At 60.0% G+C, this 45,166-nt stretch carries 47 protein-coding genes and 2 pseudogenes; 22 read left to right on the top strand and 27 right to left on the bottom strand.

Annotation, left to right across the window (positions count from 1 at the left end; translation table 11 throughout):
* Positions 1-255: 255 nt before the first annotated feature.
* Entirely contained in the window at positions 256-1,197 is a 942-nt protein-coding gene (locus E3W21_RS05030; protein WP_129443293.1) for an alpha/beta fold hydrolase, read from the bottom strand.
* Positions 1,198-1,219: 22 nt separating this feature from the next.
* Positions 1,220-2,674: an NAD(P)/FAD-dependent oxidoreductase gene (locus tag E3W21_RS05025; RefSeq protein ID WP_134418672.1), complete on the bottom strand. Its 1,455-nt coding sequence runs from the start codon at positions 2,672-2,674 to the stop codon at positions 1,220-1,222.
* 193 nt (positions 2,675-2,867) lie between these two features.
* On the opposite strand from E3W21_RS05025, the gene E3W21_RS05020 reads away from it, so the two are divergent.
* The 3 genes from E3W21_RS05020 (at position 2,868) to E3W21_RS05010 (ending at position 6,074) form a co-directional block, all read left to right on the top strand.
* Positions 2,868-3,941 carry a diguanylate cyclase gene (locus E3W21_RS05020; RefSeq protein WP_134418671.1) on the top strand — a complete coding sequence of 358 codons (1,074 nt, stop codon included), beginning with the start codon at positions 2,868-2,870 and terminating at the stop codon, positions 3,939-3,941.
* 234 nt (positions 3,942-4,175) lie between these two features.
* Positions 4,176-5,423, top strand: coding sequence for a M20/M25/M40 family metallo-hydrolase (locus tag E3W21_RS05015; protein ID WP_134418670.1), 1,248 nt, complete (start codon positions 4,176-4,178; stop codon positions 5,421-5,423).
* A gap of 348 nt (positions 5,424-5,771) precedes the next feature.
* Entirely contained in the window at positions 5,772-6,074 is a 303-nt protein-coding gene (locus E3W21_RS05010) for a hypothetical protein (RefSeq protein WP_129443301.1), read from the top strand.
* 98 nt (positions 6,075-6,172) lie between these two features.
* Here the strand turns inward: E3W21_RS05010 and E3W21_RS05005 are convergent, their stop codons facing one another.
* The 8 genes from E3W21_RS05005 to E3W21_RS04970 all read right to left on the bottom strand — a co-directional run bounded on the left by E3W21_RS05005 (position 6,173) and on the right by E3W21_RS04970 (position 14,377).
* Positions 6,173-7,042, bottom strand: coding sequence for an oxaloacetate decarboxylase (locus E3W21_RS05005; RefSeq protein WP_134418669.1), 870 nt, complete (start codon positions 7,040-7,042; stop codon positions 6,173-6,175).
* A 130-nt stretch (positions 7,043-7,172) separates the two neighbouring features.
* Positions 7,173-8,207: an arginine N-succinyltransferase gene (gene astA, locus E3W21_RS05000; RefSeq protein ID WP_134418668.1), complete on the bottom strand. Its 1,035-nt coding sequence runs from the start codon at positions 8,205-8,207 to the stop codon at positions 7,173-7,175.
* A 61-nt stretch (positions 8,208-8,268) separates the two neighbouring features.
* A complete protein-coding gene (locus E3W21_RS04995) occupies positions 8,269-9,285 on the bottom strand; it encodes an arginine N-succinyltransferase (protein WP_134418667.1) in 1,017 nt (338 codons plus the stop codon).
* A gap of 119 nt (positions 9,286-9,404) precedes the next feature.
* Positions 9,405-10,754 carry an APC family permease gene (locus E3W21_RS04990; protein ID WP_134418666.1) on the bottom strand — a complete coding sequence of 450 codons (1,350 nt, stop codon included), beginning with the start codon at positions 10,752-10,754 and terminating at the stop codon, positions 9,405-9,407.
* Between the two features lie 57 nt (positions 10,755-10,811).
* Entirely contained in the window at positions 10,812-11,564 is a 753-nt protein-coding gene (locus E3W21_RS04985; RefSeq protein WP_134418665.1) for an N-formylglutamate amidohydrolase, read from the bottom strand.
* The gene (locus E3W21_RS04980; RefSeq protein WP_134418664.1) at positions 11,548-12,879 is read right to left on the bottom strand and encodes a glutamine synthetase family protein; all 1,332 of its coding nucleotides are present in this window, start codon (positions 12,877-12,879) and stop codon (positions 11,548-11,550) included. Before E3W21_RS04980 ends, E3W21_RS04985 begins: the two co-directional genes overlap by 17 nt.
* A complete protein-coding gene (locus E3W21_RS04975) occupies positions 12,876-13,520 on the bottom strand; it encodes an isochorismatase family cysteine hydrolase (protein WP_129443315.1) in 645 nt (214 codons plus the stop codon). Before E3W21_RS04975 ends, E3W21_RS04980 begins: the two co-directional genes overlap by 4 nt.
* A 2-nt stretch (positions 13,521-13,522) precedes the next feature.
* Positions 13,523-14,377 carry a MurR/RpiR family transcriptional regulator gene (locus E3W21_RS04970; protein WP_134418663.1) on the bottom strand — a complete coding sequence of 285 codons (855 nt, stop codon included), beginning with the start codon at positions 14,375-14,377 and terminating at the stop codon, positions 13,523-13,525.
* A gap of 341 nt (positions 14,378-14,718) precedes the next feature.
* Between E3W21_RS04970 and E3W21_RS04965 the strand changes: the two genes are divergently transcribed.
* Positions 14,719-15,291, top strand: a complete 573-nt coding sequence (locus E3W21_RS04965; RefSeq protein WP_134418662.1) for a histidine phosphatase family protein — start codon at positions 14,719-14,721, stop codon at positions 15,289-15,291.
* On the top strand, positions 15,291-16,046 hold the full coding sequence (cobF, locus tag E3W21_RS04960) for a precorrin-6A synthase (deacetylating) (RefSeq protein WP_134418661.1): 756 nt from the start codon (positions 15,291-15,293) through the stop codon (positions 16,044-16,046). The genes E3W21_RS04965 and cobF overlap by 1 nt, the downstream gene beginning before the upstream one ends.
* 124 nt (positions 16,047-16,170) lie before the next feature.
* Here cobF and ftrA read toward each other — a convergent pair whose 3' ends face one another.
* On the bottom strand, positions 16,171-17,145 hold the full coding sequence (gene ftrA / locus E3W21_RS04955) for a transcriptional regulator FtrA (protein WP_134418660.1): 975 nt from the start codon (positions 17,143-17,145) through the stop codon (positions 16,171-16,173).
* Positions 17,146-17,246: 101 nt separating this feature from the next.
* Between ftrA and E3W21_RS04950 the strand changes: the two genes are divergently transcribed.
* Positions 17,247-17,681, top strand: a complete 435-nt coding sequence (locus E3W21_RS04950) for a rhodanese-like domain-containing protein (RefSeq protein ID WP_134418659.1) — start codon at positions 17,247-17,249, stop codon at positions 17,679-17,681.
* Between the two features lie 110 nt (positions 17,682-17,791).
* Here the strand turns inward: E3W21_RS04950 and E3W21_RS04945 are convergent, their stop codons facing one another.
* Positions 17,792-18,424, bottom strand: coding sequence for a type 1 glutamine amidotransferase (locus tag E3W21_RS04945; RefSeq protein ID WP_134418658.1), 633 nt, complete (start codon positions 18,422-18,424; stop codon positions 17,792-17,794).
* A 248-nt stretch (positions 18,425-18,672) separates the two neighbouring features.
* On the opposite strand from E3W21_RS04945, the gene E3W21_RS04940 reads away from it, so the two are divergent.
* The 3 genes from E3W21_RS04940 to E3W21_RS04930 all read left to right on the top strand — a co-directional run bounded on the left by E3W21_RS04940 (position 18,673) and on the right by E3W21_RS04930 (position 21,717).
* Positions 18,673-19,452, top strand: a complete 780-nt coding sequence (locus tag E3W21_RS04940) for an ABC transporter substrate-binding protein (protein ID WP_134418657.1) — start codon at positions 18,673-18,675, stop codon at positions 19,450-19,452.
* 216 nt (positions 19,453-19,668) lie between these two features.
* Positions 19,669-20,781 (top strand): succinylglutamate desuccinylase/aspartoacylase family protein, encoded by a 1,113-nt coding sequence (locus E3W21_RS04935; protein WP_134418656.1) that lies wholly within the window; start codon positions 19,669-19,671, stop codon positions 20,779-20,781.
* 219 nt (positions 20,782-21,000) lie between these two features.
* Positions 21,001-21,717, top strand: a complete 717-nt coding sequence (locus tag E3W21_RS04930; RefSeq protein WP_134418655.1) for an alpha/beta hydrolase — start codon at positions 21,001-21,003, stop codon at positions 21,715-21,717.
* A 3-nt stretch (positions 21,718-21,720) separates the two neighbouring features.
* Here E3W21_RS04930 and E3W21_RS04925 read toward each other — a convergent pair whose 3' ends face one another.
* On the bottom strand, positions 21,721-22,308 hold the full coding sequence (locus tag E3W21_RS04925; RefSeq protein ID WP_134418654.1) for a hypothetical protein: 588 nt from the start codon (positions 22,306-22,308) through the stop codon (positions 21,721-21,723).
* 99 nt (positions 22,309-22,407) lie between these two features.
* On the opposite strand from E3W21_RS04925, the gene E3W21_RS04920 reads away from it, so the two are divergent.
* From E3W21_RS04920 to E3W21_RS04900, 5 genes are all read left to right on the top strand, one after another.
* A complete protein-coding gene (locus E3W21_RS04920) occupies positions 22,408-22,665 on the top strand; it encodes a phage tail sheath subtilisin-like domain-containing protein (RefSeq protein ID WP_256661518.1) in 258 nt (85 codons plus the stop codon).
* Between the two features lie 190 nt (positions 22,666-22,855).
* Positions 22,856-23,401 carry a hypothetical protein gene (locus E3W21_RS04915; protein ID WP_134418653.1) on the top strand — a complete coding sequence of 182 codons (546 nt, stop codon included), beginning with the start codon at positions 22,856-22,858 and terminating at the stop codon, positions 23,399-23,401.
* A 137-nt stretch (positions 23,402-23,538) separates the two neighbouring features.
* Entirely contained in the window at positions 23,539-23,808 is a 270-nt protein-coding gene (locus E3W21_RS04910) for a hypothetical protein (protein WP_134418652.1), read from the top strand.
* A 131-nt stretch (positions 23,809-23,939) separates the two neighbouring features.
* Complete coding sequence (locus E3W21_RS04905) at positions 23,940-24,374, top strand: DUF6678 family protein (RefSeq protein WP_134418651.1); 435 nt, start codon at positions 23,940-23,942, stop codon at positions 24,372-24,374.
* A 567-nt stretch (positions 24,375-24,941) separates the two neighbouring features.
* Positions 24,942-25,310: a DUF6124 family protein gene (locus tag E3W21_RS04900; protein ID WP_134418650.1), complete on the top strand. Its 369-nt coding sequence runs from the start codon at positions 24,942-24,944 to the stop codon at positions 25,308-25,310.
* 77 nt (positions 25,311-25,387) lie between these two features.
* Here E3W21_RS04900 and E3W21_RS04895 read toward each other — a convergent pair whose 3' ends face one another.
* Entirely contained in the window at positions 25,388-25,579 is a 192-nt protein-coding gene (locus E3W21_RS04895; protein WP_134418649.1) for a hypothetical protein, read from the bottom strand.
* Positions 25,580-25,736: 157 nt separating this feature from the next.
* Here E3W21_RS04895 and E3W21_RS04890 point away from each other — a divergent pair, with 157 nt between their 5' ends.
* Positions 25,737-25,946 carry a hypothetical protein gene (locus E3W21_RS04890; RefSeq protein WP_256661516.1) on the top strand — a complete coding sequence of 70 codons (210 nt, stop codon included), beginning with the start codon at positions 25,737-25,739 and terminating at the stop codon, positions 25,944-25,946.
* Here E3W21_RS04890 and E3W21_RS04885 read toward each other — a convergent pair.
* The 4 genes from E3W21_RS04885 to E3W21_RS04870 all read right to left on the bottom strand — a co-directional run bounded on the left by E3W21_RS04885 (position 25,915) and on the right by E3W21_RS04870 (position 28,794).
* Positions 25,915-26,241, bottom strand: coding sequence for a putative quinol monooxygenase (locus E3W21_RS04885; RefSeq protein WP_134418648.1), 327 nt, complete (start codon positions 26,239-26,241; stop codon positions 25,915-25,917). The genes E3W21_RS04890 and E3W21_RS04885 overlap by 32 nt on opposite strands.
* Before the next feature lie 28 nt (positions 26,242-26,269).
* On the bottom strand, positions 26,270-26,944 hold the full coding sequence (locus tag E3W21_RS04880; RefSeq protein WP_046049595.1) for a glutathione S-transferase family protein: 675 nt from the start codon (positions 26,942-26,944) through the stop codon (positions 26,270-26,272).
* Between the two features lie 85 nt (positions 26,945-27,029).
* Positions 27,030-27,941, bottom strand: coding sequence for a DMT family transporter (locus E3W21_RS04875; protein WP_134418647.1), 912 nt, complete (start codon positions 27,939-27,941; stop codon positions 27,030-27,032).
* 58 nt (positions 27,942-27,999) lie between these two features.
* Entirely contained in the window at positions 28,000-28,794 is a 795-nt protein-coding gene (locus E3W21_RS04870) for a hypothetical protein (protein WP_134418646.1), read from the bottom strand.
* A gap of 273 nt (positions 28,795-29,067) precedes the next feature.
* Between E3W21_RS04870 and E3W21_RS04860 the strand changes: the two genes are divergently transcribed.
* On the top strand, positions 29,068-30,387 hold the full coding sequence (locus tag E3W21_RS04860; protein ID WP_134418644.1) for an Nramp family divalent metal transporter: 1,320 nt from the start codon (positions 29,068-29,070) through the stop codon (positions 30,385-30,387).
* Positions 30,388-30,516: 129 nt separating this feature from the next.
* Here E3W21_RS04860 and E3W21_RS04855 read toward each other — a convergent pair whose 3' ends face one another.
* On the bottom strand, positions 30,517-31,419 hold the full coding sequence (locus tag E3W21_RS04855; RefSeq protein ID WP_134418643.1) for a LysR family transcriptional regulator: 903 nt from the start codon (positions 31,417-31,419) through the stop codon (positions 30,517-30,519).
* A gap of 110 nt (positions 31,420-31,529) precedes the next feature.
* On the opposite strand from E3W21_RS04855, the gene E3W21_RS04850 reads away from it, so the two are divergent.
* Positions 31,530-32,132 (top strand): NADPH-dependent F420 reductase, encoded by a 603-nt coding sequence (locus E3W21_RS04850; protein WP_134418642.1) that lies wholly within the window; start codon positions 31,530-31,532, stop codon positions 32,130-32,132.
* 100 nt (positions 32,133-32,232) lie between these two features.
* Here E3W21_RS04850 and E3W21_RS04845 read toward each other — a convergent pair whose 3' ends face one another.
* Genes E3W21_RS04845 through E3W21_RS04835 form a run of 3 tightly spaced genes read right to left on the bottom strand, consistent with a single transcriptional unit; the run spans position 32,233 to position 34,826 of the window.
* Positions 32,233-33,414: an acetyl-CoA C-acetyltransferase gene (locus E3W21_RS04845; RefSeq protein WP_134418641.1), complete on the bottom strand. Its 1,182-nt coding sequence runs from the start codon at positions 33,412-33,414 to the stop codon at positions 32,233-32,235.
* Positions 33,415-33,425: 11 nt separating this feature from the next.
* Positions 33,426-34,091, bottom strand: a complete 666-nt coding sequence (locus E3W21_RS04840) for a CoA transferase subunit B (RefSeq protein WP_134418640.1) — start codon at positions 34,089-34,091, stop codon at positions 33,426-33,428.
* Positions 34,092-34,127: 36 nt separating this feature from the next.
* On the bottom strand, positions 34,128-34,826 hold the full coding sequence (locus tag E3W21_RS04835; RefSeq protein ID WP_129443355.1) for a CoA transferase subunit A: 699 nt from the start codon (positions 34,824-34,826) through the stop codon (positions 34,128-34,130).
* Positions 34,827-35,049: 223 nt separating this feature from the next.
* Between E3W21_RS04835 and E3W21_RS04830 the strand changes: the two genes are divergently transcribed.
* A complete protein-coding gene (locus E3W21_RS04830; protein WP_129443357.1) occupies positions 35,050-35,952 on the top strand; it encodes a LysR family transcriptional regulator in 903 nt (300 codons plus the stop codon).
* Between the two features lie 123 nt (positions 35,953-36,075).
* Here E3W21_RS04830 and E3W21_RS04820 read toward each other — a convergent pair whose 3' ends face one another.
* Both E3W21_RS04820 and E3W21_RS04815 read right to left on the bottom strand, forming a co-directional pair.
* Positions 36,076-36,918 (bottom strand): NAD-dependent protein deacetylase, encoded by an 843-nt coding sequence (locus tag E3W21_RS04820; RefSeq protein WP_134418639.1) that lies wholly within the window; start codon positions 36,916-36,918, stop codon positions 36,076-36,078.
* A 141-nt stretch (positions 36,919-37,059) separates the two neighbouring features.
* Positions 37,060-38,106, bottom strand: a complete 1,047-nt coding sequence (locus E3W21_RS04815; protein WP_134418638.1) for a class I SAM-dependent methyltransferase — start codon at positions 38,104-38,106, stop codon at positions 37,060-37,062.
* 424 nt (positions 38,107-38,530) lie between these two features.
* Here E3W21_RS04815 and E3W21_RS04805 point away from each other — a divergent pair, with 424 nt between their 5' ends.
* The 3 genes from E3W21_RS04805 (at position 38,531) to E3W21_RS04795 (ending at position 41,594) form a co-directional block, all read left to right on the top strand.
* Entirely contained in the window at positions 38,531-39,865 is a 1,335-nt protein-coding gene (locus E3W21_RS04805) for an acetamidase/formamidase family protein (protein ID WP_134418636.1), read from the top strand.
* 144 nt (positions 39,866-40,009) lie between these two features.
* Positions 40,010-40,849: a DUF692 domain-containing protein gene (locus E3W21_RS04800; RefSeq protein WP_134418635.1), complete on the top strand. Its 840-nt coding sequence runs from the start codon at positions 40,010-40,012 to the stop codon at positions 40,847-40,849.
* Positions 40,842-41,594 (top strand): DUF2063 domain-containing protein, encoded by a 753-nt coding sequence (locus tag E3W21_RS04795; protein ID WP_134418634.1) that lies wholly within the window; start codon positions 40,842-40,844, stop codon positions 41,592-41,594. The genes E3W21_RS04800 and E3W21_RS04795 overlap by 8 nt, the downstream gene beginning before the upstream one ends.
* A gap of 148 nt (positions 41,595-41,742) precedes the next feature.
* Here E3W21_RS04795 and E3W21_RS04790 read toward each other — a convergent pair whose 3' ends face one another.
* From E3W21_RS04790 to E3W21_RS04780, 3 genes and pseudogenes are all read right to left on the bottom strand, one after another.
* On the bottom strand, positions 41,743-43,137 hold the full coding sequence (locus E3W21_RS04790; RefSeq protein WP_134418633.1) for a HAMP domain-containing sensor histidine kinase: 1,395 nt from the start codon (positions 43,135-43,137) through the stop codon (positions 41,743-41,745).
* A complete protein-coding gene (locus E3W21_RS04785) occupies positions 43,115-43,798 on the bottom strand; it encodes a response regulator transcription factor (protein ID WP_134418632.1) in 684 nt (227 codons plus the stop codon). The genes E3W21_RS04790 and E3W21_RS04785 overlap by 23 nt, the downstream gene beginning before the upstream one ends.
* 124 nt (positions 43,799-43,922) lie before the next feature.
* Positions 43,923-44,181, bottom strand: a pseudogene (locus E3W21_RS04780) (glutathione S-transferase C-terminal domain-containing protein); the annotation flags it as partial.
* A 115-nt stretch (positions 44,182-44,296) separates the two neighbouring features.
* On the opposite strand from E3W21_RS04780, the pseudogene E3W21_RS04775 reads away from it, so the two are divergent.
* Positions 44,297-45,011, top strand: a pseudogene (locus E3W21_RS04775) (type I secretion C-terminal target domain-containing protein); the annotation flags it as partial.
* Positions 45,012-45,166: the final 155 nt, after the last annotated feature.

The raw sequence follows: 45,166 nt of genomic DNA, 5'->3' as shown, positions 1-45,166 counted from the left end.
ATGAAAGAATTCCTGGCGCGGTGACGTAAAGGATGCGGGAAAAGATCGCAGCCTTGCGCGGCGCTGACAAACGAAGAATCTTACGAACTTCATTCTGCAAAGGACTGCTTGTTGTAGCAGCTGCCGAGCCTGCGAGGCTGCGTTCGGCTGCGAAGCAGTCGTGAAATCAGCCACTGTGGTGTGTCAGAAGGAACGTGCATACAGGGTTTGCGACTGCTGCGCAGCCGAACNGCAGCCTCGCAGGCTCGGCAGCTGCTACACCGGAAGTTCCGAGCGCAGCGATGCCAAAAACTCCCGATACAACCGCGCCGTGTTCGTCGGTTGTTCCACCATCGGCATATGGCCGGTGTGGTCCCAGACTTCCACTCGCAGATCGGCGATGCCTTTGCTCCAGATCGCCACGCTGCTGACATCGATCAAGCGGTCCTTGTGTCCCCACAGCAACAGCGCCTGGCACTTGATGTCGGGCAGTTTCGGCTCCATCGGCGGGCTGGCACGGAAGTCGTTGAAGATTTCTTCCAGCTCATCGCGACTCTGTTCATAGCGTTGCGCGATGGCGTCCAGCACCACCTTGGGTACCCACGGCGGTTCGGCCATGGTCATGGCGTAGAAACGCTGGAATTCTTCCCTTGAGTGAATCAGGAACGGGTTGTGGCCCTTGGCCAAATGCCGCTCCAGGTCGCTGGCTTCGGGGGCGGTGACACCTGCCGGGTCGATCAGGGCCACCGAAACGATGCGATCCGGGTACGTGGCCGCCAGCCACGCTGCCATGTAGCCGCCCATCGAGTTGCCGATCACGTGGACTTTCTCGACGCCGCAGACATCGAGCAACTGGATCATCCGCTTGGCCTGCAAAGGAATGTCGTAGCCGCCGCCCGCCTTGAAGCCGGTTTCGCCATGGCCGGCGATGTCGGGGATGATCACCCGATAGTTGCCGACAAAGTGCCGGGCAAAACGCAGCCAGATGTTTTTGTCGGCGCTGTAGCCGTGGAGCATCAGCACGCTGCTGGACGCTTCGTACGGCCCGCCTTGCCAGGTCGAGACGGTCATTTCGGCGATCGGCACGACAATTTTGTGCAGTCCATACAGCTTGGCCTCTATCGACATGTCCAAGTCATAGAGCCAATAACCGATGGCCGGGTAACTCAACCAGCTCCAGGCCGCGAAAACTGCGATTGCGACAACCAACAAAAGCATCAGGCATCTTCCTTTTACGTGATCAGGACAGAATGTGATCGGCGGGTTTCAGCGCCCTGGTCAACCGGTGATAGCTGAAACTGAAGCCCGGAAACATCGCAATCACATGACCGCTCTTGCTTTGATACCAACTGTGGCAGCCCCCGGACTTCCAGACGGTGCGTTCCATCTCCCGGTGGATCATTTCAGTGTAGGTACGTTCTGCTTCGGGGCGTACTTCGATGCTGCGCAAACCGTGTTCTTTTAACGTGCGGATGCAATCGAGAATGTAATTCATCTGGGACTCGATGATGAACAGCGCCGAGGTGTGGCCAATGCCCGTGTTGGGGCCGGTGACGATAAACAGGTTGGGGAAGTCCGGCAGGCTGGTGCCGAGATAGGCCCGCGGATACTGGGCCCAGAAATCTTTGAGTTGTGTGCCGTTTTTGCCGGTGACCGGGTAGGAAATCACCCCGTCGGTGGCGTCGTAACCGGTGGACCAGACGATCAGGTCCAGGTCGATGTGTTGGCCGTCCTGGGTGACGATGCCGGTTTCATCGATGGCGGCGATGCCTTGCTCGCGGCTGTGCAGGCTCACATTGCTGCGACCCAGCGCCGGGTACAGGGTGCTTGAGATGATCACCCGTTTGCAGCCGATGACGTAGTCGGGTGTCAGTTTTTGCCGTAATTGGGGGTCGGGCACTTGCCGTTTGAGGAAGCGCAGGGCGTGTTGCTGGACCAAGCGGATCGCTGGTTTCGAATACTTGAAGGCAATCACCCGGGTTTCGAACAGCCAGTAGATCATCCAGCGCAACAGTTTGTAGGCCGGTTTGAGCCCCAGTAACCAACGCTGGAATGGCCCAAAGGCACGGTCGGCCCGAGGCAATACCCAGTGAGGCGTGCGCTGGAACACATGCAGATGCTCGACGTCCGGGGCAATCGTCGGAATCACCTGGGCCGCGCTGGCGCCGCTGCCAACGATGGCCACGCGTTTTTGCCGGTAATCGTAGGTGTGATCCCAGTTGTTGGTGTGAAAAGTCTTGCCCTGAAACCGCTCCTGGCCCTCGAAGTGTGGAATCACGGGTTGGCTCAACGGCCCGGTGGCGTTGATCAGGAACTGCGCATGGAACGTGCCTTTGCTGGCGGTGTGCACCGCCCAGCGTTTGCCGTCATCGTCCCATTCGATGCGCTCGACATTAGCCTGCAGTTCCACCTTGTCTCGCAGGCCGAAGTGCTCCACCACGTACTGGGTGTAGTGGTGCAGTTCGGCCTGCTCGGCGAACATTTGCGTCCAGCGGTAGGGCGCGAAGGACAGCGAATAGAGCGGCGAGGGCACGTCGACCGCGGCACCAGGGTAGGTGTTTTGGCACCAGGTGCCGCCGAAAAAGTCCCGCCGTTCCAGCAGGCAGAAATCGCTGATGCCTGCCTGGAGCAAATTGATCGCCGCGCACTGGCCGCCAAAACCGCTGCCGATGATCAACACTTGAAAGGTCTGCATGGGCCTCCTTTTTTATCGTTATTGATCGAACCCTCCTTTCATGTATAGCCAAACATTGGGCGCTCGCCTCATGGCTATGCCTGGGTATTCAGACCGCCAGCCGGTGATGGCTATTTGACGTTACCCTGATAGACTCTCACCACACTTGAAACCCTAGTGTTTTCAGGTTCCGTTCTGTGGCGCAGAGGCTCCTATGGGAAAAACGGGAGGAAAAGGACTTTCACTGGCCAGGAGGCTTTATACATCGCGAATCCTGGGATTAGCTTTGGGGCTGTTGCTCGTGAGCGCGGCGATGTATCCACTCAACCCTGCACCGTGGGTCTGGGTGGCGATGCTGCTCAACGCCGTACTCTGGCCGCACCTGGCTTATCAATGGGCGCGCCGCGCGCAAGTGCCTTATCACGCTGAACACCGCAACCTGCTGGTGGACGCCTTTCTCGGCGGCTTTTGGGTCGCTGCCATGCAGTTCAATCCGCTGCCCGGCGCGACGACCCTGTCCATGATGGCGATGAACAATGTGGCCATTGGCGGTTTGCGTTTCCTGTTGGCGGGAACCGTGGCGCAGATTCTCGGGATAGGCGTCGGACTGCTGATTTTCTCCCCCGCCTTCATCCCGCAAACCAGCCAAGTGCAGATGTATGCCTGTTTGCCCTTGATGTGTTTGTATCCGCTGGCATTGGGCTGGATCTGCTTCCGCCAGGCCCACACCCTCGGCCGACAAAAGCGTGAATTGCTGGCCCTGAGCCGCACCGACAGCCTCACCGGCCTGCTGAACCACGGCGCCTGGAAGGATCAACTGGAAGTCGAACTCCAGCGTTGCAAACGTCAGCAGCAGGGCGGGGCGATTGCGCTGATCGACATCGATCATTTCAAATCCATAAACGACACCTACGGCCACGTTGCCGGGGACATCGTCCTGCGTCAGTTGAGCAAAATGCTCAAGCAGAACTTGCGCGCGGCGGATGTTGCCGGGCGCTACGGTGGCGACGAGTTCTGCGTGATCCTCCCGGACCTTCCGCTCACGAGCGCTGCGGCCGTGATGGATGCCCTGCGTGATCGCTTCGCCACCTTGGGTTATGAGCAGAGCCCGGCGCTGACAGTCAGCCTGAGCATCGGCCTGGCCGCCTTCAACCCGGCCCACACCGACGCGACCCTGTGGCTCAACGACGCCGACCAGGCGCTCTACGAAGCCAAAGCTACCGGTCGCAACCGCGTCATCTGTTGTGGCGATGGCGAACCGCGTCACGAATTACTTGATTCGGTGTGATCCATCACCAGTAATGTCGCCTGACATTCCGCCATCGCGAGCAAGCTCGCTCCCACAGGGGATCTGGGTGCTGCCCACATTTTGCGATCACCCGGATCACTGTGGGAGCGAGCTTGCTCGCGATGGCTTCAACTCGGTCCAAAGCCGAACGCTCAGTGTCGCATCGGGTCTAGAGCCTTGCGCCGTAGTCAGGTAGGGTGTTTTTCACCCCCGACACGAAACAAGGATCGATTCATGACGTTCAATCTCCCTCGCTCCCTACTGGCCACCAGCCTTGGCCTGACCCTCGCCCTCGCCCTCGGCGCTTTCGCTCCCGCAGTTTCCGCCGAACCGCACAAGCAAGTCCTCGCCGATTCCGAACAGTACAAGGGCGAAGCACTGAAGTTACTGGAACGTTTGGTGAACATCGACTCCGGTTCAGGTTATGAACCGGGCCTGACCAAAGTCAGCGACATCGCCATCGACGAACTGAAAAAACTCGGGGCGACCATCGAGCTTGTGCCCAATACACCGGACAAAAGCAGCCATGTGATCGCGACCCTGAAAGGCACCGGCAAAGCGAAAATCCTGCTGATGGCGCACATGGACACCGTCTTCAAGGAAGGTTCGGCCGCCGAGCGTCCGTTCCACATCAAGGACGGTCGCGCCTACGGGCCGGGCGTGATGGACGACAAGGGCGGCATCGTTGCCGGGATCTACGCGCTGAAAGTCCTGAAAAACCTCGACTTCAAGGACTACGCGCAAATCACCTTCCTGCTCGACGCCAGCGAAGAAACCGGCTCGGACATCGCCACCGACCTGATCAAGAAAACCGCCAAGGCCCACGACGTCACCCTCAACCTCGAACCCGGCCGCCCGGCGGATGGCCTGGTGGTGTGGCGCAAAGGCAGTGCCACCGCGGTGGTCGAGGTCAAGGGTAAGGCGGCTCATGCCGGTGTCGCGCCGGAGCTGGGACGCAACGCCGCCATGGAAGCGGCGCACCAGATTTTGCAGCTCGGCAAACTGGGCGATGCGGAGAAGAAAACCACCATCAACTTCACCGTGCTCAAGGCTGGCGACCGCACCAACGTGATTCCGGATCAAGCCACCGCCAAGGCAGACGTGCGGGCAGCGGTGCCGGAAGAGTTTGACCGGATCGAAAAGGACCTGGCGCGGGTTTCGAAAGACAAGCTGATTGCTGACACCGAAGTCACCACCACACTGCAGCGCGGATTGCCGCCGATGCCGCAAACGCCGGAATCGGATCGGTTGATGGCCATGGCTCAGGGGATTTACGGGGAGATTGGGCGCAAGTTGACGGAAGAGGGTAGCGGTGGGGCGGCGGATGCCAGCCTGTCCGCGGGTGTGGGTACGCCGACGCTGGATGGGTTCGGGATTGTTGGCGGGAATATTCATACGCCGGAGGAATACGCGGAGGTTGAGAGTGTGGCACCGCGGATTTATCTGTTGTCGCGGATGATTATGGAACTCACCAAGAAATAAGCCGCACAGCTTGCCAATCGTTCCCACACCGTGTGGGAACGATCAACTTGTGGCGCACAACTTTCCAAGACGTTTCCTACAACGTACCCTGTTGCCGCGTTTCGGCATCGACCCCTATAGTTCGGGCTCGCGGAAAACACCGCGAACGACCTTGGCCGGTCGGTCACCCCAAACGCATCAGCGTCATTGTTTAGACCTTTTTATGTCTGAACATCGTGTTATGGCAGCTGTGCGCGGGACACCCTCGGGTGTGCCGGATTTAGGGTGTGCCGGTCGGCCAACCCGCACACAGCTGCCACCTAATTCGCTTGGCCGCGAACGGTGGTTGCTCTATTTGGAGTTACACCCATGTTCGACCAAGTCATGCCCCGTTACCTCCCCATCGACACCTACGACGCCGAAACCCCGGTGCTCTTCATCAACACTCACAAAGAACTCAGCGACATCGCCGCTTGCGCTGCGCATCGCTTCACCGTGGTTCGCGATCTGGCGGACACCTTGTCCAGCCTGAACCTCAAAGACATTTCCGATTGCGATCTGATGCGCGTTACCCGGGCGGTTCATCTGCTGATGCGCGAAGGCTGCGCGATGCTGGATGTGGTTCAGGCGCGGGCGTTGCAGCGGGAGGTGGAGTTCAAAGCCGCGGTGTAGGCAAGATCAAAAGATCGCAGCCTGCGGCAGCTCCTACATTGAGATGGCGTACACCCTGTAGGAGCTGCCGAAGGCTGCGATCTTTTCGGTGGAATCGGTTACTCCTTGACGCTCATAAACTCTTCCGCCCAACGGATGTACTCCTCAGGCTGCGTATAAGTATGGGTCAGTTCGGTAGCGCTCAGGTCCGACGCCTGAGTAAAGATCTGCCGCTGTTCCCGCAGGCTGTCATACGTGGCCTTGATCGCGGCGAAGTAGGCGCCGTGACCATCGATGGTGACGCGCACACCCAGTTTGGCCAGGCGTTTATCGTCGCGCAGCAGCGGATTGCCGTAGGTGACCAGCATCAGCGGCACGCTCAGGTGCTCGGCGATTTGTTCGAGGTGGTCGAAGTCCCGCACGCCCACCATGCAAATCCCGTCCGCACCGGCCTGCTGGTAATGACAGGTACGGCTGATGACTTCCTGCACCGGCAGGATCCCGGCGTTGGTGCGGGCGATGATTGCCATTTCCGAATCGACCCGTGCTTCCAGTGCCGCACGAATCTTGCCGACGCCTTCCGCCACCCCGATCAGGTCAGTGGACTTGCGGCCGAACTGGGCGGGCAGGAGCGTGTCTTCGATGGTCAGGGCGGCCACACCGGCACGTTCGAGTTCGACGATGGTGCGCATGACGTTGAGCGCGTTGCCGTAGCCGTGGTCGGCGTCGGCGATGACCGGCAATTGGGCGACACGGCCAATGCGAGTGGCCTGCTCGGCAAACTCGCTGAGGGTGATCAAGGCAAAGTCGGGGGCGCCCAGTACCTGCAACGATGCGACTGAACCGCCCAGGATCCCCACTTCAAAACCCAGGTCAGCGGCAATGCGGGCCGACATCGGGTCGAAGACCGACGCCGTGTGATAGCAGGCGTTGGAGGCGAACAGCTCGCGAAAGTTACGGCGTAAATCTTGATGAGAAAGCCTGGACATATGAGTTCCACCACTGCAATGGGAATGGAAGGGCTTGAGCAAAAGTGTCAACGCCGAAGGAACAAAAGGCTATCACGCGAGCGGGGGAAGGATGATGACGAATTTGCAGAGGCGGACGGACCACCGTCGGTCACGCCGCCACCGACTGCTGTTGTTGATTGAGCAGCGGCACGGCGCGTACCGAGTTGCCGGGTTGCAGTTGCAGGCGTTTGGCGGTGAGGCGGTCGACGATCAGGCTGTTGCCCACCTGCCTGGCCTGGGCGGCGGTGATGCGGCAGTTTTCCAGGCGACGGTTGTGGATCAGCCACACCGGGGCCTGCTCGTCGGGCGTGCCGATGGCCAGCAGCAGCGGTTGGCTGTCGCGCACGGCGCGGATATTCGAGACCGGGGCTTCGATCACCGGGCCGGCGTCGAAGATGTCGATGTAACCCTTATGGGCAAACCCTTCGGCGGTGAGGATTTTCAGCGCCGGTTCCGTGTTCGGGTGCGCCTTGCCGATCACGGCCTGGGCCTGTTCGGTAAGCAGGCAGGTGTAGAGCGGTTGGCGTGGCATCAGTTCAGCGATGAACGACTTGCTGCCCAGCCCCGACAAGTGATCGGCGTGGCTGAAGTCCATCTTGAAGAAGTGCCGGCCCAGGCTGTCCCAGAACGGTGAACAGCCATGTTCGTCGGCGCTGCCACGCAGTTCGGCGATGAGTTTATCGCCGAACAGGTGCGGAAATTCGGCCACAAACAACAAACGCCCCAACGACAGCAATCGACCGTTACTGCCCTGGCGTTGATCGGGTCGCAGAAACAGCGAGCAAATCTCCGATTGGCCGGTCATTTCATTGTTCAGGAACAACGTCGGAATCTGTCGCCGGATACCCAGGTCCGGTGACGAACTGACCGTGAGCCCGACCCGGTAGTTGTACCAGGGCTCGCGCAGGCCCACGGCGCCCACCAGGGCACTGACGCCCACCAGTTGCTGATCGTCGTCTTCGAGTACGAAGAGGTAATCGGCATCGGCGCGTTCGACCTGTTCGGCGAAGGTTCGTTGGGCCCAGCGCACCCGGTGGCTCAGGCGTTCCTCGTTGGCCGGCAGGGTGGTGAAGCCGGGGCCAGCCTGGTGCACCAGGTTCAGCAAGGCGGGCAGGTCGGTGACGTGAACCGGGCGGACAATCATGATGCAACTCCTTCTGCACGCCCGCTCGGGCGCTGTCGTTGGGCGCGGGGCCGGGTGATGCTCACAGGGCGATCAGCCGGATCGGGCTGCCTTCGGTCACGTTCAGGGCGGCGCACATCTCGGCGCTCAACCCCACAGGTTGCCCGGCCTGGTAATCCAGATCGGCGACGATGGCGCGATAGTCCTTCAGCGAATCGTTGCTCACCAGATAGCTGCCACGGGCATCGATCTGCGAGCCCGGTTCCGCCGTGCCGGTCTGGCTCTGGGCGATGGAGCGGATGCCGGGAGTGCGTGCATACAGCGTCGGACCGCCGTCGAACAGGTCGATATAGCTGTTGGTTTCGAAGCCTTCGCGTTCGAGGATATCGAAGGCTTCCTGGCCATCGGGGTGGATGCGGCCGATGCAGTCCTGTGCAGCCTGGGGCAGCATCGGCACGTAGATTGGGTATTGAGGCATCAGTTCGGCGAGGAAGGTTCGGCTTTCCAGGCCGCAAAGCCGCTCGGCCTCGGCGTAGGGCAGGTCGAAGAAGTGCTTGCCCACGGCATCCCAGAACGGTGAGTGCCCTTCATCGCTGCTGAAGCCGACGATCTCGGTGATGACGGCTTCGGCAAAGCGCCGCGAGTGGGCGGCGATGAACAATAACCGCGCCCGGGACAGCAGTTCTGAGAACCGTGTGCGCACCAGCGCTGCGTCAATATGAAAACCTCGCAGCAAGGTATGGCCGCTGAGGTCGTGACACAACGACAGCGCCGGCACGCCATGCTCGATGTTCAGCTCCCGTGAGGCGCTGGTGAAATGCCGGTTGCGCAGGCTGTAGAACGGCTCGCTGAAACCGGCGGTGGCAAGGATCTCCGAGCAACCCACCAAACGCTCTCGGGTCAGATCTTCCAGCACGAAGAAGTAGTTCTCCGGGCCATGACCCTCAACGTCTTTTTCGAATGAGGCGCAGGAATCGAGAATCTTCTCGCGCAGGCATTCGGTGTCGTCCGGCAAGGACGTGACGCCTACCAGACTGTCGCGCGCCAGTTGCTGCAACTGGGGCAGGTCGGTTAACTCGACTGGGCGTAAGACCAGCATGGATGCACTCCTGTATCAAAGGGTTCGGCGGTTGGCACCGAACCTGACTATCACTGTCGGTTTCCACGCGTTAAATCGGCGGTCGCCTGATTTTTTGTCAGACGCCGCTCTTTTTCTTGTCAGCCGTTGCTTGGGTCGGGCAGTACCGTGCGGGTGCCCACCTTGTTGAGTACAAACAGGTAGACCAGGCCCAGGGCAATCCAGATCAGACCGAGTTTCTGTGCATCGACGCCCATGTTGTACATGATCGCCGCGACGATGATGAAGCCGATCGCCGGGCAGATCAGGTGACGGATCACCTGGCCGGATTTCTGCCGACGCCAGTAGTAGTTGATGACCGTCAGGTGCAGCAACATGAAACCGCTCAGTGCGCCGAAATTCACCAGCGAGGTGAGGGTGTCCACCGAGTTGATGAACAGGTAGCAGATCACCAGCGACAGCACGGCCACCAGGTAGATGCTCACATACGGCGTGTTGTGTTTGGGGTGAACCTTGGCCAGTACCTTTGGCAGCTTGCCGTCCCGGGCCATGCCGAACAGCAGACGAGACACTGCCGCTTGGGAGGTGATTGCCACCGCAACACCCCAGGCCAGCGCAGTAGCCACGGCGGTCAGGGTTGCCAGCCAGCTGCCGGCTGCGAGTTCAGCGATTTCATAAAACGCCGTGTCAGCCGATTTGAAACCCATGCCGGCCGCCAGATCTGTCGCAATCCAGGTCTGCACGACGAAGATCACCCCCATGACCATCAGCGTGATCAGCGCGGCCTTGCCGACGCTGCGGCCCGGGTCACCCTTGATCTCTTCGGCAAGGGTGGAAATCGCATCGAAACCGAGGAACGACAGCACTGCAATCGACACCGCTTGCATCAGCAGGGCGAAGTTGAACGTCTCGGGGTTGTACAACGGAGCCAGTGTCAGCTGACCGTTACCGCCGCCACTGTGCAGCGCGTTCCAGGCGTAAAACAGGAAGATCCCCAGCACCACCAGTTGCGCCAGCAGAAAGATGATGTTCATTCGCGCGGTGAAGGTGATGCCCCGCAAGTTGACGAACGTCGCGCTGACCAGGAAGGCCAGGATGAAACCGACCTTCGGAATGTCCGGGTACAAATGATTCAGGGCCATGGCCGCGTACACATACAGCAGCGGCGGAATCAGCAGGTAATCGAGGAGCATCAGCCAACCGGCGATAAACCCTACGTGCTGGTTCAGGCCCCGTTGCGCGTAGGAGTAAACCGAACCGGCAATCGGAAAGGCCCGAGCCATGCTGCCGTAACTCAGGGCAGTGAAGAGCATCGCCACCATGCCGATGATGTAGGCCAGCGGTACCAGCCCCGGTGCCTCGGCGTTGACGTAGCCATAAACACCAAACGGTGCGATGGGGATCATGAAGATCATCCCGTACACCACCAGGTCGGTCAGCGACAGGCTGCGTTTCAACTCTTGCTTGTAGCCGAACTCTTCTATTTCCATGAAGCCTTTCTCCTTGGGATGAAAGCAGCTGCAAGCTGCGAGTTTGAAGCGATTCCTTTACAACAGCGGTGCCAGGTATTCGGTAAAGCGACTGACGTCTTCAGGCGTGCGCAGCAGGTCGTTGCGCACCTCGATCAACACCGATTCCAGGCCGCGTGCATCGCCGTGGACCGGCACGGTCATGTCGCCCAGCGGGTTGATTTTGTACGGCTCATTACCGGCAACTTTCAATGGGTGCTGGCTCAAGCCATCGATCAAACGCTGGGCATATTCCTTGGCCTCTCTATACAACACGCCAACTTCAAGCGCGCGGGGTTGGCCGTGATAGACCGGCGTGAAACTGTGAACCCCCACCACCCGCACCGGCCGGCCTTGAGCGACACGTTCGTCGATCAAGTCTGTCAGACGCGAGTGAAACGGCTCGAACAGGGTTTGCCGACGGTACTCGCGGGTGGCTTCGTCCAGATCCCGATTTCCTGGTACCTGATAAATCTCGCTCTGCGCCGGAATGCTGTCCGGCGCTTGGCGCGGTCGGTTGAGGTCGACCAACAGTCGCGAATAATTGGCCGCCAACAAGGTTGCGCCCAGTGCCTGGGACAAGCCCTCGGCCAGCGCCAGGGCGCCGATGTCCCAGGCGATGTGCTCGCGGGCCGCCTCGTGACTCAGGCCCAGGTCATTTAACCCGGCCGGAATAAAACGGCTGGCGTGCTCGCAGACCAGAATCAACGGGTGGCCGGAGTCTTCCCGGCTCAGGGTGTACGCGGGCTCGGTGTATAGACCGAGCTCAGCAGATTCAGTACAGGCGCGCATAGTGCTCACAGCGTTCGGCGGGCGACAGCTGTTCCGTCAGCGTCAGTTCCTCGGTTTTAAGGGCGAAGTAGGTGTCCAGCAACGCGCTCGGCAGGGCTTCAATCAGTGCCTCGCTGTTGCGCAGGCAGTCCAGGGCCTGGGCAAGGGAAGCGGGCAGGGCGACGATGCCGCGCGCCTGGCGTTGTTCTTCGTTCAGGGAGTCGGGGACTTCATCGGTGATTGCGTTCAAGGCCAGGCGTTGTTCGATGCCCAGTCGACCGGCAATCAGTACGGCGGCCATGGCCAGGTGCGGTGAGGACGTGGCGTCCATGGCGCGAAATTCCAGGTTGTATTGCGACGCCACCGATTTGCCGCCCAGGCTTGTCGTCGGGCAGATTCGCAGCGCCGCTTCGCGGTTGCGTTGCCCGAGGCACGCGTAGGACGCGCTCCAGTGATGAGGCTGCAAGCGCTCGTAGGATACCGGCGTCGGTGCGGTAAACGCACAGAGCGCGGGCAGGTGATGCAGGATGCCGGCGGCCCAGTGCTGGCCGAGGGTCGACAAGCCATTGGTGGTGCCGGCGTCGTACATCACCGGTTGGCCAGCCAGGTCCAGCAGGCTGACGTGCAGGTGCACACCGTTGCACACCGCATGCTCCGAGGTCTTGGGCGCGAAGCTCAACTCCAGGCCCATTTGCCGGGCGATCTCGCGAGTGATTTCACGAACGTTCACCGCGCGATCGGCAGCGGCCACACCCAGGGTCGGGCGACAGGTGATTTCGTATTGATGCTTACCGTACTCGGGCAGGAACATTTCCGGCTCGACGCCACCGGCACGCAGGGCGCTGAGCAGCCAACCGCCAAACTCGGCACCCTGACGCTGGGCTTGCAGAGAAAACGCCAGGTGTTCAACGTCGCCGGTGTTCAAGTTGAATTCATGCTCGAACGCCGCATTGACCTGCAAGCCCAACTCGGCGCGATAACGCTCTACCTCATTGCGCAACACCGTACGCGGGCAGGCACCCCACGGGCGGCCATCGGTTTCGCGAATGTCACTGTGAATAAAATCCAGCGCCGGAGCGTTGGCATCCGGGCCGTTACTGACCGTCACTCGGCTGGCCGGATCGGGCATCAGCCGCAAATCGCCATAAGCGCCCCACGGGTTGGCGTAGGCGATGATGTCTTGCGGGGTCAGCGCGCTGTTGGCAGGCACCCAGCCACAACCTGTCCTTTGATAGTGCTCGAGCTCGTCCGTGGGAAAGGAGCGTCCGCGTGTCACGCCGATCAGGTCGGTGGTGACGAGGGTGGTCATGGGCAGTGGCAACAGGCGCTCGCTCATGGCTGCATCTCCTGCAACCGGCCGAGCACAGTCTGGGTGTCGGTGATCCAGCAGTAACCCTTGATTGCATTCAGGCAGGCCTGATGCCGCGCGGGTGTGTAAGTCGCGCAGGCATCTTCCACCAGCGTTACCAGGTAGCCGCGGTCCGCGGCGTCACGCACGGCCATGTCCACGCACTGGTCGGTGACGATGCCGGCGATGATCAGATGCCGCGTCCCGAGGTTACGCAGCACGTAGTCGATGTGGGTGGAGTTGAAGACCCCGGACGAGGTCTTGGGCAGCACGATTTCGTTTTCTGCCGGGGTCAGGTCGTCGATGATCCGCGCTTGCGGGCTGCCCTTGGGCAAGTGCATGTCCGAGAGTTTGTGGTCCAGTGAGCGGTCGCGGCCGTCGGCGGTGAGGCTTTCGATGATCGTGTGCAGCACGTTTTGCCGGGCGCTGCGAAAGGCGCTGAGCAGCCGGCGTTGATTGGGCACCACCTGCATGTGGGTGCGGGTCAGGAAGTACTCGGCGTCCGGTCCGTTGAGGTGCGGGTCGAACTGCGGTTCAAGCCAGGCGCGTTGCATGTCCACCAGCAACAGCGCGGTGTGATCGGTGACGAATGGCAAATCCCGAGGGGAGTGGTGGGGGAGCGTGAACATCCTTATTTATCCTCCAGCAGGTGGGTGTCGAAGTCGGTCCGCAGGGCGTCGATGCCTTCCAGGCGATCGGCCAGATCCGGGCTGCGCAAGGTCAGGCAGGCAATCAGCGCCTCGACCTGGGCCAGCGCCGGAACCAGGGTGTCGAAGGCCGATACCGACTCCACCGGCGCACTGATAATCAGGTCGGCCATTTCCCGCAACGGTGAAGCATAGATGTCGGTAAACAACACTACGCGTGCATATCGACTTTTCGCCGCATTGGCCACGCGCAGGGCCTGTGACTGGTAGCGGCGATAGTCGAACACCAGCACCACGTCCTGACGCTGCACGTCGAACAATCGATCGGGCAGTTGCGCGTTGTCTTCCAGGGCGAAACAGCCTGGACGCAGCAGGCGCAGGTGGTTAAGCAAGTAATTGGCGAGGAAACTGCTGAAGCGCCCCCCGAAGCAGTGCACGTGATGGCGGGTGTCGAGCAGCCATTCCACCAGAATCCGCACATCTTCGGGCTGGGTCAGTGCATGGGTGTCCGCCAGCGCTCGATGGCTGTCCGCCAGATAATGGCTCCAGGCGTCGCCTTTCTGAAGATGAGAGCGAGGCTGCAACAGGGCGCTGGGGGAGCGGAGGCGGTGGTCCATGTCGCTGAGCAGGGCATCCTGGAAATCGGCATAACCGCTGAAACCCAGTTTTTTGACCAGTCGCACGATGGTGGGATCGCTGACACCGGCATGTTCGGCCAAACGTGACATCGGGCCCAGTCCGTTACGCGGATACTGGTCCAGCAAGGCACGGATGACTTTGCGTTCCGACGGCGTAAGTTCCAGGCCGGGATCGGTGATCAGGTCTCTGAGAGAAGGCATCCGGGCTCCTGCTGGATGGATATGTTGGTTTCATTTCATAAATTGCTAAAACAGTATTTATGTAGCGGACTCTACATGTCTAGTGAATTTTTCAATGGTTTTTTAAAGCCCAAAAATAGAGCGAAAACCCCGTGAGCCGTGGGCTACATGGAAGTCGACTGAGCTTGTAGGCCATCGCCCATAGTGGTGTCGGATATCGCCGATTTTTTCAGGTGTGTGTGAGTTAGAACCCATATTTGCTGGATCAAACGAAACGCCCTGGATCGCGCTTCTTGCGGCACAATTGGGCAATTGTTTGCGGTGTGTTGCCGTTTTCCATTCCATCGACAGAGTGATCCTTCGTGCAGGCGACCCGTTTGACCCTGATGTGCCACGCTCGAACCGTCGCACAGAAATTGGCGTGTTTTCCTACGAATGAGCCAATAGAGATGGATTGGCAATTGGCAAGGGGATCGCGTCGTGCTCAGTTCAAGGGGACGCCGCGACTGGTGTGTGGACCTGAACTGCGAACCCGGCAAACCGCCGAGTTGTTCGGCAGCGAAGTGGAGATTGTCGAGGCATTGAGGGATTGCGATTTCGGGATCTGGAAAGGTGCGCGGATCGATGATCTGCAGAAATCCGCAGCCGAAGCGCTGCAGATCTGGCTCGATGACCCGAATTCCGCGCCCCACGGTGGCGAGTCGGTGGTGCAACTCGGTGAGCGGGTGGCCGCTTGGCTGAAAACGCTGGAGGCAACACCGGGGCACATCGTTGCCATCACCCATCCATTTGTCATGCGCGCCGCGCTGACGCAGGTGCTGCAAGGCGCGGCGTTCAACCTGATCGACGTTGAACCGCTGTCGGCCATCGAGTTGCGGTTCAACGGCCGCTGGCGCCTACGCTTGCTGGGCACGGACCTTGAGGGAACACGTTGATGAAAAAACTTCTGGTCATTGGCGTCGGTGCCGGCAACCCCGACTACATCACGATGCAAGCCGTGAAAGCGCTGAACCTCGTCGACGTGTTTTTCCTCATGGACAAGGGCCAGAGCAAAGACAAACTGATCGACCTGCGCCGCGAGATCTGCGAGCGCTACATCACCGATCGCGACTACCGTTTCATTGAAGCCCACAGCCCTGAGCGCGAACGCGGTGATGTGGACTACAGGGCCAGCGTGGAAGACCTGAACCTGGCCAAACAGCAGACCTTCGAACGGTTGATCAACGAGGAAATGACCGACGACCAGTGCGCCGGTTTTCTGGTCTGGGGCGACCCGGCGTTGTACGACAGCACCATCCGGATCTTGCAGGCGATTCTGGCCTCAGGCCGGGGCGTCTTCGAGTTCGAAGTGATCCCCGGTATCACCAGTGTCCAGGCGCTGGCGGCGCAGCATAAAGTGCCACTGAACAGCATTGGCCGCTCGATTGAAATCACCACCGGCCGGCGGCTGGCGGCGGGGCAGGTGAGCGATGCCGACAGCCTGGTGGTGATGCTGGATGCAGAAGATTCCTACCATCGAGTGGCGGACCAGGAGACGGAGATTTACTGGGGGGCCTACCTGGGGACGCCGGATGAAATCCTGATCAGCGGCAAGCTCAAGGATGTGGCGGATGAGATCGAACGGGTGCGCAAGGCTGCTCGGTTGGAGAATGGGTGGATTATGGATACGTATCTGCTGCGCAAGCCTTGAGATAACCAGTGTCTGGGCTGGCCTCATCGCGAGCAAGCTCGCTCCCACATAGAGCGACGTCCGTCCAGACAACTCGGTCAACTGTGGGAGCGAGCTTGCTCGCGATGAGGCTCTAAAGAACACCTCAAATTATTGCTTTAACCTCCCGCCCAAACCGCTCCCGATACACCGACGGCGGCACCCCTACCACGCCGCGAAACGCCACCCGAAAACTCTCCACCGAGCGATAACCGCAGCGTTGGGCAATCTGGTCGGTGTTCTGGCTCGTACTCTCAAGCAGCTCGCGGGCCCGGCCCAGGCGTTCGTGCTGTAACCAGGCTTTGGGCGGCATGCCGGTGGCTTCAGTGAAGCGGCGCAGAAACGTCCGTTCACTCATGGCCGCCTCACTCGCCAGCTCGCGAACCTCCAGCGGTTCATGCAAACGCTCGCGTGCCCATTGCATGACGCGCGACAAATCGCTACGCGGCGTAGGACTGACCGGTGTCGGAATGAACTGCGCCTGGCCGCCGGTGCGTTGTGGCGACATCACCAGCCGTCGCGCCACCGAATTGGCCACCTGCGTGCCGAAGTCCCGCGCCACCAAGTGCAGGCAGGCATCGATACCGGCAGCGCTGCCGGCCGAGGTGATCAGTTGACCTGAATCGACATAGAGCACGTCCGGATCGACCAGAATGTTCGGAAAACGCTCGGCCAACTCAGCGGTGTAGCGCCAGTGCGTGGTGGCGCCGCGACCGTCGAGCAAACCGGTGGCCGCCAGCACGAACACGCCCGAGCAGATCGACAGCAGCCGCGCACCCCGCGCATGGGCCTGGCGCAGGGCCGCGATCAATGCCTCAGGCACTGGGGCGCTGCGATCACGCCAGCCGGGAATGATGATGGTCCGGGCGTCCTCGAGCAGTTCCATGCCGCCATCGGCCAGCACCTGAATGCCGCCCATGGCGCGCATTGGGCCTTGATCGACGGCGGCGATCCGGTGCTCGTACCAAGGGAAGTCGAACTCCGGCCGTGCCAGGCCGAAGATCTCCACAGCGATGCCGAATTCGAATGTACAGAGGCCGTCGTAGGCCAGAATTGTGACCAATCCAGGGGTGGGCTGCATTTGGCGGAAAGTTCCCGGTGAGTGTCTTGTGCGCCACTGTAGCCGCAAGCGTCGGGCGGATAAAGTCTTCTCACACCCACCGAGACTTTGGAGTACAGCCCATGACCAGCCTGGTCCGCGAGATTCCCGCCGCCCCATCGGCCATCGCCCTGATGCATTTCAGCAACCGTCTGACCTTCGAAACCGACTGTTCCGACGTCCACGGCAGCCAACAGGCCTGCGAAGTGGATTTTGTCCTGGTGGACGTGCGCGGCCCGCTCGCGTTCGAGCGTGGCCATGTGCCGGGAGCGATCAATATTCCGGGGCGACTGCTGACCGCTGAAAGTCTGGCGGCCTACCCGAAAACCAGCGTGTTCGTGGTGTATTGCGCCGGGCCCCACTGCAACGGTGCCAACAAGGCTGCCGTGAAACTGGCGGCGCTGGGTTACCCGGTCAAGGAAATGATCGGCGGGGTGACCGGGTGGCTGGATGAAGGGTTTGAGTTGAGTGTTGCGGTGCAACGGCCTGCCAGCACCGTGATCGGTTGCGAATGTTGATGTAGTCGAAAAGATCGCAGCCTCGTTTCACTCGACAGCTCCTACAGGTCTACGCGATCCCCTGGAGGAGCTGTCGAGTGAAACGAGGCTGCGATCTGTTGATATTGCTTCTAAACGGATGCCCACCACCCATCCAGCGTCGCCTGCAACCACTCGAACACGGTTGCGTAGGCGGCGCTGTCCTGTTGACCCCGGGGCAGCGGTGACTCGTCGGCAAAGTGTTCATTGAGCGTTGCCACGGATTCAGCCGTCCACTCCGGATGAAACTGCAAACCCACCCGCATCGGCCCGACGCAATACATCTGCTGCTCGCACTGATCACTGCTGGCCAGTAACTGCGCGTCTGGCGGCAGGTCGATGGCGTCTTCGTGCCATTCCAGCACGTTCAGAGGCTGACCATCGACGAACGTCACGCGAGTCCAACCGGTTTCTGTTCGATCCATCCTCCGCACATTCCCGCCCAGGCTCAGCGCCAGCAACTGCGCCCCCAGGCAAATCGCAAACACCGCCGCGCCTTGATCCAGACTGCCCGCCAACCACTGACGTTCGGCTTCCAGCCAGGCCGGCCCGCCGTTGGATTCATAAGGCCCGCCCAACAGGATCACGGGTGCCGCACTGACGGGCGGCAACTGGCCGAGGTCGGCGCGAAAGACGTTCAGGGTCAAACCTCGGGACGCAGCCCACGTGGCAATGGCGCCGGGACCTTCGGCGGGGTGGTGTTGGATCAGGTTCAACGTAGGCATAAGGGCTCTCTTGTAGTTTTTGCTTGTAGGTTTTGTCTGAAAAAAGGGCTTGTCCTACAGTCTTTGCACCGGCTTGGCGCACGCTTCAAGGGACTTGAATCTGTCGGCCACTTTTCTATAAGTATTTGTCGCTTAAACACAATTTGCCCTCCTGGAGCCGCTCTAGACTGCCGGCCACTTCGGTGCTCTCCAATCGGAAGCAGCTACCGAAAGCTGCCAATAAAAGCCTTCGCATACAGGAGTTATAAATGAAGAAGCTAGTGATGTTCGGTGCCCTGGCACTGTCGATGTTGTCCCTGACGGCTGTGGCCGAAGACGCCAAGCCGATCCGCCTCGGTATCGAAGCCGGTTACCCGCCATTCTCGATGAAAACCCCTGATGGCAAACTCACCGGCTTCGACGTGGACATCGGCGACGCGCTGTGCGAGCAGATGAAAGTGAAGTGCACCTGGGTCGAGCAAGAGTTCGACGGCCTGATCCCGGCGCTGAAGGTCAAGAAAATCGACGCGATCCTGTCGTCCATGACCATCACCGACGATCGCAAAAAGAACGTCGACTTCACTATCAAGTACTACCACACCCCGGCGCGCTTCGTGATGAAGGAAGGCACCGACATCAAGGACCCGCTGACCGAACTCAAAGGCAAGAAAGTCGGTGTGCTGCGCGCCAGTACCCACGACCGCTTCGCCACTGAAGTGCTGGTGCCGGCCGGTATCAATCTGGTTCGCTACGGCTCCCAGCAGGAAGCCAACCTGGACATGGTCGCCGGTCGTCTCGACGCGATGCTGGCCGACTCGGTCAACCTGGACGACGGTTTCCTGAAAACCGACGCCGGTAAAGGCTTCGCTTTCGTCGGCCCGACCTACGAAGACGCCAAGTACTTCGGCGGCGGCGCTGGTATTGCTGTGCGCAAGGGCGATACCGCCCTGGCAGAGAAATTCAACACCGCCATCACCGAAATCCGCGCCAACGGCAAGTACAAGCAAGTGCAAGACAAGTACTTCAACTTTGACGTTTACGGCCAGTAATCACGCCGTTCAAAAAAGTGGCACCCGTTGACGCGGTTGCCACTTTTTTTATGTGATTTATCCTGCGACATACATCCCATGTAGGAGCTGCCGGAGGCTGCGATCTTTTGATTTTCTGCAGTTTCACTGCCGCTAAAGATCAAGATCTAAAGATCGCAGCCTTCGGCAGCTCCTACGCTCAGCGATCCTGAGCACCGATAGCTACAGGAGCACCCCATGCAACGCATCGATCATCCACTGCCCTGGAGCCACCTGGGCACCGAACGCACCCTCAGCGTGTTTCGTTATGGCGCGGGTACTCGCAAGGTCTACATCCAGGCCAGCCTGCACGCCGATGAACTGCCGGGCATGCGCACGGCGTGGGAACTGAAGAAGCGTCTGGCCGAACTCGACACCCAGGGCCAGTTGCAGGGCGTGATCGAACTGGTCCCGGTGGCCAATCCCATCGGCCTCGATCAACACCTGCAAGGCAGCCACATGGGCCGCTTCGAGCTGGGCAGCGGCAAGAACTTCAACCGCTCCTTCGTCGAACTCAGCGCACCGGTGGCCGAATTGATCGGCGATCGGTTGGGCAGTGATGCGGCTGCCAACATTGCGCTGATTCGCCAGACCATGGGCCAGGTACTCGACGGCTTGCCGGCACCGGCCTCGCAGCTTGAAGCCATGCACCGCTTGCTGCTGCGCCACGCCTGCGATGCCGACATCACCCTCGACCTGCATTGTGATTTCGACGCGGCGATTCATCTGTATGCCTTGCCGCAACACTGGCCGCAGTGGCAATCCCTGGCAGCGCGTTTGAAGGCTGGGGTGGCGTTGCTCTGTGAAGAATCCGGCGGCAGCTCATTCGATGAGTCGTGTTCAACGCCGTGGTTGCGTCTGGCAAGGGCTTTCCCTGAGGCCGCGATCCCGCCGGCCAACCTGGCGACGACGCTGGAGCTTGGCAGCATGGGTGATACGCGAGTCGATCAGGCTCAAGCCAATTGCGAGGCGATTCTCGGATTCCTCGCCGAGCAGGGTTTCATCAAAGGCACTTGGCCTGCGGCCCCGAGCGAATGCTGTGAAGGCATGCCGTTCGAAGGCACTCAATACCTGTTCGCACCGCATCACGGGGTCGTCAGTTTCCTGCGCGATTCGGGTGAATGGGTGGAGAAGGGGGATGCGCTGTTTGAAGTGGTCGATCCGCTGAATGACCGGGTCACGACCGTTTGCGCCGGGACCAGTGGCGTGTTGTTTGCCATCGATCGCGGGCGTTATACGCAGCCGGGCACCTGGCAGGCGAAGGTCGCGGGGCGCGAGCCGATTCGGGTCGGGAAGTTGATTAACGACTGAGGATCTTAGTCGTTTTCGAGGCCGCCTTCGCGAGCAAGCACGCTCCCACATTTCATCTCAGTCGGATACGAAATTTGTGTACACAGATGATTCAATGTGGGAGCGGGCTTGCTCGCGAAGCGGCCCTATGAAGCGGCGATGATGTCCAGCCGATCATCGACATCCCGATTCACAGTGTTAGGCTCTGCCCCGAATCCTGCGCTCTGTGAAGGAAGGTTTATGTTGAAGTTTCTCGCTCTGCTGACACTCCTGGCGTCCACCGCCGTCCACGCTCAAACCCCGCTGCAAACCGATCTGCCGCTCAAGTACCTGGAGCAGGCCAACCCCGAATCGCGTAATCAGCCCCTGGTGATTTTCCTCCACGGTTTTGGCAGTAACGAGGAGGACCTGTTCGACATCAAGGATGAATTGCCCGCGTCATACAACTACCTGTCGGTACGCGCACCGATGGTGATGGAGGAGGACAGTTACAAGTGGTTTCGCGAGAAGGGTAACGCTGCCTACAACGGTGAGACCGATGATCTGAAGTCCAGCGGCCAGGTGCTGCAGGATTTCGTCGCACAGGCGGCGAAGAAATATCACACCGAACCGAACAAGGTATTCCTGGTGGGTTTCAGCCAGGGCGCGATCATGTCCTATGAGGTGGCCCTGCGTCATCCCGAGGCGGTGGGCGGGATCGCGGTGTTGAGCGGACGGATTTTGCCGGTGCTCCAGTCCGAACTGAAACCGGATGAAAAGCGCCAGAAGCTGGCGATTTTCATCGGTCATGGCACTGCGGACAAACGCCTTCCGTACATTGACGGCACGGACGCCGACAGCCTGTTGCAGAGCCTGTCACTCAAGCCTGAATTTCATGCCTACCCTGGCGTCGGTCACAGCATCAGTGCCAACGAGATGCAGGACTTGAGCGCCTGGTTGCAGCGTCTCAATCCCTGATGCTTACTTGCCAGTGACGATCTGTTTGACCAGCGTCTCGTGGCCAGCATTGTCGCTGAGGCGGGAAATCACCTGAACGATCGCCATGCGCGTGTTGGACGCGGCCATCACTGTGGTGTCGAGGGTTTTGCCGCCGCCCTGGGTGGCGGTACTGTCGATCTGCCGCAGCCCCAGGCCGGTGCCTTTCTGGGTCAGGCTTTTTTCACTGAGTTTGGTGAAGTCCGGCAGCGCCGTGGCTTGTTCGGTGGCGAAGTCAGACGCCGCGGAGTCGAGGAATTGACCGTCGTTGTCTTTGACGTTGAGGCCGCCGGGAATGGTGTTTTCAGCCGCGATCACAACGGTTTTAGTCGCCTGATTGGTGTACATGGTGCCCGTTGCCCCGGCGGTGCCGGTGGCCGCGTCGCCGGCAGGCAGCGGGTTGGCGATGAAACCTTTGGGCAGGGTGAACGTGAACTTGCCGCCGAGCATCGAGACTTTCTGTGCGGGCGCGGTATCGCTGGCAGTGGCCTTGGCGGCCTGCGCATTCAGCGCTCCCAGACTGGCAACCGCTGTCAACAACAGGACAACGGCTTTTTTACTCAACAATGACATTCAGAAACTCCAGGGGATGGTCGATCTCGCGGTGGGGGGCGATCATCCCATGGAGGTTGCGGCGCATTCCAGCGCGGTCTAACGGACGGTCATGTTCCTTTGGCCAGCGCAATTACCTATGGCTACTTTTGGACCAGCTCCAACCAACCACTGCTGGGCGTCATCGGCCTGGAACGGCCACTCACCGCACGCATCGACGACGCCACCAGCGAGGTCAACCTGCTCAACGAAAACGGCCTCACCACCGTCTTCAACTCCTACGGCACCGGCCTGCGCTTATGGGGCAACCGCACCGCGGCCTGGCCCAGCGTCACCCACATGCGCAACTTCGAAAACGTGCGCCGCACTGATCTCTGATTCTTGCCGGTGCTCGCTGGTATTGGGTCGACTCCTGTCGGTCGCCACCGGCAGAGATCGGCCAAAAGCGGACTCTTTAATTTGAATCTCGAACCTTTGTTCCCTGCATGTTTACGGAGGCAAATTATTCGGATGGCAACTTTTTGAAATCCTGCTTAGCTTGATCGTGATATCTCCAGGGAGGATTTTCATGTCCAGATTTTTCGCCACCTTACTCATGATCACTCTAGGTACGAATGCTTGCCTTGCCAGCGAAGGTGACGACCAAGCCAACTCATTCGCCCAAATTTACGCATCGCTTTGCATGAAGAACCTTCCAAATCTGGAAGCACTCCGAGAAAAGCTGAGGCCAATCCCAAGCCTTCCTCCCGAAAAGGCGGCACTGATCCTGGCAGGTAATCCTGGCGACGCTTGGTCTGTTCCAGACAAGTACGGAACGTTTGTGCTCGCGCTTCCTAGCGGCAAGAATTTTTGCGCCGTGCATGCCCGCAGGGCAAGTACTGAGACCGCTATAAAGCTGTTCACTGGAATGGTCGCAAATCCACCCTCTCCATTTATCTCAACACTGGTAAAAAACGAGCAAACACAATCTCCCGCAAATGGGCAAATTCAAACTCTTTCCTACGAATGGTCAGTTCCAAGCGCGACACGAAAAATGTTGTTTACCCTCACGACCGCCACATCTGAATCCGCACAACTTCAAGTGCTTGGTTCGGCAGCAATCATCAATCAATAGAATCAATCCCTGCGTTCAATGGGTTGCGCAGCAGCGACGGGCAGTAGTCGGCCAGAAGCGGTCCTTCAATTTCGCTATTTATCTACTCCCGAGCGTGAGAAATTACCAGCCCTTCAATTTCTCTCAAAGGCAGGTTCATGACCTCCAACCTGACAGTCTCGAATCTTTTAGGTCCATGGAATGGGGATGACCATACAGGGTTAATGCAGCGTTGCAGGGAGGCATGGGACACACCTCTAGAGAGTTTGAATGACCTTATGGTCGCTACTTTTTTGAATCAGAACATCGCGGCCAAACACCTGCTCATCGAGGCAAAGCGCCGCATGGAAGAACAGGAACGAGATGGAACCGAGTACTTCGACGGCCAGCTTCTCGAAGCTATAGAGCGCTTGCAATCCGGGGCGTAATTGATCCCGACGGTTTGTTGCGTTCGACACGGACTATCTATATTGGGTCGCTTTCTGTCTCACTCGACTAGCAGAGAACGGCCAGAAGCGATCATTCATTCTTGAACACCAAAAAATCGATAGGACTGAATATGAGCGAACTACCGAGGGCCGGCGCGGGCCACGATGATGCAACACGGAAGAAAATCCATGCTGCCGTGGCTGCGAGAAACTTGGCAAGCGCATCGAACAATACCAAGTGGGATGAGCTGATCAATCATTTCCGCGAGCTTCAGGGGTGGCGTCCGTCCTACCGATCCAAGTGCGTCACAGGATATGTCTCAGAGTGGGATGTCGAGTGGTTTTACCATTTGCCGTTTCCATTTGCGTCCGTCGAATGGTTCGACATTGGCTTGTCGGAAGCAGTCTCCTCAAAAGGACGGCTGCTTGCACGTACAACCATTGACCATACAGACGAAATATCGAAGGTGGTTGCACAAATTGGATTCGAGTTTGACGTGCGCGCCGACGTTCTGAGAATTTGGGGATACTTCCCAAAATCGTATGAAGACTTTCCGCCTGTATGACAGGCTGAGATCTGCTGTCTCCCCAGTAATTACAATATCTGACCTGGATGCTGGAAGGCCGCTTTGGGTCGTTCTCTGCCGGTTATGTCCACAAAGCGTGCCGGTCAAATCCGATGCAATGACTGGTCAAGTCGAATGCAAACGGGTGGGCAAGTATGAGCAATCACCCAGCCAAAAAACGGGCGAAGAAATTCTCGACTTTTGATGCGCATAAACACGTATCAAGGTTCGCGTTTAAAGACACCCGCTGTTACGTCCTAACGGCTACAACGCCTTGCGTCGTTACCTACGCGTGCGCCAGAATCCGCTGGCTTGTGCGGCTGTGGGGCGGGCTATATCGTTTGCTGGTCACTGCAAAACAGTGATCGGGTTTGGTAGCCCGCTACGAAGTTGCATGGCAACACCTTATGCAGTCTCTTTTCGGGACTTTGCTTTTATGGTGGTCATGCGTGGGGCTCCATTGTGAGCGCCGGGTTTTCCCAACTTCGACCGGTCTACCATGGCCGCCACCCTTCGTTTGGTAGCGAGGGTGATGGCTCCTCAATATTGCAAGTTGGAGCTTCATTTATGTTCAAAGTAACGCCTAACCCCCCGAATACCGGTCCGGTACCCTACGACGCCTTTATTGATCTTGACCCCAAGAAAATGAAAGAGGCGGCCGACCGCGCACTCAGCTTCTACCTCAACCCCGGGGCGACGAAAACGCAGATACCGCCCCACAGGCCCAGCACCATTTTCACCATCGACGCAGCGGTGGATGACGAAACGTTGCTCGTCGAGGCCTGCGAATCGTTGGCATCAGCCAGCGCCATGGTCAACGACCTCGTCGACTTGACGGACGGCCCACGACGCCAAACGATGCTGGTACTGCAACGGGTCATCATGTTGGGTGAGTTAGCGGTCAATCGCGTACTGGACAACCACAAGCCTGGGTAGTCGCCAGGCCGGTAGCGAGGGCGCTTGCGCCCTCGCTGTTTAGCAGCATTCAAAGGTCGCGACCGCGACAAGCTTCCTTATTGTTTTTTGGTAATGCCACCGACGTAGAACCGCAGATGATGGCGCGCGGCGCTCTCAGCGCTCAGGCCACGCAGCTCTGTTGACCGCTGCTCTCCATTTGGTAAAAACACCGTCAACGTATCGCCCGACACCAGGTAGGGGGCGGCGTACTTCGTATCTTCATGCTCGATTGTGACTTCGTCTTCCATCTACAAAACCTTGTCCTTTCTATGGAGTGATTACTGCCCGATAACGATCCTCGATTGCGCCGCGAAATCCTCTCCTTAAACCCGATTAAAAGTCAGCGTCTGCGCCAAGCCACATCATCAGGGCTCTCAAAGAGCTACCCCACCGGGAGCACCCACGGTGGCCGACGCATTCAGCTTCACCCTCAAATTCCCCTTCAACATTGCCAGCGGCGAGCTGATCTCGACGCTGCCCATCAAACGCCTCAAACGCAAAGACATCAGCGCCGCTCAGGCCGTGGACAAAAAAGACGAAGGTGCGATGGAGGACATGCTCGTGGTCACGCTGGAACGTCCTCTCAGACCCCACGTCGCACCGGATAGCTCTTGATCACATCCAGAAACTCAATGCGACGTTCGCTGACCAGCAACTGCGGGAGCAGTTGTTCATACGCTTGTCGATACGGCTTGCTCAGGTGACGCGTAATGAAGTCGTTCTTGCTGCAGTTCCAGGTTTCGTAAAGCACCAAGGTGTTCGGGTCGTCCTGGAGTTGGTGGACCCAGGTGTTGACGAAGTCCGGTTCGGCCGACATCTGGTGCACCACGTCCAGCAGCCGTTCTTTCATTTCGGCGAAACGTTCCGGTTTGGCCGGCAGGTAAACGATAAACGCGACTTGATCACTCATTTCATCACCTTCGAATGCTGTGAATGGGTTACTGCGCCTGGTTCTGCGGAAACAGGTTGCGACGGGTTTCTTCGTCGAATTCAGCCTTCAGCACCAGTTTCTCTTTAAGACCGTGGGCCCGCTGGGCGGCCGGACGGGCGCTGATTTCATCGAACAGGCGCTTGACGTTCGGGTACGCGGCCAGACCGTTCTCGCCGAGGATGTACGGCGCGTAATTGGCCCAACCCCAGAGTGCCATGTCGGCGATGCTGTAAGTGTCGCCGGCCAGGTACTGATGGTCGGCCAGACGCTGATCGAGCACGCGGTAGTGGCGTTCGACTTCCTTGAGGTAGCGGTTTTTCGCATACGCCAGGTCCTCCGGTGCGTGGTGCAGGAAATGCACCGCCTGGCCGGAAAATGGCGACAGGCCCGTCGCGATGAACATCAGCCAGGACAGTAGCTCGGCTTGCCCGGCCACGGAGGTCGGCAGGAAGCGCTGATGTTTTTGCGCCAGGTGCAGCAGGATCGCCTGGGAGTCGAAGACAGTCGCGTCGCCATCGACCAGGGCTGGCACCTTGGCGTTCGGGTTGATTGCCAAAAAGGCCGGCAGGTGTTGCTCGCCTTTGAAGGTATCGACGCCGATCAATTCGTAGGGCGTTTGCAGTTCTTCAAGCAGCAGGGCGACTTTCATCGGGTTGGGCGAAGGGTGGAAAAAGAACTTCATGGTGTAGGCCCTCAGTCAGTGGTTGGTTTTGAACTGAGGATGATGTTGAAGTAAACCCGTTCGAATGACGTGCGAGCTTTTTGCTTTACTCGTTCGAAACTATCGAACGAGTTATTGGCACTTTGGCGGTTGATCGCGACGTGGCGATGACGGCACCGGCGATAATCAGCAGCGCGGGGACGATCAAAATCGGGCTGGCATGGCTGCGCCCCACGGTGATCAGCAACAACGTGGAAATCAGCGGCGCCAGGTAGGAAAGCGCTCCCAGCGTTGCCAGACTGCCGTGTTTGGTGGCGTGGTCCCAGGCAAAAAACGCCAGTCCTACTGGTCCTAGCCCGAGGACGACAATCGCGGTCCATTGGCTGACGTCGGGCTGTACCGTGGTTTCGAAGGCCAGGTGACAGACCAGTCCGGCCACGGCGACCAACCCGCAAATCCCACCAATGATGCTGCTCGGTACTTCGCTGAACCGACGGTTGATCACCGAGTAAACCGACCAGATCAGCGCACAGCCAAACGCCGCGAGATAACCGGCGATGGGCATCGCGGCATCAGCATTCGGGGCACGCTGCTGCATGATGAAGGCCGTGCCGGCCAGGCCCAGCAGTGCGCCGAGTAATTGCCGCTTGTGCAGCTTTTCTCCGGCCGAGAACGCCGACAGCAATACCAGCAACAGCGGCCAAAGGTAGTTGATCAAACTGGCTTCAGCCGCCGGGGCGGCTTTGAGTGCGAAAAAGTACAGCGCGTGATAAACGAAAATTCCGACGAACCCGGTCGCCCATACAGCCCAGGGCTGGCGCCAACTGGTGAACCCGGCGATCCCGCGTCGGCCCAGAATCACCAGGCTCGCCGCGAACACCGCGCCAAAACCCAGCGTCAGCAGTTCAAACGGTGGAATGCCTTCGGTGAGGGTGGTCAGCAATGCCAGGGAGGACCAGAGCACAATCGCAATCACGCCGACGGCCGTCGCGCGGTGGCTGTTTCGGAGCTGAGTCATGTCTGTTCCTTCAGCGCGATGAGCGGGCGACCATCCTGGCCCGATGACATCAAGCAGCTTAGCGTTTGATCGCCGTACGTCCAGCGTCCGCCGTCGGGCTCACCGGCTTGGCCAACAAGCGCTTGGTCACCCCGAGCATACCCACTGACACCGCGACGCCCAGGGCGAACGCGCTCAAACCCATGCCTGGCAGGGCCAGGGCCAACACCAGGCAAAACGCGGCGAACGAATACATCCCGGTCGCGGTGGCCCGCAACAACGCGGCGGTAAAGGCTGGCCCGCGGGTTTGCTGGGAGAACACCGCCATCACGCTGCCCAGCACCGGGAACACGGCGAGCAGGCCGCTCCAGCGTTCACCAACGGTGCTGGCCAGCAACGTGACAGCGAGGGTGAGCAGGGCGCCGGCAATCATGCGCAACAGCAATTTGTCGGACTTCGGCGCCGGGCCTGAAACGATCGGCTGTACCGAGGGAAACAGATACGGCGCCGCCAGCAGCGCGGTCGCGGCGGCGATCACCGAGAACATCAGGGACGGGGGAATCAACGACAGCACAACGGCCGCCGTGGCCCAGACCAACAGCGAAATCACCAGCGCCCACGGCCACTTCGCGCGTTGTGCAACCTGAGCGTAGGTCACGCAAAAGGCAATCATGGCGAACATCGCCGATAGCGCTGCCGTCGCCGATTGAGCGGCGAACACCTGGCCTTGTTCGATGGCGAGAAAGAACAGAATCGGCCCGACCACCACCGGCAACCCCGACAGCCAACCGGCGACACTCGGTCCCCAGCGTTTACCGGCCAGGGAAATCAGCAAGAGAAACCCTGGGATGACCAGCAGTTTGAGTAACAGCACGCCCGCACCTCCGACCTGAGTGAGGCGGCCACGTTAGCATTGCGGGTGAGTGATTGCTTTATAGCTACTCGTATTTTGTATACAACCCTGCGACAACACGGTCCTGTAGGAGCTGCCGCAGGCTGCGATCTTTTGATCTTGATCTTCGGCGATGCTGAAAATGCTAAAGATCAAAAGATCGCAGCCTGCGGCAGCTCCTACAGGGATTTGCGTGTACACCAGAAGAGATGAAACGTCTAAGCTGCCCCCTCCAACCTGTTTCTGGATGTTTGTGTGAAATTCAGTTTGCCCAAAACCGCCACGGCGCCGTTCTGTCCTCCGGAAGTGGCCGGCAGCGTTGCCGTCGATCCCCGCGCCTCGTTCTTCAACCGGATGCTGCGCTTTGCCGGTCCTGGCTTGCTGGTTTCCATCGGCTACATGGACCCGGGCAACTGGGCGACGGCCATCGAGGCCGGCTCGCGGTTTGGTTACAGCTTGTTGTTCGTGGTGCTGCTGGCGAGCCTGGCGGGGATGGTGGTGCAGTGTTTGTGTTCGCGCCTGGGCATTGCCACCGGGCGTGATCTGGCGCAGTTGTCCCGGGAGCGCTACAGCACGCGGACCGCACGGACCCAGTGGGTGTTGGCGGAAATCTCGATCATCGCCACTGACCTGGCCGAAGTGCTCGGCTGCGCCCTGGCGTTTCATTTGCTGCTGGGCTGTTCGCTGACCTTCGGTATCGCGCTCACGGCATTCGACACACTGCTGGTGCTGGCCCTGCAAAACCGTGGATTCCGCCGACTCGAAGCGATCATGCTGGTGTTGGTGGGCACCATCGGCGTGTGTTTCTTCGTTGAATTGCTGTTGATCAAACCCTACTGGCCGGACGTCGCCCGTGGGTTCTCGCCGTCACTGTCAGCCATCGGTGATGCCGCGCCGCTGTACCTGGCCATCGGTATTCTCGGGGCCACGGTGATGCCGCATAACTTGTACCTGCACACCTCCATCGTGCAGACCCGGAGGATCGGCAAGGACCTGGCCAGCAAGCAGGACGCGGTGAAACTGGCGCGCATCGACACCATCGGCTCCCTGGCCCTGGCGTTGCTGGTCAACGCGGCCATCCTGATCCTCGCCGCGGCGGCGTTCCACAAGACCGGGCATACCGACGTTGTGGACATCCAGGACGCTTATCACCTGCTCGACCCATTGGTGGGCGGGGCGCTGGCCAGTGTGTTGTTTGGCGTCGCGTTGCTGGCTTCGGGTCAGAGCTCGACCTTCACCGGGACCATCGCCGGGCAAGTGATCATGGAGGGTTTCCTGAACTTGCGGATTCCTTGCTGGCAACGGCGATTGCTCACGCGCGGGCTGGCGCTGATCCCGGCGTTCATTGGCGTCTGGATGATGGGCGACAATGCGATCGGTAAGCTGCTGGTGTTGAGTCAGGTGGTGTTGAGTCTGCAATTGCCGTTTGCGTTGTATCCGCTGATTCGCATGACCAACGATCACAAATTGATGGGGCCTTTGGTGAATCGATGGCCGACGCGGGTGCTGGCGTGGGGTTTGTTTGTGGTGATCAGCGGGGCGAATAGCTGGTTGATCTTGCAGTTCGTAGTCTGAGCCGGAAGCTGTGTTGCCTGGCCGAGCCTCTTCGCGAGCAAGCCCGCTCCCACATTTAATCTCGGTCATTCACAGAATTTGTGTGCGCAGAAAATCCAATGTGGGAGCGGGCTTGCTCGCGAAGAACGATTACGCAGTCTCCCTCTTAAACGCCTCGACCACAAAATCGATGAACACCCGAGTCTTGGCCGGCATCAACGTCCGACTCGGGTAATACAGCGAAATCGGCCCCGCGTCGGCGTGCCAGTCGGGCAGCAGGCGCACCAGTTCGCCACGCTGGATATGCGCCAGCACATCTGGCAATACCAGCAGTGTCACGCCCAGGCCGAGTATCGCCGCTTCGCGCATGGCGGCCGGGTCATTGAGCACAATGTGTTCGTTCAAATTGGCCGGTGCTTCGTTGCCCGCACCATCGTGCATCAGCCATTGGCGAATCCGCCCGGTGCGGGTGCCGCGCATCACGATGCCGGTGTGTCCGGACAGGTCCGCCGGACTGTCGGGCAGGCTGCGTCCCGCGAGGTAGGCGGGAGAGGCGACCGCCACCACATGCGCCGCCGCCAACGTCCGCGACACCACACCGGGCGTCAACTTGAAGCCGCCGCCAATGGCCGCGTCATACCCTTCGGCAATCAAATCCACAGGGCGGTTTTCGAAGTGCCATTCCGGGCGAATCAGCGGGTAGCGCGCCAGGAACGCCGGCAGCAGCGGCAAGACATGACCGATGCCAAACGTCGGCGCGAGGCTGACTTTGAGCACGCCCGCCGGCTCGCCTTGGTCGCTGCTTACCGCGCTGATCGCTGTCTGTAACGCTTCCAGATTGACACCGATACTCGTCAGAAAGCGTTCCCCGGCTTCGGTCAGGGACAGCTTGCGGGTCGAGCGCTGGAACAGCCGCACGCCGATGTTGCGTTCAAGCATGGCCACGTTGCGGCTGACAGCGGCAGGGGTCAGCGCGAGCACCCGTGCGGCGGCGGAAAAACTGCCGGTTTCGGCACTGCGGACGAAAGATTCGAGGTTGGCGAGGGTTTCCATGGCAGGCACCTGCTAGTCATGCTTGAAAATCATTCAAAACATTACCCGCTAATCAAGCGCTAATGGCAAGCGCAGTATCACTCCATCGACAAACCACGGAGTGAACAACCATGAGCACCATCGGAATCATCGGCGCCGGCGCACTCGGCGCAGCCTTTGCCAGAGCACTGTCGCGTCAAGGCATTGAAGTAGTTATCGCCAACAGCCGTGGGCCGCAAAGCCTGGCCTCGCTGGTGGCAGAACTCGGGCCAACGGCGCGTGCCGGGACCCGCGAGGAGGCCGCCGCACAAGCCATCGTGCTGGTCGCGGTCAACTGGTCGAAGTTGCCGACCGCGCTCGCCGGTCTGCCGGATTTTGGCGGACGGATTGTCATCGACGCCAACAACTCAATTGAGGCACCGTCGTTCAAGGCGGTGGATTTGCAGGGCCGCACCTCCAGCGAAGTGTTTGCCGAATGGGTGCCCTGTGCGCGGGTGGTGAAGGCGTTCAATCACCTTCAGGCGCGTTTTCTGGAAAGCGATCCGGCAGCGGAGGGCGGGCGGCGGGTGCTGTTTCTTTCGGGTGATGATGCCGATGCAAAAGCTCAAGTGGCAGCGCTGATCGAACAGCTGGGCTTCTTCGGGATTGATCTTGGGGAATTGAGCGTCGGGGCGCGGCTGGTGCAGTTTCCAGGCGGTCCGCTGCCGGTGCTGAATCTGGTGAAATTCGCCTGACAGCCAGACAAAAAGAACCCGGTGCGACGTGAGTCGCACCGGGTGTTTTGCCAGACGGCGAACGGATATTCGTGGGTCCCCGCGCCGTCTGTTGAACGCTTTACGCCCGTTCGATCGCCAGTGCCACGCCCTGACCACCACCGATGCACAGGGTGGCGAGGCCTTTCTTGGCGTCACGCTTGATCATTTCATGCAGCAGAGTCACCAGTACTCGGCAACCCGACGCACCGATCGGATGGCCCAGGGCGATAGCGCCGCCGTTGACGTTGACCTTGTTCAAGTCCCATTCCAGGTCCTTGGCCACCGCCAGAGATTGTGCAGCGAAGGCTTCGTTGGCTTCGATCAGGTCCAGTTGGTCGATGGACCAGCCGGCCTTGTCCAGGCAACGACGAGTCGCGCTGACCGGGCCGATGCCCATGATCGCCGGGTCGACGCCCGCGTTGGCGTAAGCGGCGATTTTCGCCAGCACGGGCAGGCCGAGGGCCTTGGCCTTTTCCGCGCTCATCAGGATTACGGCGGCGGCACCGTCGTTCAGGGACGAGGCGTTGCCGGCGGTCACCGAACCGTCCTTTTTGAAGGCCGGTTTCAGTTTGCCCAGTGCTTCAGCCGTGGTGCCGGCCCGCGGCTGTTCATCGGTGACGAAGGACAGCGGATCGCCCTTGCGCTGAGGAATCAGGATCGGCGTGATCTCGTCGGCAAAACGCCCGGCTTCGATGGCGGCCGTGGCTTTTTGCTGCGAGGCCGCGGCGAAGGCGTCTTGTTGCTCGCGAGTCAGGCTGTACTTCTCGGCCAGGTTCTCGGCGGTAATGCCCATGTGGTAATCGTTGAACGCATCCCACAGGCCGTCGCTGATCATGGTGTCGACGATTTGCGCGTGACCCATGCGCAGGCCGGTGCGGGCGCCGGGCATGACGTAATTGGACAGGCTCATGTTTTCCTGGCCGCCGGCAATGATCACGTCGGCATCGCCGCAGCGAATCGCCTGAGTGGCCAGGTGCAGCGCTTTCAGGCCCGAGCCGCAAACCTTGTTCAGGGTCATCGCAGGCACGGTGAAGGGCAGGCCGGCCTTGATCGCGGACTGGCGCGCAGGGTTTTGCCCGGCGCCGGCGGTCAACACCTGGCCCATGATCACTTCATCGACTTCAGCTACGTCCAGGCCGGTTTGCGCCAGCAGTTGACGGATTACCGCAGCACCGAGGTCCACCGCGGACACGTTGGCCAGGGCTCCCTGGAAACTGCCGATGGCGGTGCGGGTGGCGGCGACAATGACGACTTCTTGCATGGAATGATTCCTCACTGGGCAGCGAACTGCATTTGCGGAACGTGATCCGGCACGATCAGTTTACCGGCGGTCTTGGCGACAATCTCCTCGACGCTGACGCCCGGTGCACGTTCCTTGAGAATGAACGCGCCGTTTTCGATTTCCAGGTAAGCCAGGTCGGTCAGCACGCGCTTGATGCACCCGGCACCGGTCAGCGGCAGGCTGCATTTGGGCAGGAGCTTGGACTCACCGTCCTTGGACGCGTGGGTCATGATGACGATGATGTTGTCTGCACCGGCCACCAGGTCCATGGCGCCGCCCATGCCCTTGACCAGCTTGCCGGGGATCATCCAGGAGGCGATATTGCCTTCCACGTCCACTTCAAACGCACCGAGTACGGTCAGGTCGACATGACCACCGCGGATCATCGCGAAGGACTCGGCCGAGGAAAAGATCGACGCGCCGATACGCGCGGTCACCGTTTGTTTGCCGGCGTTGATCATGTCGGCATCGATGGTTTCTTCAGTAGGAAAGGGGCCCATGCCCAGCAGGCCGTTTTCCGACTGCAGCATGACTTCCATGCCTTCAGGAATGTAGTTGGCGACCAGGGTCGGAATGCCGATGCCCAGGTTCACGTAGAAGCCGTCCTGCATTTCGCGGGCGACGCGTTGAGCCATTTGTTCGCGGGAAAGTGCCATTGTTGTTATTCCTTCATTCGGTCCGGGGGCAGGGGATCACTTACGCACGGTGCGCTGTTCGATGCGCTTCTCGAACGTGCCGCAAATAACCCGGTCGACGTAGATGCCAGGGGTGTGGATCTGCGCCGGGTCCAGCTCGCCGGGTTCGACGATTTCTTCGACTTCGACCACGGTGATCTTGCCGGCAGTGGCGGCCAGCGGGTTGAAGTTCTGGGCGGTGTGGCGATAGATGACGTTGCCGAAATGGTCGGCTTTCCAGCCTTTGACGATGGCGAAGTCACCGGTGATGGATTCTTCCATCAGGTACTTGCGACCGTGGAATTCGCGCACTTCCTTGCCGTCGGCAACGGGAGTGCCGACGCCGGTGGCGGTGAAGAACGCCGGGATGCCAGCGCCGCCAGCGCGCATTTTTTCGGCGAGGGTGCCTTGGGGGGTCAGGACCACTTCGATTTCGCCTTTGAGCAGTTGCTCTTCGAACAGCTTGTTTTCGCCGACGTAGGAGGCGACGACTTTGCTGATCTGGCGGTCGGTCAGCAGCACGCCGAGGCCGAAACCGTCGACGCCGCAGTTGTTGGAAACCACGGTGAGGTCACGCGTGCCTTTGCGCTTGATCTCGGCGATGAGGTTTTCCGGGATCCCGCACAGACCGAAGCCGCCGGCGATCACGGTCATGCCGTCTTCAAGACCTGCAAGGGCTTCCTCGTAGGAACTCACGCGCTTGTCGAAACCTGCCATATGCACCTCTTTTATTCTTTGTGGGCGGCTGGCTAGCCGTATGGGATGAAGTGTCTCGCCGCAGTATTCATTTGTTAAGTTGATTTTTAAGGTTGATTGATAGATAAAACTCACCAATAACCCCTGTGGGAGCGAGCTTGTTCCGGGCGGCGATCCGACGATGGCGATTTCAAGGAAGCCATCGCGGGCAAGCCGTGCTCCTGATTACTGGAGCAACTCGCACATGACAGTCAAGCAGATCCGCGCATTCCTGGCCGTGGCCCAAAGTTTGAGTTTCGCCGTGGCCTGCGAGCGATTGCACCTGTCGCAATCGGCGTTGAGCCTGACCATCAAGGCACTGGAAGAAGGGCTGGGTGGGCGCCTGTTCACCCGCAACACGCGAAATGTCGCGCTGACCGCGGAAGGTGAATCGCTGGTGCCACTGGCGCGTCGTCTGATTGCCGACTGGGACAATGCCGAGGATGAGCTGCGGCAACGCTTTACCCTCCAGCGCGGTCGCGTGACCTTGGCGGCGATGCCGTCGTTTGCCGGCAACCTGCTGCCGCCGATCCTGAAAACCTTCCGCGCGCGCTATCCCAAGGTCAATGTCACGGTGAATGACGTGATCAACGAGCAGGTGCTGGAGATGGTGCGTGATCGGCAGGTTGAGCTGGGGGTGGCGTTTGAGCCGACTCAAAGTTCATCGCTGGCATTCACGCCGTTGTACATGGACCGGTTTGTGGCCGTTGTGCCGAAGGATTCTCCTTTTGCCGAACGGGAAGACATCGATTGGCAGACCTTGCTCAAGGAACCGTTCATCACCTTGCAACGTCCATCGACGGTTCGGGTGATGCTGGAAGAACACTTGCAGGCGCGTGGGATGAAATTGCCGGTGGAGTTTGAAAGCCATCAGTTGGCGACGGTTGGGCGGATGGTGGCGAGCGGGTTGGGGGTGAGTGCAGTACCGGCGCTGTGTGTCGGGCAGATGCTGGAACTCGGGGCGCGGTGCATCACCTTGCGCGATCCGGTGGTGGAGCGGGCGATTGGGGTGTTGACCAAGCCTGGAGTTGAATTGTCGGCGGCGGCTCAGGCGCTGTTCGACATACTCAAAGAAGAAAAACTCGGCCAGCGCTTATCTGCGCACTGAAACACAGGCCAATGTGGGAGCGGGCTTGCTCGCGAAAGCGGTTTGTCAGTCAACATTAATGTTGAATGTGCAGGCCTCTTCGCGAGCAAGCCCGCTCCCACAGGGTTTGAATTCCGTCAGTTTTTAAGTGGTCAGTTGCTGAACCAGTAATGGAAGCAGCCGCTCACACGAGGCCTCTATTTTCAAATCAAGAAGGTCATCCGCCCGAGTCTTCCCCAGATTAATCGCAATCAACGGTTTCCCCTGATCCGCCACCGCCCGGCATAACCGAAACGCCGAATACGCCATCAACGAAGACCCGACCACCAGCAACCCCGCAGCCTTTTCGACTGCTGCCATCGCTTTGGCCGCCGTCGCCTGCGCCACGTTCTCGCCAAAAAACACCACGTCCGGCTTCATCCGCTCACCCGCGCAGTGCGGGCAATGCGGCACCTGAAACCGCGCCTCAAACGCCGCATCCAGCAGCGTGTCACCGTCCGGGGCTTGCACCGCATCCACGCCGGCCAGATACGGATTCTGCGCTTCCATCAGTTGCTGGATCGAATCCCGTTCGCTGCGTTTTCCGCAGTCCAGGCACACCACCCGGTGCAGGCTGCCGTGAAGTTCGATGACGTCATGGCTGCCGGCCTGGTCGTGCAGGGTGTCGACGTTTTGAGTGATCAGCCCGCTGATCTGCTGCGAACTTTGCAAACTGGCCAAGGCTTCGTGGGCCACGTTCGGCTGGGCCTGGCGCACCCGCGGCCAACCGAGCATCGCCCGCGCCCAATAGCGACGCCGGGATTCGGGGGCGGAGAGAAACTCCTGATACATCATCGGTTGCCGGCCACGCCGCACGCCCTGGTTGTCGCGGTAGTCCGGAATGCCCGACGGAGTGCTGATGCCCGCGCCGGTCAGGACCACAAACGGCTGGTCGGCCATTAACTGCTGAAGGCGGTGAAGTTGTTCGCGGATGAGGCTGTCGAGCATGTTCAACACTCCGGAGGGCCCGTAGGAGTTGCCGAAGGCTGCGATCTTTTGATCTTCAGCGATTTCAGCATCGCCAAATCTAGATCAAAAGATCGCAGCCTTCGGCAGCTCCTACAGTAGACCGTCAGCCGTCAGCGGTGTTTACTTACGCGCCTCCAGAATCAGGTTGAACGGTGTTTCCGTGGCCCGACGGAATGTCTTGAACCCCGCCTCGGTGAACACCTTGCGCAGCCGCGCCTCGCCAGCCTGGGCGCCGAGCCCGAGGCCGACTTCCTGGGACAGCGAGTTCGGGGTGCAGATGAAGGTCGAGGCGGCGTAGAACAAGCGGCCAACGGGAGTGGTGTTGTCGTCGAGCGAGTCGTTGGCGAACGGTTCTACCAGCAGCACCGTGCCGTCCGGTTTTAGCGCGTCATAAGCGTGCCGCGCCGCGCCCACCGGATCGCCCATGTCGTGCAGGCAGTCGAAGTAGCAGACCAGGTCATAGTCGTCGCCGGGGAAGTTTTTTGCCGTGCCCTCGAAGAACCGCGCCCGCCCGGCCACGCCACCTTCTTCAGCACGCTGGGTGGCGACGGTGACGGAGGGCGCGTGGTAGTCGAAACCGACGAACCGCGAATCCGGAAACGACTGGGCCATGACCACGGTAGATGCGCCGTGGCCGCAGCCGATATCCGCCACCTTGGCGCCAGCCTCCAGTTTGGCCACCACGCCTTCGAGCGCAGGCAGCCATTCGGCGACCAAGTGCGCTTTATAACCTGGCCGGAAGAACCGCTCCGTGCCGCTGAACATGCACGGATGGTGATCGCCCCAGGCGAGGGCACCGTCGCCGCGCATGGCGTTGACCAGTTTGTCCTTGTCATGGAAAAACGATGCAACCACCCCGACGCCACCCGCGATATAGACCGGTGAGTCTTCGATCGCCAACGCCAGGGCCTGCTCTTCGGGCAGGCGGAACTGGCCGTCGCGGTGTTCCATGTAACCGGAGGCGGCATGGGCGCTGAGCCATTCGCGCAGCAGGCGGGGGTTGCAGCCGGTTTTGTCAGCGAGGGCTTCAGGGGTGACTGGCTGACTGTCGGCCATGGCCCGGTACAGTCCGAGCTCTTCGCCGAGGATGACGTTGGCGAGCATCGCCGCGCCGCCCATGTCGTTCACCAGTTTGCCCATGAAATCATTGAGTCTGGCCTCGTCCATTACGTGTGCTCCTTCAGCAGGATCACAGTCCAGAGGCCTTGTTGAGGCGATCACCTCTGGGCGGTGGTCGTGGGAATGAACAGGACGATAAGCACGCCCTGCGTGCACTAAGTTTAGTCCGGGGTCCGTGCACCGCTGCCTGGAGCGACGAAAGCCCATTTTCCTGGTTCACACTCAAACCCCTGTGGGAGCGGGCTTGCTCGCGAAAGCGGTGGGCCAGGCAGCATCATTGTCGACCGAAACACCGCTTTCGCGAGCAAGCCCGCTCCCACAAGGGATTTGTGTTGTGTATCTCACTGTATCCAACCCCCGTCTCGATACAGTGCCCGCTAACTCAGGGTCACTGCCGAACACAGACAAGACACAAACCCGCGATGAACTGCGTAGGCCATTTGGCACCCTATACACCGTGAAGGGGACAACAATGACCACGCTCCTGCCTGAAACCGACATGAAACCCACACCCGTCAATCGCCTGCGCGTCGACCACTACACCAGCGGCATCATCGGCCCAAACCAGCCGATGCTCGGGCCACTGGCCGACGGCGGCACCCTGATCACCGGCACACCGCCGGGTTGTTGGGGGCCGATGATCACGCCGGCCTTCGAGGGTGGCCACGAAGTGACGCAACCGGTGGCCATTGCCGGTGCGGAAATCGGCGACGCGGTGGCGATCAAGATCAAAAGCATGCGCGTCACCTCGCTGGCCACTTCGTCCGGGGTGATGAGCTTCGTTGAAGGTCGCTACCACGGCGATCCGTTCGTTTCCAAATTCTGCGCCAAGTGCGGCACCGAGCATCCGGCCAGCCATGTCGAAGGCATCGGTGAGGATTCGATTCGCTGTAACACCTGTGGCGCCGAAGTCAGCGCGTTTCGCTTCAGCCACGGCTACTTGATCGTGTTCGATGCGCAGAATCAGGTCAGCCTGACCGTCAATCAGGACGTCGCCAACCAACTGGCCGGTAACGCAGCCGAGATGTCGGCGCTGCCGGAGTTCGCCGCGCAGCATTCGATCCTGTCCCTGGCGCGCGCCGACATCCCCGGTGTGGCGGCGCACATGCGGCCGTTCCTCGGCAACATCGGCACCACGCCGTCCCGTGATTTGCCCGACTCCCACAACTGCGCCGACTTCGGCCAATACCTGATCGGCGCGCCGCACCGTTTCGGCATGACTCGCGAAGAACTGCACGCGGCCAAGACTGACGGCCACATGGACACCAACTCGATTCGCGAGGGCTGCGTGTTGATCTGCCCGGTCAAGGTGCCAGGCGCCGGCGTGTACATGGGCGACATGCACGCCCAGCAGGGCAACGGCGAGATCGCCGGGCATGCCACCGACTGCTCCGGGGAAACCGAAGTGGTGGTGGAAGTGGTGAAGAACCTGACGCTGGAAGGGCTGATCCTGCTGCAAAACCTCGACGACTTGCCGCCCATGGCCCGCCCGATGAATGCCCAGCAGCGGCAGAAAGTCCGCGAGCTGGGCGAGCGCTGGGGTCAGCACGATATCGAGCAGAGCGGGCCGATCACCTTTATCGGCAGCGGCGAGAACCTCAACGTCGCGGTAGAGAACGGCTTGAAACGCGCCGCCTCGGTCACCGGTCTGCCGTACGACGAAGTGCTCAACCGCGCGACCATCACCGGCTCGATCGACATCAGCCGCTTGCCGGGCACCGTGCGCGTGACATTCCTGTGCCCGATGACCGTGCTGGATCGCATCGGCATAGGCCATCTGGTACGCGAGAAGTACGACCTGGCTTAACGCGCAATGGCGGGTCTGTACCACAGTGTGTACAGACCCGCGGGCGATACAACCGCTGCGATTTTCTGCCGGAGTGGAACACAGACCCGATACACCCTTTCGGTTAACTGTGATTCCGTTCTGACAATCATTGAGATCGAGATCATGCAGACCCCCATCACATCAGCGAAGGCGACCGTCGGGCTCGGTTTGCGTTGCGGTTTAATGAAAGACCTTCAGGCAGCCCGTGTGGGCGATTTCGATTTTCTGGAAGTCGCGCCGGAAAACTGGATCGGCATCGGTGGTGCTCATGGTCATGCGCTGCGTGCCTTGGCCGAGCGTTTTCCGTTGTCCTGTCATGGCTTGTCCCTGTCATTGGGCGGCCCGGCACCGCTGGATGTCGGCTTTCTGCAAGAGGTCCGGGTTTTCCTCGATCAATACAAGGTGCCGCTGTACAGCGAACACTTGAGCTACTGCAGCGATGACGGTCACCTTTACGACCTGCTGCCGCTGCCCTTTACCGAAGAAGCGGTGCATCACGTCGCCGCGCGAATTCGCCAGGCACAGGACATTCTTGGTCGGCGTCTGGCGGTGGAAAACGTCTCCTACTACGCCGCGCCACAACAGGATATGGACGAGGTGACCTTCACCAACGCGGTGCTGCGCGAAGCCGATTGCGACCTGCTGCTGGACGTCAACAACGTCTACGTCAACTCGATCAATCACGGTTTCGATCCGCAGACCTTTCTGGCCGGCATCGATTCGGGCCGGGTGGTGGCCATGCACGTGGCCGGGCATTTCGATGAGTCCGACACGTTGAAAATCGACACCCACGGCGCTTCGGTCAAACCGGTGGTCTTGTCGTTGCTGGCTGAGGCTTACGCTCGATTCGGCGCGCAGCCGACGCTGCTGGAACGGGATTTCAACTTTCCGGCATTTTCCGAACTGGTGGCCGAGTTGCAGACCATTCGCCGTCTGCAAACCGAGGGGGTGAGCCGTGGATAAGCCGAGCCTGTTTCAGCAGCAAAACACCTTGGGCCTTTACCTGCGCGATCCCGATCATTGCGCGCCACCGGCTGAAATGGACGTGACATGGGCGCAGGTTTACCGAGACCTGATTTTCGCGAACCTGTCGTCGTTGCTCAGCGGGACTTTTCCGGTGCTGATCAAGATTCTCGGTGATGAACACTGGCGTTCACTGGTACGGATTTTCCTGCGGGACTACCGCGCGCACACGCCGAAATTCGGCGAGATCGCCAAGGAGTTTGTCGAGTTCCTGGCCTCGGAACCGCAAGCGTTAATCGAAGGGTCGTGGCCGCCGTTTATGGTGGAGTTGGCGCATTACGAATGGATCGAGATGGCATTGCAGCAGTCCGAGGCCGAACCGTTGCCGCTGAGCGATGCCGGATTGTTGCTGGACCGACCGTTACAGGTTTCGCCGCTGGCCTGGCCGTTGGCGTATGCCTGGCCGGTGCAGTTGGTAGGGCCGGATTATCAACCGCAGACAGCGCCGGCTCAGCCGACATTGTTGCTGGTGCGTCGGGCTGAGGACTGGAGTGTGAAGTTTTCTGCACTGAGCCCGTTGGCCTGGCGGTTGTTGCAGCGGATTGAGGAGTTTCCTCAACTGGGCGGGCGTGAGCAGCTGGAAGGATTGGCGGTGGAGGCGGGGATGGCTGGGTCGCCGGAGTTTATGGCGAGCGGCTTGGCATTACTGCAGCAGATGCATGAAGAAGGGGTGGTGGGCTACTGAAAACACCACCAATCCCCTGTGGGAGCGAGCTTGCTCGCGAAGAGGCCGGCACATTCGACATTGATGTCGCCTGATACCGAGCATTCGTCGGAACGCCGCCCGGACCAAGCTCGCTCCCACAAGGATTTACTTTGTTCTTGAGTTAGCGTCAGGTCTGGGGAATCAAGCTTTGCTGGCAATCCAGCACCAACCGCGCACCACCAAGTTCACTGGTGCCCACCTCAAGCGTAAACCCATGCAGGCTCACAATCGCCGCAACGATCGACAGCCCCAACCCAAACCCGCTTTTCTGATTACCACCATCGGCACGATAAAAGCGCTGAAACACCGCCTCCCGCTCTGCCTCCGGAATCCCGGACCCCGAATCGAGCACTTCGATCCGCGTACGCCCACCCTCATTGACCCCCCGCAAAATCACCTCGCCACCCGGCGGCGTGAACTTGATCGAGTTGCTCAGCAAATTCGCCACCGCCTCAAACAACAACGCTCGATCACCGTTCAGCGAAGGCAACGACTCTGGCAGTTGCAGCTTGAAAACCAGTTCGCCTTCTTCCGCCAACGGCAGATAAAAGTCGTGCAGCTCTTGCAACAACGGCACCGGATCCAGCTGCACAAAACCCGAACGGCGCTGACGATCTTCCAGCTCGGAAATCCGCAGCAACCCTCGAAAGCGCGCCATCAAGGTGTCCGCTTCACCGAGCACCGAGTCCAGTTGGACCGCCAGCGTCGAACCCTCATCAGCCTGTTGCTGAATCCGGTACAGCTGCGCCCGCAGGCGCGTCAGCGGCGTGCGCAGGTCGTGGGCGATGTTGTCGCAGACGCCCTTGACCTCGTTCATCAAACGTTCGATACGTTCGAGCATGGCGTTGACGATGGCGGCGAGCATGTCCAGCTCATCGCGGCGATTGGACAATGGCAGACGGCGGGTCAGGTCGCCGGCGACGATGGCCTCGGCGCTGGCCTGGATCGCACGAATCCGCCGCAACGGACGCCGCCGCAACAGGTGCCAACCAGCGATACCGGGCAAGATGGTCAGCGTCACCCCCCAGAACAATGCATGAAGAATGATCCGGGTCACGGCAAACAACGAACCGTTATCCCGCACCAGCACGAGCCAGCGACCATCCTTCGTCTGGGTCGCTACCGCGTCGCAACTGTCGGCGGGCAGGCTTGGGTCGTCAGATTCGGCGCAGTCGCCGAGCATGTGGATTTTGCCATCCAGCGGCAGGCCTTCGGGCATGTGGCGCAGCGCACCGCTGAGGTAGCGGTACTGAGTATCGAACAGGCCATAAGCGTCGATGCCGCGAATGTCGAAGGTCATGCTGACGGCGAGGGCGTCCGCCAATTGTTCGCCCTGAAAGTGCGAAAACAAATGCTGACGTTGCATCAGCGAATGTTTGGCCAGGTTGTCCAGGTAAGCGGAAACCTCGTAGTACATGACCCCCATGAGAATCCCGCTCCAGAGCACGAACAGCGAACTGTAGAGCGCCAGCAAACGGCTGCTGGATGAGCGCCAGCCGTTAGAGGGGTTCAGCAATGACATAACCCGAGCCTCGCACGGTCCGTATCAGTGGGACATTGCCTGGCGGGTCGATCTTCTTGCGCAGCCGGCCGATGTGCACGTCGATCAGGTTGGTGCCGGGGTCGAAGTGGTAACCCCAGACCTCTTCGAAAATCATCATCCGCGACAGAATCTGCCCGGTGTTGCGCATCAGGAATTCCAGCAGCTTGTACTCGGTGGGCAACAGCGTCAGCAGCTGACTGTCGCGGCTGGCTTCATGGCTGATCAGGTTCAGCTCCAGATCCGCCACCCGCAGCGTGGTGGCCTGGGCGGTCACGGTGTTCTGCCGGCGCAGCAGGACCTCGACCCGGGCGGCCATTTCATCGGTGGCGAACGGTTTGGTCAGGTAATCGTCACCGCCCGCGCGCAAGCCGCGCACACGCTCATCGACGTCGGAGAGGGCGCTGATCATCAGAATCGGCGTGGCCACGCCCATGGTCCGCAACGTGGTGACAATCGCCAGACCATCAAGCTCGGGCAGCATGCGGTCGAGGGTGATCAAGTCGTAATTGCCGCTGACCGCGCGCGCCAGACCTTCGCGGCCGTTGTCGACCCAATCCACGTCGAGGCCGTGGCTGCTCAGTTCGGCGACGATTTCCCGGGCGGTCACGGCGTCGTCTTCGATGGTCAAGATGCGGGTCATAGGGCGGGCCTGATTAGGAGTACTCAACGTTGAGCGGCATTTTGCCAAGAAATGATGGCAGGCTTTCTAAATAAAACTTCATGTGCATCGAAAAGATCGCAGCCTTCGGCAGCTCCGGGGGGGATCAGGTTGGTTTTTTCGCCATGACGGCGCTGAACAACGCGGATTCCAGATTCACTTGAAGCCACACTTGCAGATGCCGATAAGGCGTCTGCGCAAACCACTCGCGGTCGACATGCGCGAACTGGCGTACGAAAGGTGCCAGCGCGATATCCGCCAGGCTCACATGATCGGCCACCAGATAAGTTCGCTGTTGCAGCAACTCATCCAGCGTGCGCAAAAAACACTTCCCCCTCTGCGCGGTAATGTTCCATTGAATATTCCCCGATATTCCACATCCCTGTAGCTGCTTGCGTATGTCGTCAGGATTAACGATACGCCAGGCTTTGATAGTCACTTTCAAGGGCTGGTTTATCGTGGTCTGTCCCAGGTTTTCTCGGCAACAACGAAATGCACGGCGGCGCCGGCAATGACTTGCTGTACAGCGGAGCGGGCAACGACCTGCTCGACGGTGGCACCGGCGTCGACACCGCGAGCTATGCCCACGCCACCGCCGGCGTCACGGTCAATCTGGGCGTGCTCGGTGCGCAGAACACCGTGGGCGCCGGCACCGACACTCTGACCGCGATCGAAAACCTCACCGGTTCCAACTTCAACGACTCCNCTCACCGGCGACAACCACAGCAACATCATCAACGGCGGTCTGGGTAACGACATGCTCAACGGCGGGGGCGGCGACGACTTCCTGATTGGCGGTCTGAGCAACAACACCCTCACCGGCGGCAGCGGTGCCGACACCTTCCAGTGGCTCAAAGGCAACAGCGGCCACGACGTGGTCACCGACTTCACCCCAGGCACCGACAAACTCGACCTGTCGCAACTGCTGCAAGGGGAAAACGGCACCGCGGCGTCTCTGGATGATTACCTGCACTTCAAAGTCACCGGCAGCGGCGATTCACTGGTCACCAGCATCGACGTCAGCGCCATGGCCGGTGCTGCGCCGAATCAGACCATTGATCTGGCGGGTGTGAACCTGGCCAGCCATTACGGCGTAACGCCGGGGGCGGGTGGGGTGATTGCGGGGGGGCACGATACGGCGACTATTATCAATGGGATGTTGAATGATCATTCGTTGAAGGTTGATACGGTGTGATCTGAAATGACAAAACCCGCCATCCCGGTGGAAAGGGATGGCGGTTTTTTTTTGGTGTTTGTAGGTTCGTCGTTCAGTTCGGAATCCATCCCTCACCCTAACCCTCTCCCAGAGGGAGAGGGCACTGACCGGGCGTGGCTCAAGTTATGAAACAC

The sequence above is a fragment of the Pseudomonas sp. F01002 genome (assembly GCF_004402115.1).
GTDB classification, from domain to species: Bacteria; Pseudomonadota; Gammaproteobacteria; order Pseudomonadales; family Pseudomonadaceae; genus Aquipseudomonas; species Aquipseudomonas frigoris.
The sequence above is the reverse complement of the archived record's forward strand: the minus strand, read 5'-3'. Positions and strand labels throughout refer to the sequence as shown.

Excerpts from the sequence above, each read along its gene's own strand:
- E3W21_RS05030 (WP_129443293.1), bottom strand. The coding sequence starts at position 1,197 with ATGCTTTTGTTGGTTGTCGCAATCGCAGTTTTCGCGGCCTGGAGCTGG.
- E3W21_RS05025 (WP_134418672.1), bottom strand. The coding sequence starts at position 2,674 with ATGCAGACCTTTCAAGTGTTGATCATCGGCAGCGGTTTTGGCGGCCAG.
- E3W21_RS05020 (WP_134418671.1), top strand. The coding sequence starts at position 2,868 with ATGGGAAAAACGGGAGGAAAAGGACTTTCACTGGCCAGGAGGCTTTAT.
- E3W21_RS05015 (WP_134418670.1), top strand. The coding sequence starts at position 4,176 with ATGACGTTCAATCTCCCTCGCTCCCTACTGGCCACCAGCCTTGGCCTG.
- E3W21_RS05010 (WP_129443301.1), top strand. The coding sequence starts at position 5,772 with ATGTTCGACCAAGTCATGCCCCGTTACCTCCCCATCGACACCTACGAC.
- E3W21_RS05005 (WP_134418669.1), bottom strand. The coding sequence starts at position 7,042 with ATGTCCAGGCTTTCTCATCAAGATTTACGCCGTAACTTTCGCGAGCTG.
- astA (WP_134418668.1), bottom strand. The coding sequence starts at position 8,207 with ATGATTGTCCGCCCGGTTCACGTCACCGACCTGCCCGCCTTGCTGAAC.
- E3W21_RS04995 (WP_134418667.1), bottom strand. The coding sequence starts at position 9,285 with ATGCTGGTCTTACGCCCAGTCGAGTTAACCGACCTGCCCCAGTTGCAG.
- E3W21_RS04990 (WP_134418666.1), bottom strand. The coding sequence starts at position 10,754 with ATGGAAATAGAAGAGTTCGGCTACAAGCAAGAGTTGAAACGCAGCCTG.
- E3W21_RS04985 (WP_134418665.1), bottom strand. The coding sequence starts at position 11,564 with ATGCGCGCCTGTACTGAATCTGCTGAGCTCGGTCTATACACCGAGCCC.
- E3W21_RS04980 (WP_134418664.1), bottom strand. The coding sequence starts at position 12,879 with ATGAGCGAGCGCCTGTTGCCACTGCCCATGACCACCCTCGTCACCACC.
- E3W21_RS04975 (WP_129443315.1), bottom strand. The coding sequence starts at position 13,520 with ATGTTCACGCTCCCCCACCACTCCCCTCGGGATTTGCCATTCGTCACC.
- E3W21_RS04970 (WP_134418663.1), bottom strand. The coding sequence starts at position 14,377 with ATGCCTTCTCTCAGAGACCTGATCACCGATCCCGGCCTGGAACTTACG.
- cobF (WP_134418661.1), top strand. The coding sequence starts at position 15,291 with ATGAAAAAACTTCTGGTCATTGGCGTCGGTGCCGGCAACCCCGACTAC.
- ftrA (WP_134418660.1), bottom strand. The coding sequence starts at position 17,145 with ATGCAGCCCACCCCTGGATTGGTCACAATTCTGGCCTACGACGGCCTC.
- E3W21_RS04950 (WP_134418659.1), top strand. The coding sequence starts at position 17,247 with ATGACCAGCCTGGTCCGCGAGATTCCCGCCGCCCCATCGGCCATCGCC.
- E3W21_RS04945 (WP_134418658.1), bottom strand. The coding sequence starts at position 18,424 with ATGCCTACGTTGAACCTGATCCAACACCACCCCGCCGAAGGTCCCGGC.
- E3W21_RS04940 (WP_134418657.1), top strand. The coding sequence starts at position 18,673 with ATGAAGAAGCTAGTGATGTTCGGTGCCCTGGCACTGTCGATGTTGTCC.
- E3W21_RS04935 (WP_134418656.1), top strand. The coding sequence starts at position 19,669 with ATGCAACGCATCGATCATCCACTGCCCTGGAGCCACCTGGGCACCGAA.
- E3W21_RS04930 (WP_134418655.1), top strand. The coding sequence starts at position 21,001 with ATGTTGAAGTTTCTCGCTCTGCTGACACTCCTGGCGTCCACCGCCGTC.
- E3W21_RS04925 (WP_134418654.1), bottom strand. The coding sequence starts at position 22,308 with ATGTCATTGTTGAGTAAAAAAGCCGTTGTCCTGTTGTTGACAGCGGTT.
- E3W21_RS04915 (WP_134418653.1), top strand. The coding sequence starts at position 22,856 with ATGTCCAGATTTTTCGCCACCTTACTCATGATCACTCTAGGTACGAAT.
- E3W21_RS04910 (WP_134418652.1), top strand. The coding sequence starts at position 23,539 with ATGACCTCCAACCTGACAGTCTCGAATCTTTTAGGTCCATGGAATGGG.
- E3W21_RS04905 (WP_134418651.1), top strand. The coding sequence starts at position 23,940 with ATGAGCGAACTACCGAGGGCCGGCGCGGGCCACGATGATGCAACACGG.
- E3W21_RS04900 (WP_134418650.1), top strand. The coding sequence starts at position 24,942 with ATGTTCAAAGTAACGCCTAACCCCCCGAATACCGGTCCGGTACCCTAC.
- E3W21_RS04895 (WP_134418649.1), bottom strand. The coding sequence starts at position 25,579 with ATGGAAGACGAAGTCACAATCGAGCATGAAGATACGAAGTACGCCGCC.
- E3W21_RS04885 (WP_134418648.1), bottom strand. The coding sequence starts at position 26,241 with ATGAGTGATCAAGTCGCGTTTATCGTTTACCTGCCGGCCAAACCGGAA.
- E3W21_RS04880 (WP_046049595.1), bottom strand. The coding sequence starts at position 26,944 with ATGAAGTTCTTTTTCCACCCTTCGCCCAACCCGATGAAAGTCGCCCTG.
- E3W21_RS04875 (WP_134418647.1), bottom strand. The coding sequence starts at position 27,941 with ATGACTCAGCTCCGAAACAGCCACCGCGCGACGGCCGTCGGCGTGATT.
- E3W21_RS04855 (WP_134418643.1), bottom strand. The coding sequence starts at position 31,419 with ATGGAAACCCTCGCCAACCTCGAATCTTTCGTCCGCAGTGCCGAAACC.
- E3W21_RS04850 (WP_134418642.1), top strand. The coding sequence starts at position 31,530 with ATGAGCACCATCGGAATCATCGGCGCCGGCGCACTCGGCGCAGCCTTT.
- E3W21_RS04845 (WP_134418641.1), bottom strand. The coding sequence starts at position 33,414 with ATGCAAGAAGTCGTCATTGTCGCCGCCACCCGCACCGCCATCGGCAGT.
- E3W21_RS04840 (WP_134418640.1), bottom strand. The coding sequence starts at position 34,091 with ATGGCACTTTCCCGCGAACAAATGGCTCAACGCGTCGCCCGCGAAATG.
- E3W21_RS04835 (WP_129443355.1), bottom strand. The coding sequence starts at position 34,826 with ATGGCAGGTTTCGACAAGCGCGTGAGTTCCTACGAGGAAGCCCTTGCA.
- E3W21_RS04830 (WP_129443357.1), top strand. The coding sequence starts at position 35,050 with ATGACAGTCAAGCAGATCCGCGCATTCCTGGCCGTGGCCCAAAGTTTG.
- E3W21_RS04820 (WP_134418639.1), bottom strand. The coding sequence starts at position 36,918 with ATGCTCGACAGCCTCATCCGCGAACAACTTCACCGCCTTCAGCAGTTA.
- E3W21_RS04815 (WP_134418638.1), bottom strand. The coding sequence starts at position 38,106 with ATGGACGAGGCCAGACTCAATGATTTCATGGGCAAACTGGTGAACGAC.
- E3W21_RS04805 (WP_134418636.1), top strand. The coding sequence starts at position 38,531 with ATGACCACGCTCCTGCCTGAAACCGACATGAAACCCACACCCGTCAAT.
- E3W21_RS04800 (WP_134418635.1), top strand. The coding sequence starts at position 40,010 with ATGCAGACCCCCATCACATCAGCGAAGGCGACCGTCGGGCTCGGTTTG.
- E3W21_RS04790 (WP_134418633.1), bottom strand. The coding sequence starts at position 43,137 with ATGTCATTGCTGAACCCCTCTAACGGCTGGCGCTCATCCAGCAGCCGT.
- E3W21_RS04785 (WP_134418632.1), bottom strand. The coding sequence starts at position 43,798 with ATGACCCGCATCTTGACCATCGAAGACGACGCCGTGACCGCCCGGGAA.